At 62.3% G+C, this 57,671-nt stretch carries 38 protein-coding genes and 3 pseudogenes (1 of these 41 running past the window's edge); 16 read left to right on the plus strand and 25 right to left on the minus strand.

Going from position 1 to position 57,671, the window contains the following annotated elements; genetic code table 11:
- On the plus strand, nucleotides 1–355 hold a 355-nt coding region (locus HU770_RS16000), incomplete at its 5' end, for a sigma-70 family RNA polymerase sigma factor (protein WP_186664181.1).
- A 46-nt stretch (nucleotides 356–401) separates the two neighbouring features.
- Here HU770_RS16000 and HU770_RS16005 read toward each other — a convergent pair.
- Together HU770_RS16005 and HU770_RS16010 are read right to left on the minus strand one after the other, a co-directional pair.
- On the minus strand, nucleotides 402–1,127 hold the full coding sequence (locus tag HU770_RS16005; protein ID WP_186664183.1) for a hypothetical protein: 726 nt from the start codon (nucleotides 1,125–1,127) through the stop codon (nucleotides 402–404).
- On the minus strand, nucleotides 1,127–1,957 hold the full coding sequence (locus HU770_RS16010) for a hypothetical protein (RefSeq protein WP_186664185.1): 831 nt from the start codon (nucleotides 1,955–1,957) through the stop codon (nucleotides 1,127–1,129). Before HU770_RS16010 ends, HU770_RS16005 begins: the two co-directional genes overlap by 1 nt.
- 361 nt (nucleotides 1,958–2,318) lie before the next feature.
- On the opposite strand from HU770_RS16010, the pseudogene HU770_RS16015 reads away from it, so the two are divergent.
- A pseudogene (locus tag HU770_RS16015) lies at nucleotides 2,319–2,595 on the plus strand (transposase); the annotation flags it as partial.
- Between the two features lie 32 nt (nucleotides 2,596–2,627).
- Here the strand turns inward: HU770_RS16015 and HU770_RS16020 are convergent.
- Together HU770_RS16020 and HU770_RS16025 are read right to left on the minus strand one after the other, a co-directional pair.
- Nucleotides 2,628–3,059 carry a DUF6691 family protein gene (locus HU770_RS16020; protein WP_186664187.1) on the minus strand — a complete coding sequence of 144 codons (432 nt, stop codon included), beginning with the start codon at nucleotides 3,057–3,059 and terminating at the stop codon, nucleotides 2,628–2,630.
- Between the two features lie 2 nt (nucleotides 3,060–3,061).
- Nucleotides 3,062–3,496 (minus strand): YeeE/YedE family protein, encoded by a 435-nt coding sequence (locus HU770_RS16025; RefSeq protein WP_186664189.1) that lies wholly within the window; start codon nucleotides 3,494–3,496, stop codon nucleotides 3,062–3,064.
- 230 nt (nucleotides 3,497–3,726) lie between these two features.
- Here HU770_RS16025 and HU770_RS16030 point away from each other — a divergent pair, with 230 nt between their 5' ends.
- Nucleotides 3,727–5,181: a TrkH family potassium uptake protein gene (locus HU770_RS16030; RefSeq protein WP_186655880.1), complete on the plus strand. Its 1,455-nt coding sequence runs from the start codon at nucleotides 3,727–3,729 to the stop codon at nucleotides 5,179–5,181.
- Nucleotides 5,182–5,380: 199 nt separating this feature from the next.
- Here HU770_RS16030 and HU770_RS16035 read toward each other — a convergent pair.
- The 14 genes and pseudogenes from HU770_RS16035 to HU770_RS16100 all read right to left on the minus strand — a co-directional run.
- Nucleotides 5,381–5,665: pseudogene (locus tag HU770_RS16035) on the minus strand (IS5/IS1182 family transposase); the annotation flags it as partial.
- Between the two features lie 242 nt (nucleotides 5,666–5,907).
- Entirely contained in the window at nucleotides 5,908–6,576 is a 669-nt protein-coding gene (locus HU770_RS16040; RefSeq protein WP_186655882.1) for a DUF3313 domain-containing protein, read from the minus strand.
- 47 nt (nucleotides 6,577–6,623) lie between these two features.
- Nucleotides 6,624–8,489 carry a diguanylate cyclase gene (locus HU770_RS16045; protein WP_186664198.1) on the minus strand — a complete coding sequence of 622 codons (1,866 nt, stop codon included), beginning with the start codon at nucleotides 8,487–8,489 and terminating at the stop codon, nucleotides 6,624–6,626.
- Between the two features lie 55 nt (nucleotides 8,490–8,544).
- The gene (aspT, locus tag HU770_RS16050) at nucleotides 8,545–10,233 is read right to left on the minus strand and encodes an aspartate-alanine antiporter (RefSeq protein WP_186664200.1); all 1,689 of its coding nucleotides are present in this window, start codon (nucleotides 10,231–10,233) and stop codon (nucleotides 8,545–8,547) included.
- 119 nt (nucleotides 10,234–10,352) lie between these two features.
- Nucleotides 10,353–12,809 (minus strand): fused MFS/spermidine synthase, encoded by a 2,457-nt coding sequence (locus HU770_RS16055; protein WP_238338595.1) that lies wholly within the window; start codon nucleotides 12,807–12,809, stop codon nucleotides 10,353–10,355.
- Between the two features lie 157 nt (nucleotides 12,810–12,966).
- Complete coding sequence (locus HU770_RS16060; RefSeq protein WP_186664202.1) at nucleotides 12,967–14,532, minus strand: arylsulfatase; 1,566 nt, start codon at nucleotides 14,530–14,532, stop codon at nucleotides 12,967–12,969.
- A 100-nt stretch (nucleotides 14,533–14,632) separates the two neighbouring features.
- On the minus strand, nucleotides 14,633–15,634 hold the full coding sequence (locus HU770_RS16065; RefSeq protein ID WP_186664203.1) for an HAD family hydrolase: 1,002 nt from the start codon (nucleotides 15,632–15,634) through the stop codon (nucleotides 14,633–14,635).
- Between the two features lie 42 nt (nucleotides 15,635–15,676).
- Nucleotides 15,677–16,984 carry a BatD family protein gene (locus HU770_RS16070; protein WP_186664206.1) on the minus strand — a complete coding sequence of 436 codons (1,308 nt, stop codon included), beginning with the start codon at nucleotides 16,982–16,984 and terminating at the stop codon, nucleotides 15,677–15,679.
- Nucleotides 16,984–18,579 (minus strand): VWA domain-containing protein, encoded by a 1,596-nt coding sequence (locus HU770_RS16075; protein ID WP_186664208.1) that lies wholly within the window; start codon nucleotides 18,577–18,579, stop codon nucleotides 16,984–16,986. Before HU770_RS16075 ends, HU770_RS16070 begins: the two co-directional genes overlap by 1 nt.
- A 1-nt stretch (nucleotide 18,580) precedes the next feature.
- Nucleotides 18,581–19,573 carry a VWA domain-containing protein gene (locus HU770_RS16080; protein ID WP_186655924.1) on the minus strand — a complete coding sequence of 331 codons (993 nt, stop codon included), beginning with the start codon at nucleotides 19,571–19,573 and terminating at the stop codon, nucleotides 18,581–18,583.
- Nucleotides 19,560–20,069, minus strand: coding sequence for a DUF4381 domain-containing protein (locus HU770_RS16085; RefSeq protein WP_186655927.1), 510 nt, complete (start codon nucleotides 20,067–20,069; stop codon nucleotides 19,560–19,562). Before HU770_RS16085 ends, HU770_RS16080 begins: the two co-directional genes overlap by 14 nt.
- Complete coding sequence (locus tag HU770_RS16090) at nucleotides 20,066–21,007, minus strand: DUF58 domain-containing protein (RefSeq protein ID WP_186655930.1); 942 nt, start codon at nucleotides 21,005–21,007, stop codon at nucleotides 20,066–20,068. Before HU770_RS16090 ends, HU770_RS16085 begins: the two co-directional genes overlap by 4 nt.
- A 13-nt stretch (nucleotides 21,008–21,020) precedes the next feature.
- The gene (locus tag HU770_RS16095; RefSeq protein WP_186664209.1) at nucleotides 21,021–21,995 is read right to left on the minus strand and encodes a MoxR family ATPase; all 975 of its coding nucleotides are present in this window, start codon (nucleotides 21,993–21,995) and stop codon (nucleotides 21,021–21,023) included.
- A 105-nt stretch (nucleotides 21,996–22,100) separates the two neighbouring features.
- Nucleotides 22,101–24,455 carry a tetratricopeptide repeat protein gene (locus HU770_RS16100; RefSeq protein ID WP_186664211.1) on the minus strand — a complete coding sequence of 785 codons (2,355 nt, stop codon included), beginning with the start codon at nucleotides 24,453–24,455 and terminating at the stop codon, nucleotides 22,101–22,103.
- A gap of 116 nt (nucleotides 24,456–24,571) precedes the next feature.
- On the opposite strand from HU770_RS16100, the pseudogene HU770_RS16105 reads away from it, so the two are divergent.
- The 11 genes and pseudogenes from HU770_RS16105 to HU770_RS16155 all read left to right on the plus strand — a co-directional run.
- Nucleotides 24,572–24,834, plus strand: a pseudogene (locus HU770_RS16105) (transporter); the annotation flags it as partial.
- A gap of 112 nt (nucleotides 24,835–24,946) precedes the next feature.
- Nucleotides 24,947–25,708: an efflux RND transporter periplasmic adaptor subunit gene (locus tag HU770_RS16110; RefSeq protein WP_186664213.1), complete on the plus strand. Its 762-nt coding sequence runs from the start codon at nucleotides 24,947–24,949 to the stop codon at nucleotides 25,706–25,708.
- Entirely contained in the window at nucleotides 25,695–27,041 is a 1,347-nt protein-coding gene (locus HU770_RS16115; RefSeq protein WP_186664215.1) for an HlyD family efflux transporter periplasmic adaptor subunit, read from the plus strand. Before HU770_RS16110 ends, HU770_RS16115 begins: the two co-directional genes overlap by 14 nt.
- The gene (locus HU770_RS16120) at nucleotides 27,041–29,134 is read left to right on the plus strand and encodes an HlyD family efflux transporter periplasmic adaptor subunit (RefSeq protein WP_186664217.1); all 2,094 of its coding nucleotides are present in this window, start codon (nucleotides 27,041–27,043) and stop codon (nucleotides 29,132–29,134) included. The genes HU770_RS16115 and HU770_RS16120 overlap by 1 nt, the downstream gene beginning before the upstream one ends.
- Nucleotides 29,135–29,232: 98 nt before the next feature.
- A complete protein-coding gene (locus HU770_RS16125; protein ID WP_186664219.1) occupies nucleotides 29,233–42,282 on the plus strand; it encodes a VCBS domain-containing protein in 13,050 nt (4,349 codons plus the stop codon).
- A 35-nt stretch (nucleotides 42,283–42,317) separates the two neighbouring features.
- Entirely contained in the window at nucleotides 42,318–43,826 is a 1,509-nt protein-coding gene (locus HU770_RS16130; RefSeq protein ID WP_186664221.1) for a TolC family protein, read from the plus strand.
- A 309-nt stretch (nucleotides 43,827–44,135) separates the two neighbouring features.
- Nucleotides 44,136–44,375: a hypothetical protein gene (locus tag HU770_RS16135; protein ID WP_186664223.1), complete on the plus strand. Its 240-nt coding sequence runs from the start codon at nucleotides 44,136–44,138 to the stop codon at nucleotides 44,373–44,375.
- 26 nt (nucleotides 44,376–44,401) lie between these two features.
- Complete coding sequence (locus HU770_RS27095; protein WP_238347554.1) at nucleotides 44,402–44,830, plus strand: SNF2-related protein; 429 nt, start codon at nucleotides 44,402–44,404, stop codon at nucleotides 44,828–44,830.
- A gap of 318 nt (nucleotides 44,831–45,148) precedes the next feature.
- Nucleotides 45,149–45,844, plus strand: coding sequence for a 3-oxoacid CoA-transferase subunit A (locus HU770_RS16145; protein ID WP_186655939.1), 696 nt, complete (start codon nucleotides 45,149–45,151; stop codon nucleotides 45,842–45,844).
- An 8-nt stretch (nucleotides 45,845–45,852) separates the two neighbouring features.
- Complete coding sequence (locus tag HU770_RS16150) at nucleotides 45,853–46,494, plus strand: 3-oxoacid CoA-transferase subunit B (protein WP_033698417.1); 642 nt, start codon at nucleotides 45,853–45,855, stop codon at nucleotides 46,492–46,494.
- Between the two features lie 221 nt (nucleotides 46,495–46,715).
- The gene (locus tag HU770_RS16155) at nucleotides 46,716–47,045 is read left to right on the plus strand and encodes a hypothetical protein (protein WP_033698419.1); all 330 of its coding nucleotides are present in this window, start codon (nucleotides 46,716–46,718) and stop codon (nucleotides 47,043–47,045) included.
- Between the two features lie 139 nt (nucleotides 47,046–47,184).
- Here the strand turns inward: HU770_RS16155 and HU770_RS16160 are convergent, their stop codons facing one another.
- The 4 genes from HU770_RS16160 to HU770_RS16175 form a co-directional block, all read right to left on the minus strand.
- Nucleotides 47,185–48,954, minus strand: coding sequence for an alkaline phosphatase family protein (locus tag HU770_RS16160; RefSeq protein WP_186664225.1), 1,770 nt, complete (start codon nucleotides 48,952–48,954; stop codon nucleotides 47,185–47,187).
- A gap of 5 nt (nucleotides 48,955–48,959) precedes the next feature.
- Entirely contained in the window at nucleotides 48,960–50,084 is a 1,125-nt protein-coding gene (locus HU770_RS16165; protein WP_186664227.1) for a DUF4062 domain-containing protein, read from the minus strand.
- A 147-nt stretch (nucleotides 50,085–50,231) separates the two neighbouring features.
- On the minus strand, nucleotides 50,232–51,017 hold the full coding sequence (locus HU770_RS16170) for a fumarylacetoacetate hydrolase family protein (RefSeq protein ID WP_186655956.1): 786 nt from the start codon (nucleotides 51,015–51,017) through the stop codon (nucleotides 50,232–50,234).
- Nucleotides 51,018–51,042: 25 nt separating this feature from the next.
- Nucleotides 51,043–51,897: an NAD(P)-dependent oxidoreductase gene (locus tag HU770_RS16175; protein ID WP_238338593.1), complete on the minus strand. Its 855-nt coding sequence runs from the start codon at nucleotides 51,895–51,897 to the stop codon at nucleotides 51,043–51,045.
- Here HU770_RS16175 and HU770_RS16180 point away from each other — a divergent pair.
- Both HU770_RS16180 and HU770_RS16185 read left to right on the plus strand, forming a co-directional pair.
- A complete protein-coding gene (locus HU770_RS16180) occupies nucleotides 51,896–52,048 on the plus strand; it encodes a hypothetical protein (protein WP_162181142.1) in 153 nt (50 codons plus the stop codon). The two genes, HU770_RS16175 and HU770_RS16180, sit on opposite strands and share 2 nt — an antisense overlap.
- Nucleotides 52,045–52,935, plus strand: a complete 891-nt coding sequence (locus tag HU770_RS16185) for a LysR family transcriptional regulator (RefSeq protein ID WP_186655959.1) — start codon at nucleotides 52,045–52,047, stop codon at nucleotides 52,933–52,935. The genes HU770_RS16180 and HU770_RS16185 overlap by 4 nt, the downstream gene beginning before the upstream one ends.
- Before the next feature lie 66 nt (nucleotides 52,936–53,001).
- On the opposite strand, the gene bcsC is transcribed toward HU770_RS16185, so the two are convergent.
- The 3 genes in view from bcsC to bcsB are tightly spaced (each overlapping or abutting the next) and all read right to left on the minus strand, a layout consistent with a single transcriptional unit that may run on beyond the window.
- Nucleotides 53,002–56,520 carry a cellulose synthase complex outer membrane protein BcsC gene (bcsC, locus tag HU770_RS16190; protein ID WP_186664229.1) on the minus strand — a complete coding sequence of 1,173 codons (3,519 nt, stop codon included), beginning with the start codon at nucleotides 56,518–56,520 and terminating at the stop codon, nucleotides 53,002–53,004.
- A complete protein-coding gene (gene bcsZ / locus HU770_RS16195; protein ID WP_186664231.1) occupies nucleotides 56,508–57,623 on the minus strand; it encodes a cellulose synthase complex periplasmic endoglucanase BcsZ in 1,116 nt (371 codons plus the stop codon). Before bcsZ ends, bcsC begins: the two co-directional genes overlap by 13 nt.
- A protein-coding gene (gene bcsB / locus HU770_RS16200) for a cellulose biosynthesis cyclic di-GMP-binding regulatory protein BcsB (protein WP_186664233.1) crosses the window boundary here: on the minus strand, nucleotides 57,623–57,671 show its 3' portion. The gene runs 2,234 nt beyond the window's last position; the window shows 49 of its 2,283 coding nt (coding positions 2,235–2,283); its start codon lies off the right edge, out of view — the gene reads right to left on this strand; it ends in the stop codon at nucleotides 57,623–57,625. Before bcsB ends, bcsZ begins: the two co-directional genes overlap by 1 nt.

The following is a 57,671-nucleotide window of genomic DNA, read 5'->3' on the forward strand; positions in this document are numbered from 1 at the left end:
GCAGCGGTTCGGCGCCACCGACAGCGATTTCGAGCTGGTGGTCAACAACGCCGTCGACCTTGCTTTCGGCTACTTCCTTGAACTGGGGGTGATCGATGAAGAACCGCCAGATAACAACCCTCTCAGCGCGTATGTCCAGCAAGACAAGGATGAAAGCCTCGGCCTGCTGGTAGAGCGCCTGCCGGAGCGAGAACGGCAGATCATCGTTGGGCATTACTACCAGCAGATGAGCTTCGTGGAACTGGCGGGACTGCTCGGGGTGGGCAAGGCACGGGTGTCGCAGTTGCATGGGCAGGCGTTGCGGCGGATCAGGGGGATGTACGAGGAGACAAATGCAATGGAATGGGAGTGGTGAGGATTCTGGCAAGGGGGTGACGCAAAGAGCGCCCCCTGTTGCTGCCCTATGCCCTGAAGTCGAAGCCTGCCGGGGATTGCGTCGTCACGTAGTGCGCCAGGTAGTTATCCAGCACGTTCTCTGCATCTTCGAGCAGTCGGTAATCGGCAAAGTCATTGTTCTTGACGTGATAGACCTTGCCGTCGCACTTGTCCTCGTCAAGAAACAGGGCATCACCCGCGTCCGTCAACAACCAGCAATACAGGGAGTGCACGGAGTTTGCCTGGGTACTGTTGACGAAGTCTTTGATCAACGCTTTTTTAACGCCGCGCAGCACGCGATAGCGCTCGATCGTCAGACGCCCGCTGTAAGAGAACGGCGAGTTGGTCCAATCGGGGGACAGATATGAACGCTCGGTCAGCATGAAAGACCAGAAGTAGCGATACAGTTCCTTCCAGCGACGCGGTAGCATTGCGCAGTTTCTATCAAATGCTGGCCCCTCCGTTTCAAGGAAAACGGGCACGAGGTCGAAGAACAAGTTCAGTTCCCGCCCTTCAGCCGCCAGCGATCCCATCCATGTATCCTCAAGTTGCCTGAACAGCACTATCGGCATCGCATACTCGCGCTCGATAGCCGCCACGCTACGCGGGAAGGCTTCGCTGAAGCCTGGAAACATTTTACTAACGGAGGCACCTAAACCATCAATTACAGTGCTATGCAAGCGCATCCGCTGGGCATCACCAAGATCTACTGGGCTCGTGCAAACCAGATCATATCTATTCTTATCAAGCATCATTGCCCTCCGGCATTGAGTTTTTGGAAAGCCTGTATCTGCCTGTTAATGCGCTCCCGCAACAGGATCTGCTTCTCAGCCAGGTTTGAGATGTAGGTGTCGTTCAACCTCTGCTTACCGATCATCTCCCATTTTATGCTGGCACCTTTCGACGCATTGAGCGACTGCGGCAGCCCCTGCAAATTTCCAAGCCCGACACGGTCCTGAATGATGTCGGTCATCTGCGAACGGGTGAGCCTATTGAATCCCGGCAGCTCAATGATCTTACTGACAGGGAAAATATGATCAACCGCCAGAACCTGGCCAGCTGGTGGAGCAATGATAAGATCGCTCAGCGGATCTCGGTAGCCATTGCCCTGGAATCTATTGCTCATCGCCTTGGTGACCGTGGTGATCCGCTTGCCAAGGCTTGGGATAAAGATCCCGCCGCCGAGGGTGCCGTATGACAGTGCCGGTGGCACGTACACCGAATTGCGGTAGTAGAATGCCCCCGCCCGCACCGCCGAGCCCGCGGCATCGGTGGTCGCACGCAACGCCACCCCACCAGCAAGCGTACTGGTGAGCAGGCGCAGGCCATCTTCGGCGATCTGCGCCCCCTCTGTTTGCGTCAGGTAGCGATCCGCCGCGCTGACCGTTCTGTCGAAGACGCCCTGTGGGTCATTCCTTACCTCGCTGCTCAGTCGGGACAAGCCTTCCAGCGCCTGGTCGCGAAGTTGTGCATCGGTCACCAGCCCGGCCATGATCGCCGTACTGTCGAGCATGTCCAGCGCCGCATTGGAAACCCCGCGTACGGCACGCCAAGACAGCGCTTCTGCCTGGCTGTCCGGCATCGAAGTCGAACAGAGGTTCCTGCTGGTCCGGTGTGACCCGGCTCGCCGGCAGATCCACCACCAGCCCGTCCGCCAGTGACGCAGCCATTGTGCCGTATCGAGCGGCCTGGGTCCGGAAGCTGTCAGCGGCACCGAAGGCGAAGTTGGCCAGGACGTTGCCAAAGGCATCCGCCGCAACCCTGGAGTAATCCGGTTTGTCGCCACCAAACCACTTGTCGTTCATGAACGCATTGGCGTGAGCGGCGACCTGGCCTCTGACGACCATGCCCCCAACACCCGGCTGCACGATCTGCCCACTGACATTGGCCGCCAGCGCCGAGGCCGCCATGCCCCCCCAGCTGAAGGCACTGTCCAGGCCGACGATGCGGTTGGCGACGAGGAAGTCGTTGCGCCGACCAAACGCCGTGGCAAGCGCAAGCCGCTGCCGGCTGATTTGCCGCGTATCGAAGTTGTCCACGAACTGCCCGAGCATGAACTGACCTGCGCTTGTGGCTGCCGTTGAAGAGCCGGGTCGTGAGCCCAGCAGCCAAACCTGGATGTGGGTACAAACCGGCGGCCCACCTGATCGCCCGGTGATCCTTTTCGACTACGCAACCAGCCGAGCGCAGGAGGTGCCCGTGCACCTGCTGGATGGCTATCCCAGTTATGACTATGAGCGCGTTGTCTCTTGCTAACCTTCTGATCGCGAAGCATGTCGGCTTTCCAGAAAGGAAAAAGCGTACATGCCGGCCACTACCGCTAAAAAGAATATGACGACTTGCCAGTGCCAGGTGAGTAGAAGAGCAACCGCTGGCCCAGGGCAGATTCCCGCAATTCCCCATCCCACACCAAACACTAGACTGCCCCCCATCAAACGGACGTCTAAACTGCTTTTGACTGGTAACTGCATACGGGCATTCAGCAAAGATCGACTATGCATCCGTGCCCAGTTTAACGGGATAGCCGCTACCGAGATGGCGCCGAGCATCACAAGAGCAAGTGACGGATCCCAGGCTTTGCTAACATCAAGAAAAGCCAGCACCTTGCCAGGGTTTGCCATGCCTGCTAGAAGTAAACCCAAGCCAAACATGAGTCCTGCAATAAATGCGGTCAACTTGAGCATCTTCAGGCTCCTAATATATGACGAGTGACGTACACCGTTGCAAAACCGGAGGTCATAAAACACGCCGTTGCCAAGAGGGAGCGAGGAGAGCGTCGGGAGATCCCACACACGCCATGACCACTCGTACAGCCCGACCCGTAACGGGTTCCAACTCCGACGAGTAAGCCCGCTAGAATCAAGGCGGGCCATTCTGTATCGATTTCAATTTCTGGTAAGACGGTGAAAGCCCCCCAAAGCAGTGGCGAAATCACCAAACCGAGCAGAAACAGAGCCTTCTCGCTCCAACCCTCACTGCCAAATTGCAGCACACCTCCAAGCAAGCCACTGATGCCTGCAATTCTACCATTTGCGAGAACGAACAAGCTGACCGCCAGCCCTATCAAGGCACCTCCACATAATGATGACCATGGTGTGAAATTGGTCCAATCAATGCTCATCTTGCATCTCCTGAGAAAAAAGTCTGGCAAAGGATGACTGTCAGCAAAGCATCATCACCTACATAGCAACCATCTGAGCGCAAGTGGCCCCTGCAGGCTTCAGAGCTTTGCGGTTTACTGCATCTCATTTCAGCACTCACGGCACAGACTTCTCCTTTACGACTTTTTTACTCGACATCTTCTTGGTGAAATTGATACTGCCCGGTACCGCCACATGATGAGTTTGCTCGATGCCTCTCCCTGCATTGCACTTCATTGCATTCATCCTCGGGGTCTTCCTGATTACCCTGGCCGTCAGCATGGTTATTCCGATGGCGACACTGCTATTGTATGACCGTAGCGATGACCTCGAGTCCTTCGTATGGTCGAGCCTCATTGCCCTCTGTGCGGGCACTGCGCTGATCGCTCGCGGGATGCCCGAGGCGCCGCAACTGAGGGCCCGAGATATGTATTTCCTGACCACGGTCAGTTGGGTCATCGTCTGCGCCTTTGCGGCTTTGCCTATGGTGTTCATCAGACATATCAGCTACACGGATGCTTTCTTCGAAACGATGTCGGGAATCACCACTACTGGTTCGACCGTGCTGACCGGACTCGACAGCGCGTCGCCGGGGCTGCTGATCTGGCGATCCTTGTTGCATTGGCTTGGTGGTATAGGCTTCATCGGCATGGCCGTTGCTATTTTACCGCTGCTGCGTGTCGGCGGGATGCGCCTGTTTCAGACGGAGTCTTCGGACTGGTCTGATAAGGTGACGCCTCGTTCCCATGTCGCGGCCAAGATGATCTTGGTGATTTATCTAGGGCTGACAGCTTTGGCCACAGTGGCACTGTGGGCTGCTGGTATGACACCCTTCGAAGCCATCAATCACTCGATGTCACTCATCTCAACCGGTGGCTTTTCAACGTCCGATGCCTCACTCGGCCACTGGCGGCAGCCCGCTGTGCACTGGGTGGCAGTGGTGGTTATGATCTTGGGCAGCCTGCCCTTTACCTTGTACGTGGCGACACTGCGTGGTCACCGGCGAGCACTGCTGAAAGACCACCAGGTACGCGGCTTCCTTGGATTTCTTGTAGTGGTGTGGGTAGCCGTGGGCACTTGGCTATACTTGCATAGCGACCTGTCATGGACAGATGCATTTAGGATCGTCGCAGTCAATGTGACGTCGGTGGTAACCACCACAGGCATTGCTGTAGGGGACTACACTCTTTGGGGCAGCTTCGCAGTACTGCTCTTCTTCTACCTTACGTTTATAGGAGGGTGTTCAGGGTCTACAGCCGGCGGGTTGAAAATATTTCGCTTTCAGGTGGCCGCGTCGCTTCTGGTTAGCAGTTTGAAGCAGTTGATCCATCCACGGGCGATGATCTCGAAAAAGTACAATGGTCACCCCATTGATGAAGAGATCGTGCGCTCATTGCTGACTTTTTCGTTCTTCTTCTCTTTCACCATTGCCATGATCGCACTGGGGTTATCCTTGATAGGGCTTGACTGGACCACAGCGCTCAGTGGTGCAGCAACGGCTGTATGTAACGTTGGGCCAGGGCTAGGTACAGTGATTGGGCCTGCCGGGAACTTCGCCTCTATACCCGACGCTGCGAAATGGCTGCTGACCATCGGAATGCTCCTTGGCCGACTTGAAATTCTTACCGTGTTAGTCCTCGTTTCTCCTGCTTTTTGGAGGTTCTGAATTGCGCCTAGATCACATCGACTTTTACTTGCTTGGCCGTTGTTTCTTAGGCGGGATCAAGTGTGAAGGTCTACTGTACGGTGACAGGACTATCGCAGCGTTGCATTGGACAAGCGCACCCTCCTAGGGAGGGTCTGAAGTAGACCGCTATTTTCAGCTATTGAGCCATCGGCGCTTTCAAAAACGGTTGCCGTTCAAAAGCTTTGGCGCCGAAGGAATACTGGTTTCCCTTCTTCGTTTGGTGCATTTCTGGGCCGCGTTTACCGTCCTTGTTTTAGGTCGAACTGGGTGTATGAATCATGCGTGGCATCGACGATGGTGCCTTGTCGCAGTGACAAGCCACGGTCGCCCAGATAGCCATTGATCACACTGAAAATACCAGCGGCCAACGCGTGTTTTTCCAGCAGGCGACGGAAGTTGAGAATGGTGGTTTCTCAAGGATTCGCTCCAGGCTCAGGCCGAAAAACTGGCGCAAAATCGTTGTGCTTTTGCTCGTCGGTGTATTTGTCTTTGTCTCCACGTGGCATGGCCGTCACTCCTGAAGGGCTCTAGGTAAACAGTTGAGCGCCTGTCCCTCGGCGGAGTGCCGACTGATGGACGAATGGAATATCGTTCCCTGACCTCTGCCCGCCACTGGCATCGCACATGCTGTGGCCGGTCGCATCGTCGATGCCGTCTGTGTTCATGAAAACCGCCCCACGCTGTGTCTCAGTGGGGCGGTCTGGGTCACTTCCTGAGTGCCTGGAAAGAACTCACCATGTCCTTGGCCCAACCATCGAGCACTGCTTTTGCGTCCTTGGCCTGCATGACCTGAGACGCGTTATCCAGTTCCGTCCCCGCTCCCTTGCGCACGACCTCAGCGACCACTTGGTTGGTATCGCCATCCAGAAACGCAGCTTCAGTAGCAATGCTGGTGTCCTGGTCACGGATGCCGGTGGCGGTGCTGATGCCGGCGGCTACCAGGGCAATCGGGATGACCTCATAAGGCCGCAGGCTCTTGGTCTTTGCACTGACAGCGGTGATCGCCGGGCGAACCACCAGCACCCCTGGGCCCGGGCTTGTCGCCAACGGCAAAACCTGGGAGAAGTGGTTTTTCAGCGTCTGGTCATAATACTGGGTGATGCCCTGCAGCGTGGATTGCGGGATCTTTTCCGTCGGTTGCGGCTTGGGATAGAGCTGGCTGGGTTCCAGGTACACGCTGGTATACCGCTTTGCATCGGTGCCCGGCTTTATCCAGCGCATCACCGGAGCCCCTGATGGGGATTTGTCTTCCTTCAAGACACTGTAATCCTTGAGAAAGCCCGAGTACTGATCGGACTCCACATACTTGCTCGCACAGCCCTGCAACAGCAATGTGCTGAGGCACATCGTTGCAGCCAACGTTTTGATCTTCATGCAGGCTCTCCTTCCATACGATTATGATGTTGCCGCTAGCATTGCCCTCAACCAGCCAAACAGACTCGCCCACGTTGCTGCTTGGCGTGGTACATCGCCTGGTCTGCCGCCTTGACCAGCATGTCCGCACAGGTGGCATGCGCAGGCGCGAACGCAAGGCCGATGCTCGGTGTGACGAAATCGATCAGCACGTCGCCGATACTCACCGGTGCACTCAACACCGCCAATAGCCGCTCGGCCAGTGCTCTGGCCGCCGCCTCGTCGATGCCAGGCAGGATCGCCGTGAACTCATCGCCACCCAATCGATAGACCGAGTCCTGCTCGCGCATGGCATTGCGCAGGCGTTCGGCCATGCAGGACAGCAAGGCGTCGCCGACATCGTGGCCAAAGCGATCGTTGACTTGCTTGAAACGGTCCAGGTCGAGAAAAACCAGTGCCAGCGGCCAGCGCTGCGTATCGAGTTGCCGCTCCAACTGCTGGTGAAAAGCCTTGCGATTGCCCAAGCCGGTCAGTGCGTCATGGTAGGCCATGTCCAGCAGCGCCTGCTGGTACTGAACATGCTCGCTCACGTCATGCAGGATGCCGCGGTAGCCGATCACGCTGCCAGTTGGGCCACTGATCCTGGTAAATCGCGTTTGGTAATGGCCCACGCTTCCATCCGCACGCTGCAGCCGGGCCGACAGCGGCGCACCTGCTTCGGTGTCGAACACCACAGCTGGGGTGGTCGAGTTGGCCTGCGTACTGCCTTGCAGTGAAGCGAACCTGTGGCCGATGACATCCGCCGCAGCGTAGCCAAGTATTTTGCAGAACGCAGGGTTTACCGACTGGATCCTGCCCTGTTGGTCGAGTTCGAAGTAGCCATCCTCCATGCCGTCCAGGATTACCCGCCCGCGGCTCTCACTCTGCTCCAGACGGTCCAGGGTGCGGTTGGCTTCCTGCGCCAGCAGGCCCAACTCGTCATGCCCTGCATCCGACAAACGCCCGCCCGTTGAATCTGCGCCTATGGCATGAAACTCTCGATGCAGGGTAGAAATCCGCCTGAGCACTGTGAAGTCCAAGGCCAGATAGATCAGCGCCCAGGCCAGGCAGATGATCGCGGCCATAGCCCCCAGCAACAGCTTCAGTTGTTCGCTGCCCTCGATATACAGGTGCCGCTCACGCTGCAACTGCAACTTCACCTGCGGCTCGCCCAGGCTGTCATGGAAGATCAGCTCGATACTGTGCTGGCGCGCGTCACTGATCTGGCGATTGCCGATACTGATGAACTCGCCATCCGCTCGCGAGCCATTGCGTTCAGCGCCGGCAGCATTCCACTGCAGCACTGCGCCCAGTTGCCGTTGCAGGGCGGCGATCCGCGCGGCATCGAGAAACGTGCCTGCAAACAAGACGTCTTTTGCGCCGGCCGGGCCGCCATCAACAGCCACAAGAATGAACGGCTGGCCGTTCACCAGCATCAGCTGAGGCGCTGGCGCTGGCGCTGACGCCATGGCCCTGGTCAAGCGCTCAAGCTGCGTCGACACTTCGCGCTGGAGTGCTGCCAATGACAAAGGCGTACTGTTGCCTGTGGCCCTGAACGTCGCAGGGTCCAGGGGTTTCCAGGCCGCAAGTTGCCCTGTATCCGTGGCCAGTACGAAAAAGTCGAAACCGGTCCGGCTGAAGATTTGCGCGGGCAAAGGGAACGCCAGGCCGAGGGGGCGAGGCAGTGACTCGGCCAACTGCTGCAAGCGATCGGCATCGCGTTCGAAGATGCTGCCCAACAGCGCGCGCATGCGGCCTGCCTCGATGACCAGGAGTCGCTCGTCCTGCTTGTCCAGCCGTTCGAGCAGCAAGGCATGAGCGGCAACGTAGCTGAGGAGCAGCACCAGCAACAGCGGCGGCGCGAACAGCCAGAGCAGTTTAGTGCGTAACGACATACCTACTCCCATGGGGCACCATCCAAACCCTGAACCTCACCTGAGCAGTGCACCCTCAGGTAGTGGTCAACGCAATGATCACAGGCCCACAGACCGCCAGCAGAACATTGGAGATGGCATAGCACACGGTAAAGCCGATGACCGGCGTATTGCTGCCGGACTGCTCAAGGATCTTGTTCATCGACGCCGCTTCGGTTTGCGCTCCGGCCAGGGCACCGAACAGGATCATCGGGTGCAGGCGCAACACGTAGTAGCCAAAGTACAAGGTCACCACGGGAGGGATCAGCGTGACTGCGGCCCCGGAGATCAATAACGCCAGGCCTTGCGTTTCGATCGCGGCCAGCGCGGCAGGGCCTGCGAGCAGCCCGACGACTGCACCGAATGCGGTGAGGCCAAACTCTGAAAATGCCCATTGCGCGGCCGGCGGCAGCGCGCCGAAATCAGGATGACGCGAGTTGTACCAGCCAATCAGCAGGCCCACCAGCAGCACCCCGCCACCCACCCCCAACTCGACCGGAATGATGCCGATGTGGGTAGACAACATGCCGAGCAACGACCCGACCACCAACCCCAACGCATGGATCGCGATATCGCTCTTGTGATGGTCCTCGCGCACCCGCCCCAACTGCTCGGCCAGCGCTTCGACGCTGCGGGTGCGACCGGTCAGGGTAATCACATCGCCACGGCGCAATACCGTGTCGGGCAGCAGCGGTAAATCCAGCCCCTGGCGCGTAATACCGACGATGTAACAGCCCATGCGCATGGCGCCGACCAGCTCATGCTTGATCTGCTTCAGGGTTTTGCCCGACAGCTTGCGCGAGGTGAGCACGATGTGCGCCGTGCGGGTGGCAAACGACATCGAGAGCGGGTCATCCACCTCGGGGCCGATCCACGGGTTGAGCTGGGCAACGGCTTCGCGTAACGCGTAAACGCCTAGCACATCGCCACGCTGCAGGCGCAATTGCGCGTCCCGCTCAAGCACCCGGCCGTCACGCACAACCCGCTCGACACTGAGGTTGCGGTGCACTGCCTCGATATCGGCAATGCGCATGCCCTCGGCCGCCGATGCAGTCAATTGATGGGCACGCACCACGATACGCGTATAGGGGATGCTCAACGCAGCGTCCTCCTGCTCGATCCCCAGCGAACGCTCCAATTCCCGCGCAGAACTGGCCAGGTCCACGCGTAGCAGCCGCGGTGCGATGCTGCCAACGAAGACCACCAGGCCGATGGTACCGAACACGTAGGTGATGGCGTAGGCCACTGCCATATGGCTGTTGAGTTGCGCCTTGGTCGCCTCGTCGATAGACAGCTGGGCAATGGCACTGCTGGCCGTGCCCATGATGGCCGTGTCCGTCAAAGCCCCGGCTCCGAGCCCGGCCGTGAAACCCGCATCGAAACCGTACACGCTGTACATCGCCAGTATCGTGGCCAGCGCAGTACCGCACAGGACCACCGAGAGCAGCACCAGTTTCAAGGTGCCTCGATTGAGGCTACCGAAGAACTCCGGCCCACTCTTGAAGCCGACGGCGTAGATGAACAAGGCGAAAAATACCGACTTCAGTTCATGTGGCACTTCGAGCCCGATCTGGCCTATGACCAAGCCCATCAGCAGCGCCCCGGCAACCGAGCCAAGGTGAAAGCTGCCCACGCGTATCCGGCCGATCAGAACGCCCGATGCGATGGCCAGGAACACTGCAATTTCTGGGTTTGCACGCAAGGCATGGAGCACAAACTCGATCATTGCCGTTCATCCCTGGGCGCGTCCACGCAACGCTGTGCGCTGGAGGATAGCTGTCGCCTGAACGGCTCGCCAGCGGCCCTGATCAGCCAAGCTGCAGCTTCGGCGAGTGCGCCACCCCTTCAGCGCTCGCCACCCGTAAACCAGCGCATGTAAGGATTCTGTGCGCTGATCGGCGCCAAGGCCCGCGCCTCGCGCATCCAGCCCTGGCGATCGCCGTTGTAAGCCAGTAGCGACAAGCCATAGAAACGTCGCAACAGTTGCCACTCATCGTTCACCGCCGCCCGCACTGAAGGGCTGGCGTTTTCCAACGGCGGCGCTACCCGCAATGCCAGCAGCGCTGGCAGTACGCGGGTGATTTCACGCGGCCGGACCCACGGGGCGTATTCGATGCGTGGTCGATCATCGGTAACCGGCTGAGCATCGCCGGCATAGCGCTCCAGGCCCTGCCTATCGGTGACCCAAGTGGCCAGCAAGGCGCCGAGCGAACTCACACCGACCTGTGACAGCGCAGCTGACACCTCAGGCTGCTCGAAGCGTTGGCGGATACGCGGCACATCCAGCACCATGGGCGTGGCCGAGCCGATCAGCAGCATTTCGTGAAACTCGGTGGTCCACAACGAGGCATGCGGGAACACGTCAAGGAAGCTGCGCACCAACGAGCGGCTGTCTTCGTCGTTCTGGGTTGGTAGCGGCAGCCATTGGGCGACCAGCCCATGTTCTTGTAGACGCGACGCCGCCAACTGGTAGAAGTCGCGCGAGTACAGGTTCACCACCCCTGCCGCAGACGGCGGTGGTGGTTCCAGGGTGATCACGTCGTAGCGTTGCTCACTGCGCAGAAGCTCACGGCGCCCATCACGCAGGCGGATGTCCAGGCGTGGGTCGTTCACAGCGTCGTAGTTACCGGAAAACAGCGGCGCCGCTGCCAGAACTTGCGGCAGCAGTTCGGCGACCACCGGGTGATCCAGGCCTGGGTAGCGCAGCATCGCGCCGGCGGTGATGCCGGTGCCGAAGCCGATCACCAGCGCTGAGCGCGGCTCACCGCGATGGATCAGCAACGGCAGCAACGCCTGCAGGCGCATATAGCGCAGTGACGGCATGGCATCGCCGGTGTTGGACACCCCTTGAATGTACAGGCGGTTGAACGCTTGGCCCTGACGCTGCTGGTTGACCACCGCCACCGTGCCGCCGCGGCCCTCCTGGTAGAACACCAGCTCGCCGCTGCGCGCCCCGGGCAACAGTTGCGCCAGGCGCTGTGGCGGAGTCAGCGCGCCGCTGACCAGGGTCGCGACGGCAACCAGCAGGACCGCTACGCGCATCCCCTTGTGCACGGCGTGGCCACGCCACGCCGCCACTGCGCCGATGGCTGCCGCCACACAGGCGAGCACGACCAAGGTGCGTACCAGCCCGACCTCTGGCACCAGAACAAACCCGGTAAGCATGACACCGACAATCCCGCCCAGGGTGTTTAGCGCGACCACCACACCCACGTCCCGTCCCACCTGGCCACTGTCCACGGCCAGGCGCAACGCCAGCGGGAATGCCGCACCCAGCAACGTGGTGGGTACGAACACCACGCACAACGCGGCAGCGGCGAAGCGCGCGCACATACCTGCCAGCTGACTACCGGTCAATTGCAATACATGGCCTTCCAACGTGGTCTGCAGGATCACCAGCCAACGCCCGAGCCCGGCGATCTGCAGCAAGGCCAGTAGCCCAGCGGCCGCGATCAGCAGGCCGAACAACCCCCACGGGTCGCGGATGCGGTCGGCACGCCGGGCGTACACGGCACTGCCCAGTACCAACCCGGTCAGATAGGTGGCCAGCACCACGGAGAAAGCAAAGGCGCGGGTGCTCATGAACTGCACGATCGATTGCGTCCACACCACCTCGTAACCAAGCGCCACGCCCCCCGCCAGGCAATACAAGGTGAGGGCCAAGCGCGCCTGCGGGGAACGTGTTGGCGCAGTATCCGTAGCAGTGGGCAGTGCCCGCTCATCCTTGGCGCGCCCTACCCATGCACCCAGCGCCGCCAGCAGATTCAACAAGGCGGCCACACCGGCGGCCCCGGTTACGCCGAGCTGGGGCAACAGGACGAACGCCGCCAACAAGGTGCCGAGGATTGCCCCGGCGGTATTGGCGGCGTACAGCCGACCACCCGCCTCGCCCATCTGCCCTTCGCTTGGGGTCAGCGCCCGAACCAGCACCGGCAAGGTGCCGCCCATCAGGAACGCCGGCAGCCCGACCAGGCTGAATGGCAGCAGCCAAGCCAACAGGCCGACACTCGCCTCCAGGCGGGCAAACAGCGCCGCACTCTGCGCCAGGGCCAAGGTCGCCGCCACCGCAACGATTGCCACCGCCAGCTCTAGGCCGGCATAGAGCTTGACCGGACGCCGCAGGCGGTCGGCCCAGCGGCCGAACACCAGCCCGCCCAGCGCCAGGCCGGCAAAAAATGCACTGATGCCTGCGGTGATGGCGTACACCTCCACCCCAACCACCAAGGACAGCTGCTTGACCCAGAGCACTTGGTAGATCAGCGCTGCACCGCCAGAAACGAACAGCAGCGCCGCTGGCAGCATCAGTTGCAGCGGTGTCCGGTTTTCGGTGGATTCAGGGGTATGAACGCGGGCGCAATTCACAGCTGCTGGCATCGATAAGCCTTAGCGGACCTGTTGCCAAGTCCGCAATGGATGTAGAAAAAATGCGCCCGCCAACGGCGGGCGCGGGGCCGTACGCTCAGTTCTTCATCTTCTCTTCGATTTTCTTGTCCACGTCAGCACGGATCTGATCGATGCTGAAGCTCGCTGGACGCTGGCTCGGCGGATACTCGACGAAGGTCTGCAAGAATGCCGCTGCTTTGCGAGTACCTTGGAAGATCAAGTAATCGTTTTTGGTCAACCAATCGTAGTATTGGTCCGAGACGATATCAGCTCGCTCGTAGGGGTCCATGCGAAGGTTGAACATCTTCGGCACGCGCAAACAGGTGAATGGCTCGCTCCAGACTTGCAGCCCGCCAGGGGCGCGCTGTTCGCAGAACACCAGTTTCCAATCCTGGAAACGCATGGAGACCAGCACACCGTCATCGTTGAAGTAATAGAACTCGTTACGCGCGCTCTTGTCGGCTTTGCCCGTCAGGTAATCGAGTTGGTTGAAACCGTCGAGGTGGACCTTGAAGTTCTTGCCTGCCACATCAGTGCCCTTGAGCAAGCGGTCCTTGATGTCGGTATCCCCTGCTGCGGCCAGCAGAGTCGGGAACCAGTCCAATCCAGAGAACATCTGGGTAGACACCGTTCCCGGCTTGACCTTGCCTGGCCAGCGGACCATCGCCGGCACCCGATAAGCACCCTCCCAGTTGGAGTTTTTCTCATTGCGGAACGGCGTAGTGGCGGCGTCCGGCCACGACCACTGGTTCGGCCCATTGTCTGTGGTGTAGACCACGATGGTGTTATCGGTGATTTTCAGATCATCCAGTGTCTTCAACAGTTTGCCTACATCGCCATCATGCTCCAGCATGCCATCGGCGTATTCATTGCCGACCATTCCGCTCTGGCCCCGCATGGATTCACGCACATGGGTAAACGCATGCATCCGCGTGGTGTTCATCCAGACAAAGAACGGTTTGTCTGCCTTGACCTGCTTGTCGATGAAGTTGATCGCCGCCTGCGTGGTCTCGTCGTCGATGGTTTCCATGCGTTTCTTGGTCAAGGCGCCAGTGTCCTCGATCTTGCCGTCGGCGCTGGATTTGATCACCCCACGTGGTGAGGCGGCCTTGACGAATTCCGCGTCATCCTTGGGCCAGAACTCGCGCTCAGGCTCCTCCTCTGCATTGAGGTGGTAAAGGTTGCCAAAGAACTCATCAAAACCGTGGTTGGTGGGCAGGTACTCGTCGCGGTCGCCGAGGTGGTTCTTGCCGAACTGGCCCGTGGCATAACCTTGCGCCTTCAATGCCTGGGCGATGGTCACGTCACGGGCTTGCAGGCCGACCGGCACACCGGGCATGCCAACCTTCGACAAACCAGTGCGCAGCGGCGTCTGGCCAGTGATGAAACTCGAACGGCCGGCGGTGCAACTGTTTTCGGCGTAATAGTCGGTAAACATCATCCCTTCTTTACCGATGCGGTCGATGTTCGGTGTCTGGTAGCCGACCACCCCCTGGCCATAGGCACTGATGTTGGTCTGGCCTATGTCATCACCGAAAATCACCAGGATATTGGGCTTTTCTGCGGCATTCGCCGCGCACACGCCCATCGCCGCAGTGGCGGCGAGCGCGAGGGTGGATATCCATCTTCTACTGGACTTCATAAGGCGATCTCTCCGTATCACGTTTACTGGCAATTGCCACGACTACGCGCACGATCGACCTACTACTCGGCTGGTTCCCTGTGCCCCTGCGGTGTCTCTTTCATTGAGCCTGCTGCTTTTCATATGGGTAGATGCGCTGCCATTCACGGGCCATGTCCACCACGGTCCAGTTCGCGCGCCTGGCGGCGTCCAGAGCCTTGTCCAGGCGCCCGACCTTGCTGTTGCGGTCGTAAGCCCATTCGCGTGTTGCATCGGTGTGGTGGACCAGGCCGGCAAAACGCTTGCCGTCGCCGGCCATGGTCCACTGCAGCATTTGCAGGTCGCCATCGGAGTTGCCGAAAGCGAGGATCGGTCGACGGCCAATGCGCGCGTCGATGCTGACCGGCTTGCCGGGCCCGTCATCGTTGTGCAGCAACTTGGGCAGCCGCTCGATCGACAGTTTGCCGTTGTCATCGATAAAACGCGCGTCCAGGGTGGTGCCGATCACTTGCTCCGGCGGCACCCCGTAGACCTCTTCAGCGAAGGCACGCATGAAGGCCACCTCGCCGCCCGACACGATGTACGTTCTGAAACCGTTGGCCCGCAGGTACTGCAAGAGTTCGAGCATGGGCTGGAAGACCATTTCGGTGTACGGCTTGTGGCTGCGGGGGTGCACGGCCGTTGCCAGCCAACGCTTGGTGTTGGCGATGAAAGCCTCGGTACTGAACCCGGCATGGGTCGCGGCAACGATCTTCAGCAGGCCTTCCATGCCGCTATCGCTCAGCGTCTTCTGATCACCCTGCAGAACTGCCTTGAACGGCTGTTGGCTTGCCCACTCAGGGTGCTGAGGCGCGAGTCGTTTCACCTCATCCAGGGCAAACAGCACTTCGAAATACAACGGCTGTTCGCTCCACAAGGTGCCGTCATTGTCGAAGACAGCAACCCGCTCGACCGCTGGCACAAAGTCCTTGCCGCCCTCGGTGGTCACAGCCGTGACAAAGGCTTCGATGGCCTGGCGTGACGGCCCATCACGCCACGACGGTAATGGGTCCGCGGCTTGCACCAGCCAGGGCAGCATGAGCAACAGCGCCCACCACCAGCGTACGCGTTGTAGGTCAAGCATGCAGAATCCCTCCTCTGTACTACCTACCCTGTTCGACTCGTATCATGGATTGAGTGGTTTCAAACCGTTGCGCTGACTGCTGCGGACGTGTTCGGGTGCCAGCACCCGCCTGGCCTGCGAAAGCGTCGGGCCCAGCGGCGGCGTCACTTGAGCGGTGCCACTTGGCTTGCCGTAGCGGATCTGGAGCCAGTCTAGTAGACGAATTCCTGATGAGGGGGGCAAACGCTGGGAAAAATCAGACAACGTGTAGTACCCGGTACGGCGTCGAACCCACAGGTACAGCCCGCCAAGCTCAGGGGGGTCTTGTGCAAGTTGCTTGCGGGCCAACTGCCAGGCGTAGTCCGCAGACTGCAAGCGTGCCGTGCGGCGCGCCGCCTGCCAACCTTCGAACCGACGCCTGGCCGCGTACAGCCAAGGCCTGCAGAGATAAATCAGTCCCCCACCTAACAGCAACAGGCCGATCAACCACAGCCACTGCGCTGACAGGCGCAACTGTGCCTGGCGACCGAGCGCCCGCAAGTCTTCGTCGATGGAAAAGGGGGCTTTATAAGTGCTTTCGGTGACGTTCAAATCGATGGGCGGCAGCGTTGCCTGCCTGGCTTGGCCGCTGGCGGCGTCCCACCACTGCAGTTCGATGGCAGGCAGTTGGTAATGCCCGGCGGCGGACACCACGTAGGTCACGCTGTCTTCACGCTGGCCACCGCTCGTGCCACCCCGACCATCACTGAGAGGTGTCACTCTGGGCGTTTGCACATAACGTTTGAGGCCGGCAACTTCGCCCAAGGGCGGCGGCGGTAGCAACATTGCCTGGGCGCCCTCGGCGCGGGTCAGTACACGCCGGGTAATGCTGTCGCCTGCTCTCAGTGGCGAATGCGATAGCTGCGTCTGTTGCTCGAGGCTGACCTTGCGCGCCACCAGGCGATGCCCACCCGTGTCACCCGCCAGTGCCTTGGCCACCCACGACAGCGGTTCGCTGGTGAGCGTCAACGGGCCATCCGACTGCCCTGGGAACACCTGAAAGGATTGCGCCGGGAGGGTGAAGGTCTGGGCTGCCTGCGGGGTGATCTGGTAGGTGTAGCGCAGGCCGAAGAAAGTCTTGCCATCGTGCTCTTGGTTCAGGTGCTGGGCCTCGCCGCTCGGCGCACTCACGGTGGCGCCCGGTAAGTCGATCACAGGCAGCACTGGCGGTTGGGTGAACCAGGTATCGACCAGCAGATCGACCTGCAATTCGACGGTGGCGCCTACCACCGTGTCGCCGCCAGGCACCAGACGCGCCTGCACCCGAGCCTCGGGCGCCGCCATCGCAAGCAACGGCAGGTACAGCCCTAGCAGTAACAGCAAGTGTCTCATCAGCTGCCCTCCGCAGTTTGTCGCGAGGCGTCCTGCAGCAGGAACTTGCGCCTGAGAAACTGGGCCGGCGAGGTGGTCAGGTTGTTCAACCAGACCTGATCGGAAGCTGCCTGCGGCGTCTGCTGTTGCTTTTGCTTGGCGCCTTTGGAGGGCGTCTGGTCCTCTACCACCTTGTCAGCCTTCTCATCCGGGGTGCCGGCTTTTTGCTGATCTTCATAGTCCTTGAGCAACGCCTCGGCCAGCGCCAGGTTGGCGGTGGCCTCAGGAAATACGGGCTGCTGCTTCAAAGCCTGCTGATAGGCCTGGACCGCCTGGGGAAACTTGAACTGGCGCACGTAGATGTTGCCCCGGTAGAAGTAGGCCTGCGCGCTGTCAAGCTTGCCGAGGCTGGCCAAGGCGACGTCGTAGTCGGCAGCGTTGTAGGCAGCCAGGCCTTTCCAGTAGGGGTCGGTGAAATGCGCAGCGGCCTGAGGGTAGTGGCCATGTTCGAAGGCCCAGCGCCCCTGTTGGTTGGCGGTGAAGAACGCATCGGCCACAGGCCCGGCCTGGGCGTTTTGTGGCTGGGCGCCTAGTAGCACTGCCACCAGTACGCTAGCCATCCACTGCACCTTCCAACCACGGCGCAGGCACAACAGTGCAATGAGCGCCAATGGCCAGCACAGCCAATAGCCGGCGTCTTTCCAGTGCACCTGCTGCGGGTCGCCCTGGGCCGCCTGAAAATGCTGCTGCGCATGCAACGCGACCCAATCGAGGTCATCGTCATTCAAGGTCAGGCTGCCCAACGGGCCATTGCTGGCCTTGGCCAGCTTTCGCAAAGCGTCTTCGTCGAAAGCCGCCTGTAGCGGCCGCCCATCGGCGCCGATCCGTGTACGGCCCTGAGCATCCCGCAGCACGCCGGCATCGCGACTGCCGACCGCCAACACCATCACTTGCAGATCACTGCCCTCGAGCGCTTTTGGGATTGCTGCGAACTGCCCGGCATCGGCGCCATCGGTAAGCAGGACCAGAGTGCCAGGTACTTGCTCGGCGGCCAGCAAGCGCTTGGCCACCTCGATCACCCCCAGCACGTCCTTGCCTGGCTGGCTGATCAGATCGGTGGACAACGCCTGCAGGAAGGTGTCGAGCAGTTGCGGGTCTTGCGTCGCCGGCAAGACCAGATGCGCGCTACCGGCATAGACGACCAGCGCGGTTCGCGCCCCTGCCCTGCGCATGACCAGGTCGTGCAGCTTGTGCTTGGCGGCCTGCAGGCGCGAGGGCGGCACATCGTCGGCATCCATCGAGGGCGAAAGGTCCAGCGCCAGGATCAACGGTGCTCGATTGTCGACGAACGCCGGAACATCGCGCTGCCAGGTCGGCCCGGCAGCGGCCAGCGCCCCGATGCCGAGCAGTGCAGCGAGCAGATGGACCGGCCGTACGCGCTGCTGTTCTTCTGGGGTGATGATCAAATGCGCGACCAGGTGCGGGGCGATGATGCCCTGCAATTGCCGCTTCAGATCATTGCGCCGCTGCCAGGCCCAAGGCAGCAACACGGCCGGAACCCACAGCAACAGCCAGTAAGGGCGAAGCAGATGCAGCGCATTGAGGTCGATGTCCATATCAAGGCCTCGCCGGCGCGGGCTTTGCCCGCAACGGGCCGGCTATCGCTGCCAGGCCGTGACTCAGGGCCAGCAACAGCAAAGCCGCGCCTAACGGCCACCAGAACAGGTCCCGCTTGGGTTGGTGGCTGAACGTCTTGACCGTGTGCGGCGTGATTTGGTCGAGCGTGGCGTACACCTGGGCCAAGGCACTGCGGTCGTCGGCGCGGAAGAACCGACCGGCGGTGGTGCGCGCGATATTTTCCAGCGCCTGCAGGTCGACCTTGTCCTCACCGCTGGCCTGAGGATCGCCAATGCCGATGGTATGAACCGTGATGCCGCGTGCATGTGCCAGGGCTGCGGCGTGCTCCGGCGTGATCGCACTGCCGGTGTCATTGCCGTCACTGAGCAAAATCAGCACCTTCTCCTGTTCCTTGGCCTGGTCCAGCAGTTTGATGGCAAGGCCAATGGCATCACCGATCGCGGTGTTCGGCCCGGCCATGCCCACCCCTACCTCATCGAGCAGCAGCAACAGACTGGCATGGTCGAGGGTCAAGGGTGCCTGGGGGTAGGCACCGGTCCCGAAGACGATCAAGCCAATGCGGTCTTGCTTGCGCTGGTCGATGAAGTCACGCACCACTGTTTTGACCGCGCTCAAGCGGTCCACTTGCTGGCCATTGCCATCTGTGAAGTCCTTGGCCTGCATGGACTGGGAGATATCGATGGCCAGCAGCATGTCGCGGATCGGCTGGTCGTGCTCGATGGCCTTCTCCACCAGCACCGGCCGCGCACAGGCCGCCAGCAGCAGCCCCCACACCAGCAGGTTGATAACCACTTGCCAGCGACCGCCCGAACCTTGTGAGGTGCTCGGCAATTGATTGACCGCCCGGCTCATGGCAAAGAAAAACGGCACCCGCAACGCACTGTGCGCCTCGTGATACGGACGCAGAAACCGGTACGCGAGCCAGGGTAACGGCAGCAGCAAAAACACCCAGAGGTAGTCAAACTGCCACATGGTGGGCCTCGATCCAGCGTCGGCAGGTGTGCACCAGGGTGCTGAGTTCTTCGGCGCCGAGCGATTGCACCCGCGCATCAGGCGCATAGGCCAGGGTCTGCAGGCGCTCGGCAAACTGTTCGGGCAGCGCAAAGCGTGCCCGTTGCTGAAGAAAAGCCTGCCAGTGCGAGCCTGACAAACTGTGCACGGGCGGTGCATCGGGCATCGACAGCGCGACGCGCTTGAGTAATTCGGGTAGTTCCCGCAAGGCCTGTAGGCGTTGCTCGGGGATAGCCAGAGCCACATCGAGTTGGTTCAGCCGTTGCAACGCCTCACGCCGGTAACGTTCACGCTGCCAGCGCCGCCAGGCAAGCACGGCATAGGCAAGCGCCGCCGCCAAGGCAATCGCCAGCAATACCCACCAGCCCCAAGTTTGCGGGGCATAGCTGAACGGGGATACCGGTAGCGGTAGCTCCTTGAGCTGGTCGATCGTTGCCGCAGGCGCAGGCGCGTTCATCGGGCACCTCCCGCAAGCCGGCCAAGCTCGCGCCGCAGTTGGTCCAGCACCTCTTCACCGGTACTGATCAGCATCAACGGAATCTGGCTACGCCGCAGCAGTTCGGCCACCGCTTGCAAGCGCCCGGAGAGATAATCGCTCAACGGCCGCTGCACGTGGCGACGGCCAACTTCAAGGTCGACCTGCAATTCACCTTGGGTCACGGTAAGCCGCCCCTTGTCTGGCACTTCCAGGGCGATGGGATCGTACACCTGCATGGCGATCACATCGTTGTGCGCACTGAGCTGGCGCAGCAGTTTCAGGGTCTGTTCGGTAACCCCGGCAAAGTCACTGATGATGCACACGAGGGCATCATGCCCGGCGATACCGATGGCGTCGCGCAGCATGTTATCGAGTTGCACCTGTTGTTCACTGTCCGGGCCTGCTGCGCTTAGGCTGTTGTTGCTGCGCACCACGGCCGCGCAAAACTGCTGTACCCGTGCGCGACTGCGCAGCGGCTTGATATGCACCACCTGCTTATCATCGAAGACCAAACCGCCTACCCGGTCGCCGGCATGCAGGGCAATCCATGCCGACAACGCCGCAAGCTCGGCGGCGGTAACCGACTTGAAACTGCGCTGTGAGCCGAAGTACATGTTCATGCGTTGATCCACCAGCAGCAGCGTCGGCCGGTCCCGCTCCTCGGTGAAGGTGCGCACGAACGGTTTGCCGAAACGCAACGAGGCACGCCAGTCGAGGTGGCGCAGATCATCGCCAGGGATGTAGCGACGCAGCTCGTCGAAACTCAGGCCGCGACCCCGCAGGCGTGAGGCATGATTGCCCGCCAGGATGCTGGCCAACGGCTGCCGGGCCAAGAAACTCAACCCGCGCACGCGATGTTCGAACGCCATGAGCTGGCTTAGCGAGGCATAGACGAAACCATCCTGGGTCGGTTGCATGGGCTCACTCCGCTCAGGCCGGGATCGCCACTTTGTCCAGCAGCCGATCGATCACGTGGTCGGCACCGATGCCATCGGCGACGGCGTCATAGGACAGCTGCAGGCGATGGCGCAACACGGGGTGGACCACCGCCCGCACATCGTCCGGCGTGACGAAATCCTGCCCGGCCAGCCAGGCATGGGCGCGCGCCACCCGGTCCAGGCTGATGCCGCCACGCGGGCTGGCGCCGATCTTGATCCAGCGCCCAAGGTCGGGATCATGCTCGGCCGGGTGGCGAGTGGCATTGATCAGATCGATCAGGTAGCGATCGACCGCTGGCGAAACTTCAATACCGGCAATGGCGCTGCGCGCTGCGAACACCACCTCCTGGGGCAAGCGCTGAGGCGCCTGGTGCGCATGTCCGGCTTGCTGTTCCTCGCTGCGCACCAGGCGTAGTACCTGGGTCTCATCCTCGACTTTGGGGTAGTCCAGTTGCAGCTTCATCAGAAAGCGGTCCATCTGCGCCTCGGGCAACGGATAGGTGCCCTCTTGTTCGATGGGGTTCTGGGTTGCCAGCACCATGAACAACCCAGACATCGGGTAGCTCTGGCCGGCCACGGTAATCTGGCGCTCTTCCATGGCTTCGAGCAGGGCCGCCTGAACCTTGGCCGGGGCACGGTTGATTTCGTCGGCAAGAATCACGTTGCCAAACAGCGGCCCGGGTTGAAACTTGATCTCGTTGCCCTGTGCGGTCTGCTGGAGGATTTCGCCACCGGTGATGTCCGATGGCAGCAGGTCCGGGGTGAACTGAATGCGCCGCATGCTGGCTTCCAGATGCGTTGCCAGGGCCTTGACCGTGCGCGTTTTGGCCAGCCCTGGCAGGCTCTCCAGCAAGACATGCCCATTGGCCAGCAAGCCAAGGATCACATGGCGTATGGTATCCGCCTGGCCCAGCACGCTCTGCGCCACACTGGCTTCAAGCTCGGCTATTTGCTCGCGTATATCCACTGATCCCTTCCTTGTCAGCCGGGGCACCGACAGGGTGCCCCCTGGATGTTCGCAACTGCTGAAGGCGACGAGGTAAATCTAGACGCTTACCTCGATCGCGCCAGCTCATTGGGTGCTTTCGTACTTTTGCCAATAGGGCTCGATGCTCTGCAATCGAGGATCGTCCGGGGCAACTTTGCGCATGCGCTGGACGTACGCATAGGCTTCACTGCGTTCACCGGCCAAGGCATGCAGGTAGATCAGCGAGTACAGCAGGTCGGCGTTCTCCGGTGCCTGCTGCAGCCCACGCTCAAGGGCCACCAAGGCTTCATCGCGGCGCTTCATGCGCGACAGCAAGAGGCCTTGGTTGTAGCGGATGCGCGAATTACCCGGCAGCGCAACGGCCGCATTTTCCATCCAGTTCAGCGCTTCCTCAGGCTGACGTCGCTCTACCAGCAGCAGTGCCAGCATATAGGCGAGGTTGCCGTGGTCGGTGGCCGGCATCTTCTCCAATGCCAAGCCTGCACGCAGCACCTTTTCCGCCTCATCCAGCTGCTGCTCGGCCGTTGCTAGGTTAGCCAGGTTGACCCGCGCAGGGACAAAGTACGGGTCCAGGCGCAATGCCTGACGGTACTGGTCCATGGCTTCTTCTTGGCGCCCCTGGCGGCTCAACAGCACCGCCAGGTTCAAGCGCCCACCGGGCAGGTCGGCATTGCCGCGCAGACGCGCCTCATAGTCCGCCAACGCAGCGCTGAACGTGTCCAGCGATTGCACCGGCACCTGCGCCTTGGGCACATCGGCGAGCGCCCGGACCGCCTCGTCGCGTACTGCCAGGGCGGGATCTTCAAGCAAGGGCAGCAACGGCTTGAGGCGCTGCTCCGGCGGCACGCTTGAAAAGCCCGACGCGGCGTACGCGCGCACCAGCGGGCTCGGATCCTTGAGTGCCCAGCCCAGGCTGATCAACGCCTGCGGGCCAAGGTCGGCCATCTGTTCGGCGGCACTGGCGCGAACGATGGTCGGCTTGCTCTTGTCTGCCAGGACCGTATTCAACAAGCTCAACGGTATCCCTTCGCCGTTGCGCACCGCTTGGAACGATTCACCAAACAGTGCGGGCCGCTGCTGCTTGCCGAACCACTGCTCGATTGCCTTGGCCGCCCAGGCCGGTTGCTGGTCCTTGTGACAGGCGGTGCAGGCATCGGGGCTGTCGACCTTGCTGGCGAGGTCTGGCCGCGGGATCCGCAAACTGTGGTCACGACGGGGGTCGACCACCATGTAGGTCTTGGTCGGCATGTGGCAGCTGACACATTGGGCGCCGGGGCTGCCCGCAACATGATGATGATGGGCGGGGGTATCGTAATCCTTGGCCTGCAACGTGGCGAAGCGGGCAACCGGGGGGTTGCCGTTGTGGCATTGCAGGCACAGGCCGTTGCCTTCGACTTTCACCTTGCTGGTGTGCGGGTTGTGGCAATCGGTACAACCAACACCTGCGTTATACATCTTGCTTTGCGTGAACGAGCCAAACTCGTACACCTCACCGTCGATCTGGCCGTCGGCATGATACAGGCCGCTACGCAGCGTCGCCGGCAGGCTCTGGTCAAGCTGCGGGTGACCGGGCAGTTGGCCCACGCCCAGCGTTTGCCGGCGGCTGTGGCAGAACGCGCACTGTTCGACCTGGCCCTGACTGCCCAGTGCCTTGTAGTCGACCGCCAGGCCGATGTCCTTGGCCGACGCGTGGGTGTGATCGCCAGGCGCAGCTTTGTTCGCCCAGTCGACATGCGCCTGGCCGGGGCCATGGCAACTCTGGCAACCGACATTTTGCTCTTTCCAGGTGGAAGCGAAGCTGTCCTGACGATCGTCGTAGTTCTTCATCAAACGGGTTGAATGGCAATCCGCGCACATGCCGTTCCAGTTCTGGTAGCGGCCAGTCCAGTGCAAGGGGTCATCGGGGGCAAAGCGTTGGCCTGGGTAGAGCGAGAACCAGCGTTGCCCGCCTTCCCCCTTGGTTCTGCTGTCCCAGGCGATGGTCAAGGCCTGCAAGCGCCCCCTGGGCAGGGCTACCAGATACTGTTGCAGCGGGTAGTGGCCGAAGGTGTAGAGCACTTGAAAATCTGCAGGTTTACCGTCTTCACCTTCGGTATTGACGAAAAAACCACCCTGCTTGCGGAAGAAGCGTGCCGTTACCCCGGCCTCGTCGAACGATGCCCCCTTGAAATTGCCCAGTACGTTGGCCTCGGTGGCATCGCGCATGGCCCAGCCGTGATCTGAATCTTTCCATTCCTTGGCCTGCGCAACGTGGCAGCCAAGGCATGTCGTGGTAGCCACGTAACCTTCGGGCTCAGTCGCAGGCCTGGGTGCCTGGCCGGCTTCCTGAGCAGCTAACGCAAAGCCCGACGGGCCGAGCACCAGGGTGATCAACACCGCCACACACCACCAAGCCTTCAATTGCCCACCCAGGTCCTTCTTGTCGGTACGACGCCCCATCCCTTAGCTCCACGGTCAACGCGAACAATCGGCCTTTTTTGGCTCTTCCGGCGCGCTATGTGCCTACGCCTGCGTGATCAGGCTAGCGCATGACGCAGACAATGGCAGACCAGGAGCAGCGCTTTTTCTTCTCACCGAAGCAATCCACCGCAAGTGGCTGGATACTCGGCGCAGGGCTGGCGCTGCTGATTCCGGCTGGCAGCAATGACATATTGAGCAGTGAACCGTGGGGGTTTGGGCCAACCGCCGTTACCTTGAAACAGGCCAACGGTTGGACTCATGGCATTCTGGCCAACCATATCTGGGGGCTGGAAGGCAGCCCTGCGGATGGCAAGACAAGGTCAACCAGACGTTCCTGCTGCCTTTTTTCTCCTTTACCCTCTTTCCTCGCTGATTGCACGATATTGGGCAAACGGTGGTTTCCTTCCTAGTATGAAAACGTCGTGCAGTTAGCGCTGCGCTTTACGATGCATCCAAGCAAGGAGTCGAGAATGCATTTGCCCGACGTCAAACACCGATACCTGCCGTTGCTGCTAGCCTTCGCCAGCGTCGCTGCGCATGCCGAACAAGACACCGCAGAGGACAACCCGCAGCTGATCCGCGTACTGCTTGCGGCCGAGTTGGAAACCACACTGTCCAGCCAGATGAACGGCACCTTGAGCGAGCTCAAGACCCGCTTCGGTGAACATGTGGCTAAGGGCTCTAGCCTGGCACGCTTCAACTGTAACGAAGCTCAGGCACGGGGCAAGGTCGCGGTGGCTGAACTGGCAATGGCCCGGCAGAACCTGGAGGCGAAGAAACAGCTGCGCAAGCTGGATGCCGTAGGCGATATCGAAGTGGCCGCCGCCAACACCGACGTGCAGAAAGCCGACGGTGCCCGCGCCATGGGCGAGGCGCAAATGAGCTACTGCCAGGTACTGGCACCTTTTTCAGGCCATGTGGCCAAGGTTTACGTCAAGCCTTACCAGACCGTCAGCGCCGGTACGCCGCTTTTCGACCTGGTGAGTGATGGGGCGTTGAAAGTGCGCCTCAACGTGCCTTCCAGCCAGTTGAAAACCCTCAGCCCCGGTCAACCCCTGGAAGTGAGCGTTCACGAGACGGGCAAGACCTACCCGGCCAAAGTCAGCGTGATCAACGCCAGGGTCGATGCAGTGGCGCAGACGGTGGAGCTCGAAGCGCGCTTCGATCAGCGCTTCCCCGAATTGATGGCCGGCATGAGCGGCACCGCGCGGTTCGACCATGACCGTGAATAGGCCACTGCCCCATCCACAGCTGTTGCTGCAACTGGACGCCCTGCGGGACAAGGCCATGGCCGCCGAAACGCTTGGCGCATTGGCGTTCAGCATGGCCAACGACCTTTACCCGCTGCTGCCCTTCCATCAGGCGCTAGTGTTCAGCCAAGGCAAGGCCGGCCTTGAACTGCTGAGCGTGTCGGGCCTGGCGCGGACCAGCGAGGACTCGCCCTACCTGGTCTGGCTCAGGCGCACGAGCCGCTGGCTGGCCGAACGCCTGGCCGATGCGCAGCCCGCCTGGCTGACCGCAGACAACGCCGCGCCCCCCGCCGACATCGCCGAAGGCTGGGCCGAATGGTGGCCGTCGGGGCTGTGGTGCATACCACTGCACGCCCCTTCCGGCGAACGCCTCGGCGTGTTGATACTGCTGCTTGAAGAAGAGCCCCCAGTGGTTGTGCGCCAGCAACTGGAGGGGCTGATCCGCACGTGGGCCTACTGCTGGAACACGCTGACCCGGCGCCGGCGCCTGGGGGGCTGGCGGCCCAGCCGTCGCCAGGTACTGCTGGCCTCGTTAGTGGCCGCCGCGCTGTTGCTGGTGCCGGTGCGCCAGACGGCACTGGCACCGGCGCAGATCGTTTCGCGCCAGGCCCAGATCGTCAGCTCACCGATCGACGGCGTTATCGCCCAGGTCCTGGTACGCCCCAACCAGCCGGTGGAGGCCGGCACGCCATTGTTCACCCTTGATGAAACAACCCTGCGCAGCCGCGCCGAGGTGCTCGGCAAAGAGGTCGCCGTGGCCGATGCCGAGCTGCAGGCCGCCAGCCAACGGGCATTTGACAACCCGCAAAGCAAAAGCGAACTGACCCTGCTGCAGGGCCGTGCCCAGCAGCGGCGCGCCGAGCTGGCCGCCGTGCAGGCGCAGTTGCGGCGCACCCAGGTGCAGGCGCCGCGTGCAGGGGTCGCCGTGTTCAGCGACCCCAACGACTGGCTGGGCAAACCGGTATCGACCGGCGAACGCATCATGCACGTGGCCGACCCTGCGCAACCGGCCATGCAGATCCAGCTTGCCGTGGCCGACGCCATCGCCCTGGAGCCAGGTGCCGAGGTAACCTTGTTCCTCACTGCCTACCCGCTGCGCCCACTCAAGGGAAAAATCCTCGAAACCAGCTACCAGGCCAAGCCCAGCGATGACGGTGTGGTCGCCTACCGCCTGCTCGCCAGCATCGACGAACACGCCGAACATGCCCGCCTGGGCCTGCACGGCACCGCCAAGCTGTACGGTGGCAGAGTGATGCTCAGCTACTACCTGCTGCGCCGCCCGCTGGCCACCCTGCGCGCCTGGAGCGGCTGGTAATGCTCGACCTTACCGACCTGCCGCTGCCACCGCTGCGCGAGGACCTGCGCCTGTGCGAAGCCGCCGACAGCCGTGAAGGGGAACCCGCGTGGATGATCCACGACACGGTGCTTAACCGCTTCTACCGGATCGGCTGGCTGGAGTTCGAATGCCTTCTGCGCTGGGGCCAGACACCCCGTCAGATCAGCGAGGAGGTGTCGCGCGACAGCGCGCTCAACCCCGATGTCGAGCAAGTGCTGGCACTGCGTGCGTTTCTCGAACAGCACCAACTGCTGCGCCCGGGCCCTGAGCAACTGGCCAAGCTGCAAACCGCCAGCGAGGCGCGCACCTGGTCGAGCTGGCGCTGGTGGTTGCACCACTACCTGTTTTTTCGCATCCCGCTGTTACGCCCGCAAGCCGCGCTGCAGCGCTTGGCCGCCGCCCTGGGTTGGTTGTTCCATCCACTGACCGGGCTGCTGGTGATCGGGCTGACCCTGCTCGGCGTCATCCTGGTGATGCAGCAATGGGACAGTTTCACCCATGCGGTGGTGGAGTCGTTCTCCACCGAAGGCCTGTTCAGCTTTGCCCTGGCGCTGGTGGTAGCGAAAACCCTGCACGAGCTCGGCCATGCCCTGGTTGCCACACGCCTGGGGCTACGCGTCGGCCACATGGGCGTGGCGTTTCTGGTGCTGTGGCCGATGTTGTACACCGACACCGGCGAAAGCTGGAAGCTCAAACGTTCCCGCCAACGCCTGGCGATCGCTTCGGCGGGCATCGTCACCGAGCTGTCCCTGGCGGGTCTTGCAACCCTCGGCTGGGCCCTGTGTGACGATGGCGCCTTGCGCAACGCACTGCTATACCTGGCGACCACGAGCTGGGTGCTTTCCCTGGCTCTTAATGCCAGCCCCTTCATGCGCTTCGACGGCTACTTCATCCTCAGCGACCTGCTCGACTTCCCAAACCTGCACGAACGCGCGTCGGCACTGGCTCGGGTGGCCCTGCGGCGCACCCTGCTGGGGCTCGATGAGGCGTGGTCGGAGCCTTTTCCCGCTGGCCAACGGCGCCTGCTAGTGACGTTCGCCTTCGCCACCTGGCTGTATCGCCTGGTGCTGTTTCTCGGCATCGCCGTGGCGGTCTACCTGTTCTTCTTCAAACTGCTGGGGATCGTGCTGTTCATGGTCGAGTTGGCGTGGTTCATCGCGCTGCCGGTCAAACGGGAGCTGAGCCACTGGTGGCAACAGCGAGCACGCATCCCGGGGCGACGCAAGCAACTGTTCTACCTGTGCCTTGGGTTGCTTGTGCTGGCCCTGGCCGCGCCTTGGCACAGCCAGGTCGATGCCGTTGGCGTGGCCCGTGCCGAACATCAGTTGCGCGTGTACACCCCCTACCCAGCGCGGCTGAAAAGCCTGCATCAGGAAGGGCAAGTCGAGGCCGGTGAGGTGCTGGCAGTGCTGGACGAGCCTGATCTGGATTCACGCATGCGCAGCAGCGAGGCCAGCGCCCGCAGCTATCAGGCACGCTTGTCAGGCTTGCTCGCCGACCCTGCTGGGCTGGCTGAGGACGCCGCCACCCAGCAACGCCTGATGGTGCAGAACGAAGAGGCCCGTGCCGCGCGCAGCGAGATCGCCCGGCTCAACCTGCAGGCACCGTTCACAGGCAGATGGCTGGACCTGGACCCGGACTGGCAGCCCGGGCAGTGGCTCAATCGCCAGCAACCGCTCGGCATCCTGATAGACCCCAACCATTGGCAGATCGATGCCTATGTCGCTCAGGACCAGGTGCACCACTTGGCCGTGGGCAATGCCGTGAAGTTCTACCCAGAAGGTCAGGCCATCGCGCTTCGCGGGAAGGTGCTGGCACTAGGCAGCACCCGCGCCGGGCAATTGGCCCACCGCATGCTGTCCTCCCATTTTGGCGGCCCGGTGCCCACCAGCAGCGGTGAACCGATGGTCCCCAGCAGTGCACTGTTCCAAGTGCTGATTGCTCTGGATGAGCCGCTGGCAAGTGTGCGCGAGACCCGAGGCAGGCTAAAGATCGAAGGGCAAAAACGTAGTGTGCTGGGCGAGCTGGGAAAATGGCTAATTGGGGTTGGGCTGCGCGAAAGCGGGTTCTGAAAACTGCCTTCCGGCGCGTACTTCTCCCCACTGAAAAAAACCGTCTACGATTGCTTAGGCCTCGAACTTGTTGCAGAACATTTGAGCAGGGTATGGAAATGGACATCAAGAGCAGAGCCGGCTTCGCCACTGCCTCGCGCCCGCGGTCACAGACTGTTGCTCTTGAGCAACGCATCCTCTTCGACGGTGCCGCCGCTACTGCTGTCGACCAACAGCACCTCAGCGATGCCAGCGCTGCCGAAAGCAAAGACACCACTCACCCCGCTCCTACCGCTAGCGAAGCACAGACCGCCGCACCGGCGCCTGCCCCGCATAGCCTGGTAGTGATCGACGCCCGCGTAGAAAATCGCGACCAGTTGGTCGCCGACTTGCCCTTGGGCACCTCCGCGCTGGTGGTAGACCCTGGCCAGGATGCCATCGCAGCCATAAGCAATGCCTTGACGCGACTTGGCAAGGTCGATTCTATACAAGTGTTCTCGCATGGCGCCTCTGGCCAGTTCACCTTGGGCAACCAAGTGTTCACCAGCCATTCAGTCGAACAGCTGGGCGACCGCCTGAGCGCCTGGCGTGGTGAGCTGAATACCGGTGCCGACATCCAGCTGTATGGTTGCGATGTCGGCGCCGGCAGCGCCGGCCAGGCGCTGGTCAATGAGCTGGCGCGCTGGACGGGCGCCGACGTCGGCGCTTCCAGCAATGCCACCGGTAGCCCACTGGCCGGTGGCGACTGGCGCCTGGAGGTCAGCCATGGCGAAGTGGACAAGAACATTGCGCTCGCAGCCACCACCCTCGGTAGTTTCCAGGGCCTGCTGGCCGATGCCAGCCCTACCGCCAGCCTGGGCAGCAGTGGCGCCGAGGTTCAATTGGGCGAGCAGTTCACCTTCAGCGTGAGCTTCAGCAACCCCTCTACCCAGGAAGGCTATGCCCCGTTCATCGACGTGTTCATGCCGGCCACCGGGCGCGACGGTAACGACGGCGCCACGTTCGTCTCTGCCACCTACCTGGGCCAGGCGGTGAACAGTTTCGTGATCACCTTCGATGCTAGCGGCAATGCCACCCACCCGCTGGCCAAGGACGCCAGCGGCAACCCCGTGGTGATCAATGCCGCCAGCGTGGGCATGCAACCAGGCGACCAGATGGTGGTGCTGCAGTTGCCTTACGCCAGCGTCACCAACGGCCAGCCCAACATCGACATCCTGATCACCGCGCAACTGAGCGACCTGGCCGATACCAGTTATTCCGACGGTGCCCCCAACCTCACCATCAATACCCGCGCCGGCTTCGAATACGGCAACGATTCGCTGAACAATCCGGTGCAGGACCCGAGCCGGGTGGAAAGCGTGCTGCACAGTTTCATCGTCACGCCGACCCTGCTGAAAGTCACGCAAACGGTGAACATGCCCGAAGGCGAAACGGTCACTGGACCAAATTTCACCCGCACCCAGACCGTCACCGTAACTCCCGCTCCGGGGCAGACCCTGAGCAACGTCACCGTCACCCAGACCGTGCCCGACCAGGTGCATGTCAGCGCCATCACCCCGGGCCCGGGCGGTACCCTGGCATCGATCACCCTGCACGACGGTACCGTACTCACCAACCCGGCCCTCATTGCCTTGGCACTGGCCAACCCCAATGCCTTCGTGGCCAGCTATGACATCCACTACGATACCCTCAGCGCCGCCAGCGACACCCAAGTCAGCTTCTATGTGCCGGAAATCGACGCCAACGGCCGGCCGGTAATCGACCCGACCTCCGGCAACCCAGTGACGATCAACTTCGGCACCGCCAGCGTGACCGGTGCCTGGAGCCCGCTGGACCCACGCGATCGCCCCACCGACCCCGACGGTTACCCGGTCGATGAAACCGGCAACGGCCAGGGCGTGACTTTCGTCGCCAAGTCGATCACCCTGCTCAAGCAGGTCAACCTGCAGAATGATATCGGCACGCCAGGCCTCACGCCTGGCGATACCTTGCGCTACACCATGGACGTGGCCATCTCCGACTTCTTTGCCTTCGGCGAGAACATCCTCGAGCAAGGCCAGTTCACCCTGAACGACCTGCTCAGCGATGGCCAGACCTTCGACCCTAGCAACCCGCCAACCCTGGTCATCCAGCAGCACGGTAGCGCACAAAGCATTGCGTTGCTCTACACCCAGACGGTCAATGCCGACGGCAGCACTACACTGGTTTTCGACATTGCCGAATCCATTCGCAGGGCCATCGCAGGCCCCGGTGTCGCGGCGCTGTTTGGCGACCTCTATGACGACGACCTACAGGAAGGCGCGACGCGCCTGAGCATCGTCTACGACGCCCTGATCGACGCCACCTACACCACCGACCACCCACCCCACGATCAGCTCAACGAAGGCGACAGTGTCGGTAACAACGCCACGGTAGATGCCACCGTGCTGCGTGACGCGGTCAACCTCGGCGGCACCCAGACCGACGGCTCCAGCACCCTCAGCACCATTCAGACATCCACGGTCGATATCGAGCTCACCCAGGTCAATGGCAGCAACCCGCCGAGCAACGGCGAACTGCGCCCAGGCGACGTGGTGACCTTCACCATCAATTATGACCTGCAGGTTGCCGACTACGAAAACTTCAAGCTTACGGCCTACCTGCCTCTGCCCCTGCTCAACGCCAGTGGCATCAACTGGAGCTTCGGTACCGGTGTTGGCCAATGGACGTTCGGCAGCGGCAACAACATTCTGGATGTGCCTGACAGCGTCACCACCGGCCCTGGCAACTCGATCATCTTCGACTTCGGTAATTACGTGTCCGGTGGGCTTGACGGCGGCACCGTGCAAGTACGCTTCACCATGGTCGTGGGCGACCAGCCTTTTGCCGACCAGCGTGAACTGGACGTGCTGGCACAATCGAGCCAGACCACCACGGTCGACAAGGCCGTGCTCACGTCCTCGGATGTGGCGGTGATCGAGTCGGTCGCCGAACCGGTGCTGGATATCAGGCACGGTGTGGTGGCCAGCAGCAATGGTACGGTCACCGGAACGACCGGCAGTTGGGCCGCCCCCGGCACCAGCGGCGTGCCGTTCAGTGGCAGCGTCACCGGCCTGGCGGCGGTGGATGGCAATGTCACGGGCATCGACGGTGCCGACACCCTGCGCCTGGCTACCGCCCTGAAGAACAGCGGCGGCGGCGGTGCCTACGATGTCAGCACCCGCATCACGCTGCCTGCCGGCCTGTCGTTTGCCGGTGGCAACCTGGAGGCGGCCAACCTGCAGGTCTACCGGGGTGACGGCACCCTGCTGGTGCTGGGCAGCGACTACAGTATCAACGGCAATGCCATCACCTTCCTCGACGCCAACGGCCAGGCCACCTTGCTGGCTGGCCGCGCCGGTACCGCCAGCGATCTTGCCGGCAGCAACGTGGTGGTCATTACCTATGACGTCACCGTCGACAACGCCATCCTGGCCTCCAGTACCTTGCAAAGCACCGCAGCACTGACCTACTACGCCAGTGTCGATGGCGGCCAGGACTTCACCCCGGCCGACCTCACGGAAGTCGCCAACCAGCAGGTTGCCGCGCCGACCATCAGCAAGACATACAAGGACGGCACCCTCACCGAGGATGATTCGAGCGCCACGCACACCACAGGCAGCAACCTGGTCATCGGCGAAAGCATCACCTACGACATCGTCGTCAGCCTGCCGGAGGGTTCCACGGGCAGCCTGCGCGTCAACGACCTGCTCCCCCCCGGGCTGCGCCTGGACCCTCGTTTCAATGGCAACCTGGGCTATGAAATCATCACCACCACTGCAGGTAGCGCAGCCTTGGCCGCCAACTTCAACGGCGTGCTCGACGTCAACCCGATAACCCTGGACGGCAGCGACGGCGCCGACCTGCTGCTGGTGTTTGGCAGCGCCGGGGCCACTGCCGACAACATCACAGGCAATAACAGTTTCGTCATTCGCCTGGTGCTGGTGGCCAGCAACGTGACCGGCAACCAGCAGGGCACAACGCTCAACAACGGCGCACAACTGTTCTACAGCGACCCCGACGGCGATACCCCCAACGGCACGACCGCCGTCGATCGCAGCCTCGACAGTGCCCAACAACCCGGCGTGACCCTTGTCGAGCCCACCCTCAGCGTCACCCAGCAGGTGACATCTACCCCCACGTTCGGCGGGTTCGACGAGGGCGACCCCATTACCTTCACCATCACGGTGGCCAACAACTCGGGTACCGACGCGTTCGACATCAGCCTGCTGGACCTGCTGCCGACCGAGATCGACAACCTGCAGATCAGTGGCACGATTCAGTACAGCGGCGGCGCCAGCAACAACGGCGGCGTCGATTTCGTCATCTCCAATGGCCAACTGGTGACCGTCAATGGCGCCAATATCGACATTGCCAATGGCGGCAGCATCGTCATTACTCTGGCGGGTGTGGTCAATGCCACCGCCGCGGGCCAGGCCGCTATCCCCAACAATGTCGAGGTGCGCTGGAGCAGCCTGAACGGCACTGACTCCGGCACTGACACAGTCAATGGTGAGCGCAGCGGCGACGACGGCCGCCTCGACTCTGGCGTGCTCAACGACTATCGCGTGTTGAGTGCCTTGCTGATCCCGGTCACCAACGGTATTCAGGTGTCCCGCGTGGGCGGCGTGGCCGACACGCCCCCGCCCAGCAACAGCAACGGCACCACCGACACCAGTGGCCTGTTGGAAACCGTATTGGTCGGCGAAATCGTCCGTTACCGCGTGGCGGTTCTGGTACCGACCGGCGACAACCCTGGGTACCAGATTCGCATCGAACTGGCGGCGGGCCTGGAGTTCATCCCCGCCGACCTCAACAACATCCTGATCGCCATGGTGTCGAGCCAACTGGGCGGCCTTACCACCGATGCGACCGATCTGCTCAGCGGCGGCACGCTGTATATGACCGGCAACCAGGACAGCGACGTGGCCTTGCCTATCCGCACCGACCTGAGCGGCACGACACCGTCCGGCACCTTCGACGGCAACAATGGCCGACTGGTGATCACCCCCAACGACGACGGCAGCCAGACCATCACCTTCAACCTCGGCAACCTGACCAACACCGAAGCCAACGACAGCGACATCGAAGGCGTGATCCTCGAGTTCAACGTGCGGGTCAGCAACGTGGCGGGCAACCTGGCCAACAGCCAGCTGGGCATGACCGTGTTCGAACACGTAGGCGAAAACGGTGGCGTGGACCGAGGCAAAAGCGACACGGTGTTCGAGCGCGTGGTGGAACCCAGCTTCACCAACCCGGACAAATCGGTCGTCGATGTGACCCCAGGCAGCGGCACGACCAATGCCACGGTGTCGGTGAGCTTTACCCAGGACGGCGGCGCGCCCGCCTACAACACGCACCTCGCCGACCAGTTCCCCAGTGGCAGCAACTATCAGGTACAAAGCATCCTGCTCAACGGCGTGGCGCTGGACCTCGGCAACCTGCCCAGTGGCGTCAGTTTCAGCGATGGCACGGCAATCGCCGTGGACTTCGACCGCCTTGCACCAAATGACTCGGTCCAGGTGATCTATACCGTCACCTTGCCAAACGTCACCATCGCCGACAACGCCGCCAGCGCCGCCGTACTGACCTGGACCAGCCTGCCCAGCGATTTCGAGACCAACGGATGGGGCGGCTCGCTGCCCGCCACTGCCGGTGGCAGCACCGGCGAGCGCACCGGCCAGGACGGTCCCGGCGGGCTGAACAACTACATCCTCAGCGACGGTGCCGGCATGGGCGTGGTCCAGGGCACATTGTGGGACGACACCCGCAGCGCCACGGACAACATCACCCCCGACGGCCCAGGCCTGGACGGCATTACCGTGACCCTGACGTGGGCCGGCGACGATGGCGTGTTCGGCAGCGCTGACGACCGCACCTTCAACACCCTCACCGCCAACGGCGGCCTCTACCAGTTTGCGCTGCTGCCTTCGGGCAGCTACCTGATCGCTGTGGCGCAGGACCATCAAGCCAGCGCCGGCAACAATTACCGGGTGCGCATCGATACCGACAGTGGCGCTGCAGCTGTCGGCCTGGGCAGCATCGACCTTACCCTCGGTGAAGGCACTACCGGCACGGCCGATGCCGGCTACGTGCATGTCAACGAGGCGCCGGTCAACACCGTTTCCGACCAACACGGCCAGGAAGACACGGTGCTACACATTGGTGGCCTCGCCATCAGTGACCTGGATGTAAACGCAGGTACCGCCGACGGCATCATGACCATCACCCTCACGGTGGTGCACGGGGTCATCTGGCAGACCGCAACACCGCCTGCGACCACTGCTACACCACCGACCGGCGCGGGCCGAAGCCTGGTGCTCAGCGGGACCCTGAACGAACTGAACGTGCTGCTGAGCCAGCTCTATTACAAGGGCGACCAGGACTTCAATACCTTCCGCGACCAGGAAACCCTGACCATGGTCTCCAATGACCAGGGCAACTTCGGCGACGCCCCGCTCAACGGTGACGGTATCCCCGGGCAGAACCCGGCCGATGCACTGACCGACACCGATGTGATGAGTATCGTCATTGACCCGGTCAACGATGCCCCGATCGCCAACGCCGACCTGGCAATCGCCGTGGAAGCCGGTGGTTTGAACAACGCCGACCCTGGCGTGAACCCGACCGGCAACGTGCTGGACAACGACACCGACGTCGATATCCAGACCAACAACGACGTGCTCGCCGTGACCCGTGTTGCCAACAGCACCACCCCTGCTGGCGTGGCAGTGGCCGCCAATGGGGTCACCACCTTGCAGGGCCTGTACGGCATGTTGTCGATTACCGCGAACGGCGGTTTCCAGTACATCGTCGACAACGCCAACCCCGCCGTGCAGGCGCTGCGCACAGCGGGTGATTTCATTACCGAAGTATTCGCCTATGACATCATCGACAGCGGCGGCCTGACCAGCAGCGTAGCGCTGCAGATCAATATCCATGGTGCCAACGACACCCCTGTCGCACACGGCGATACTGCCACCGCCATCGAAGCCGGAGGTACCAACAACGGTACGCCTGGGCAGGATGCCAGCGGCAATGTGCTGGACAACGACACCGATGTGGACGCCGTGGCCTTGGGCGAGACCAAGCAGATCAGCGCGGTACGCTTCGACGGCCTGGGCGGCGGCCAAATCATCCCCGTTTCCAGCGACCAACCCTCCAACATACTGGCGAACTTTGGGACCTTGACGATTAACGCCGATGGCAGTTACCGCTACGTCATCGATAACAGCAACGCCGCTGTACAAGCGCTTTCACCCGGCCAGACACTGATCGAGCAGTTCACCTACCAGATGGCCGACGCCGATGGTTTGAGCTCCGTAAGTGTCTTGGTCATCACCATTGAGGGCGCCAACGATGCCCCGGTCGCTGTGGACGACCAGGGTACTGCCAGTGCAGGAGCCACGGACGGCAGCCCGGCGCCGGCCAATGCCACTGGCAACGTGATCACCGGCAATGCCGGCGTCGGCACTGACACCGACGTCGACAACCTCGACCAACCAACGGCCACCCAGCTCAAGGTCGGCGGTGTGCGCAGCGGGCTGGAAACTGCCGGCGGTACATTCAACCCGGTGGCCAATGGTGCCCCTGCCACTCTCACCGGCACGGTGGCCCGCCTGGCCGACAGCAGCCTGATCAGTGGCAATTTCGGCCAACTGCTTCTGAATGAAGACGGTAGCTACAGCTTTGAGGTCAACAGCACCGACCCGGCGATCCTTGCCCTGTCAGCCGGGCAAAGCCTGGAAGTGATCTTCACCTACCAGATCCACGACAGCGGCGGGCTGACCGACCAGGCACAGTTGGTGATCACCGTGACAGGGGTCAACGACCCGCCCGTGGTCAACCCGGTCAGCGTCGACGCCATCGAGGCTGGCGGGCTGAACAATGCAACCGCTGGCCTGGACCCGAGCGGCAGCATCCGCGCCGCGTACAGCGATCCGGACGGCGATACCCTGACCGTCAGCGCCGTGGTCAGCCCGACCGGCGTCAACGGCACACCGGGCCAAGCCCTGGCCGGCAACTATGGCAGCCTGGTGCTGGATGCCCAGGGCAACTACCGCTACGTGGTGGACAACAGCAACAGCGCCGTGCAGGCCCTACGCACCGACACCGACCGGCTCACCGAGGTGTTCCAGTACAGCGTCAGCGATGGCAACGGCAAGGTGGTCACCGCCAGCTTCACCGTGGTCATCCACGGCCGCAACGACACGCCCGTTGCGGCCGACGACAGCGCCATTGCCATTGAGGCCGGAGGCATCAACAACGGCTCGCCTGGGCAGGATGCCAGCGGTAATGTGCTGGACAACGACACCGATGTGGACGCCGTGGCGTTGGGCGAAACCAAGCAAGTCAGCGCGGTACGTTTCGACGGCCAAGGCGGTGGGCAGATCGTTCCCGTTACTACTAACCAGCCGACCAATGTGCTGGCGAGCTTCGGGACCTTGACGATCAATACCGATGGCAGCTACCGCTACGTCATCGACAACAGCAACGCTGCTGTGCAAGCGCTTTCGCCCGGCCAGACACTGGTCGAGCAATTTACCTACCAGGTGGTCGACGCCGATGGCTTGAGTTCCATGACCCTTCTGGTGATCACCCTCCAAGGCGCCAACGATGCTCCGGTCGCTGTGGACGACCAGGGTACTGCCAGCGCGGGAGCCACGGACGGCAGCCCGGCGCCGGTCAATGCCTCTGGCAACGTGATCACCGGCAATGCCGGCGTCGGCACTGACACCGACGTCGACAACCTCGACCAACCAACGGCCACCCAGCTCAAGGTCGACGGTGTGCGCAGCGGGCTGGAAACTGCCGGCGGCGCCCTCACCTCAGTGGCCAACGGCGCCCCTGCCACCCTCACCGGAACAGTTGCCCGCCTGGCCGACAGCAGCCTGATCAGTGGCAATTTCGGCCAACTGCTTCTGAATGAAAACGGTAGCTACAGCTTTGAGGTCAACAGCACCGACCCGGCGATCCTTGCCCTGTCAGCCGGGCAAAGCCTGGAAGTGATCTTCACCTACCAGATCCACGACAGCGGCGGACTGACCGACCAGGCACAGTTGGTGATCACCGTGACAGGGGTCAACGACCCGCCCGTGGTCAACCCGGTCAGCGTCGACGCCATCGAGGCTGGCGGGCTGAACAATGCAACCGCTGGCCTGGACCCGAGCGGCAGCATCCGCGCCGCGTACAGCGATCCGGACGGCGATACCCTGACCGTCAGCGCCGTGGTCAGCCCGACCGGCGTCAACGGCACACCGGGCCAAGCCCTGGCCGGCAACTATGGCAGCCTGGTGCTGGATGCCCAGGGCAACTACCGCTACGTGGTGGACAACAGCAACAGCGCCGTGCAGGCCCTACGCACCGACACCGACCGGCTCACCGAGGTGTTCCAGTACAGCGTCAGCGATGGCAACGGCAAGGTGGTCACCGCCAGCTTCACCGTGGTCATCCATGGCCGCAACGACACACCTATCGCCACGGCGGACAGCGCCATTGCCATCGAGGCCGGTGGCATCAACAACGGTTCGCCTGGGCAGGATGCCAGCGGTAATGTGCTGGACAACGACACCGACGTGGACGCCGTTGCCTTGGGCGAGACCAAGCAGGTCAGCGCGGTACGCTTCGACGGCCAGGGCAGCGGCGGGACCGTCCCCGTTACCAGTGCTCAACCAACCAATGTGCTGGCGAACTTCGGTACCTTGACGATCAACGCCGATGGCAGCTACCGCTATGTCATCGATAACAGCAACGCCGCTGTGCAAGCGCTTTCGCCTGGCCAGACGCTGGTCGAGCAGTTCACCTACCAGATGGTCGATGCCAATGGCCTGAGTTCCACGACCCTTCTGATGATCACCCTTCAAGGCGCCAACGACACGCCCGTGGCCGTGGACGACCAGGGCACCGCCAGTGCCGGTGCCACGGATGGCAACCCGGCGCCGGTCAATGCCTCTGGCAACGTGATCACCGGCAATGCCGGCGTCGGCACTGACACCGACGTCGACAACCTCGACCAACCAACGGCCACCCAGCTCAAGGTCGACGGTGTGCGCAGCGGGCTGGAAACTGCCGGCGGTACATTCAACCTGGTGGCCAATGGTGCCCCTGCCACTCTCACCGGAACAGTTGCCCGCCTGGCCGACAGCAGCCTGATCAGTGGCAATTTCGGCCAACTGCTTCTGAATGAAGACGGTAGCTACAGCTTTGAGGTCAACAGCACCGACCCGGCGATCCTTGCCCTGTCAGCCGGGCAAAGCCTGGAAGTGATCTTCACCTACCAGATCCACGACAGCGGCGGGCTGACCGACCAGGCACAGTTGGTGATCACCGTGACAGGGGTCAACGACCCGCCCGTGGTCAACCCGGTCAGCGTCGACGCCATCGAGGCTGGCGGGCTGAACAATGCAACCGCTGGCCTGGACCCGAGCGGCAGCATCCGCGCCGCGTACAGCGATCCGGACGGCGATACCCTGACCGTCAGCGCCGTGGTCAGCCCGACCGGCGTCAACGGCACACCGGGCCAAGCCCTGGCCGGCAACTATGGCAGCCTGGTGCTGGATGCCCAGGGCAACTACCGCTACGTGGTGGACAACAGCAACAGCGCCGTGCAGGCCCTACGCACCGACACCGACCGGCTCACCGAGGTGTTCCAGTACAGCGTCAGCGATGGCAACGGCAAGGTGGTCACCGCCAGCTTCACCGTGGTCATCCACGGCCGCAACGACACGCCCATTGCGGCCGACGACAGCGCCATTGCCATCGAGGCCGGAGGCAGCGACAACGGCACCCCGGGGCAGCCCGGCAGTGGTAACGCGCTGAGCAACGACAGTGATGTGGATGCCGCCGACAGCAAGGCGGTCGATGGCATTTACCTGGGCACCCTCGCTGCCGGTGGAACGTTCATCCAGGTCAATGCAGGCTCGACCGTGGTGGCGGGTGCCTACGGCACGTTGAGCATCGACGCCAACGGCAACTACGTCTACACCGTCAACGACAGCCTGGCTGCCGTGCAAGCACTCAAGGCCGGCGAGCAACTGCGCGAAACCTTCAGTTACCGCATGCACGATACCGACGGTGCCAGCGCCCATGCACACATCAACATCACCGTCGAAGGCCGCTACGACGCCCCCGTGGCCCAGGACGACTTCGCCTACGCGGTAGCGGTGGACGACGATGGCAGCGGTGGGCGTAACCCCACTGGCAATGTGCTGAACAACGACACCGACGTCGATGCCAATGACACCAAAGTGGTCACCGCCGTGGGTGTGGGCGCCGAAAGCAGCAACCTGACCCTCGACCCGCTGACCGACAGCGCAACCGTCACCACCAATTACGGCACCCTGACCCTCAACGCCGATGGCAGCTACCGCTTCGTGGTCAACTCCAACGACCCCGACATCATTGCCCTCGGCTCACTGGGCTTCGTCATCCAGAACTACACCTACCAGGTCACCGACGGCGGCGGGCTGAGCGACACTGCCACCCTGACCATCTTCATCCGCGGCGAAAACCAGCCACCGATCGCCGGCCCCGACCAGGGCCTGACCGTCGAGGCCAGTGGCGTCGATAACAACATCCCGGGCAGCAACCCCAGCGGCAACGTGATGGACAACGACAGCGACCCGGACACCATCAACATCCTGTTCCCGGAAACCCTCGAAGTGCTCGCATTCTGGGCGGGTGACAGCCCGCTGTCAGGCAACGCCAGTCTGGTCGGGCAAACACTGCGTGGCCAGTATGGCGACCTCACACTTAATGGCGACGGCACCTGGAGCTATGTACTGGACAACAGCTTGCAGGCGGTGCAGGCATTGCGCGTCAGCGGCCAGGCTTTGGTCGACAACTTCACTTACCTGCTGGCCGACTTCTGGGGCGGCACCGCCAATGGCCTGCTGAGCATTACCATTGACGGGCGCAACGACTACCCCGTCGCCAATGAAGACACCGCCACTGCGGTGGAAGCCGGCGGGGTGAACAATGGCACTGCCGGCGTGGACCCGCGCGGCAACGTGCTGGGCAACGACACCGATGTCGACGGTGTGCAGTACGGCGAAACGAAGACGGTGCTGCAATACACCGGCGAAAACGGCCGCACGGCTACCGCCGGCCAAGTGCTGCAAGGCCTTTACGGCACACTGCTGATCAATGCAAACGGCAGCTATCTGTATGTCGTCGATAATGACAACCCGACCGTACAGGCCATGCGCGGCGCTGGCGAATCGCTGCGGGAAGTATTCACTTACCGCATGTTCGACACCGCCGGTGTCACTTCGGACGCACGCCTGACCGTGACTGTGCAGGGCGCCAATGACAATCCGGTGGCCCGCGACGATATCAATACTGCCAGCGACCAGGTACCGGCACCGCACACCAGCGGCAACGTGCTACCCAATGACAGCGATGTGGACGACGGCGACGGACTCACTGTGACAGGCATCCGTGCTGGTCAGGAAGCCGGTGCAGGTACGGCCGGCATGGTCGGCCAGCCCACCGTTGGCCAGTACGGCACCTTGGTGCTCAATGCCGACGGCAGCTACACCTACAGCATCGACCTGAGCAATCCAGACGTGTTGGCAGCCGCCGGCCTTGGGCAAGTACTCAAGGACTACTTCACTTACACCATCAGCGACCTGGCGGGTGCCACCGACCAGGCCCAGCTGGTCATCACGCTGGATATTTCCACCCCGTACATTCCCCCTGGCCCATATTTCGAACGCGACAGCCACAGCGGCCTGACGGATGCACCGCTGCCGGATGTCAACCCGGCGATCTTCGTCGCACCGGTGGTCGAGCGAGTCAACGAAGGCCTGACACTTTCCGCCTGGGGCGCCGATGGCAGTGATGTACGCCTGTTCGCCACACCCGAAATCGAAAGCCAGTCACTCGGCAACCAGCTTGGCCTGGTAAACGGGCAGTTCGTTGCCAGTGCAGTGGCACAAAGCCGACGCGCCAGTGCCGAAGACCAGAACTGGGCCCAGGGCCGCCACGGTGTCATCAGCCTGACCGCCGACGGCCTGTTGCCCGACCCATCGCTTTGGGCGCCGGCACAGGCCGACATGGTGTCGCAAGCGGAGAAAACCGCGCAGCCTGCACAGGGTTTTCGTGCGCAATTGCGTGAAGCCGCCCAGCGCCGCGGCAGCAACGCCCCATGAAGCCGATGCATTCACGGATGGACCAAGGACTGTTTATGCCAGTATCGACCTTTAAAGCCCTGAGTACCTTCACGGCCGTCAGCGTTTTGCTCAGCGCCTGTTCAGCCTTCGAACCCAAGCCTTTTACCGAGGACGAGATGCGCCAGCGGGTGATCGAAGACCAGGCGCGCATGTACAAGGAGCAGGAGCCAGTCAACGGGCCAATCACCTTCTACGAAGCCTCAGCGCGGGCCCTGAAGTACAACCTCGACTACCGGTTGAAGTTGCTTGAAAGTGCCCTGGCGTCAGACCTGCGCGATGTTTCCAGCCACGAGATGCTGCCACGCCTGGTCGCCTCTGCTGGCTATGCCGGACGCAACAACGACTCCGGCGGTACCTCAATCGGCATTGAGGACCGTCAGGTCAGCTTGCGTCCGTCCACTTCCGAGGAGCGCTACCGCACCCTGTACAGCCTCGGTCTGTCATGGAGCCTACTGGACTTCGGGGTCGCCTACTTCCGCACGCAGCAAAAAAACGACCAGATGCTGATGGCCGAGGAGCGTCGTGAAAAGGTCGCGCAGAACGTGCTGCAGGACGTGCGCAATGCCTACTGGCGTGCCCTCGGCGCACAGCGTCTGCTGCCAGAGGTAGACGGCCTGCTGATGCGTACCCACCGCGCCTTGACCGCGGCCCGTGAAGCCGAGGGCAAAGGCCTTCTGCCGCGCCAGGACATCCTCGCCTACCAGCGCGCCCTGCTCGACTCGGTGTACATGCTCACCGTGCGCCGCCAGGACCTTGAGTTCGCCCGTGCGGAGCTGGCGGCGCTGATGTCGCTGCCGCCCAACACTCGAATGGTGCTGGCCGACGTCACCGAACAACCGCTGCCGCTGCTGACCAGCAACGTCGAAAAACTGGAGCGCCTGTCCCTGGAGCGCCGCCCGGAAATCATGGAGGAGTGGTATCGCAAACGCGTCAGCATGAACGACCTTAAGATCGCCAAGGCGCAGCTGTGGCCGAATGTGAGCTTCAACTACGGCTATGAATACGACTCCAACAAATACCTGTACAACAGCGACTGGAACCAGACCGGCATCAATGTCTCAATGAACCTACTGCGTCTGCTGCAGTACCCGGACATCGTGGCTGCGGAAAAAAGCCAGGAAAAAACCGATGACATGAGACGCACCGCGTTGTCCATGGCGATCCTTACCCAGGTCCGAGTAGGCCTGCTGCGCTACCAGTTGGCGCGCCAGGAAGTGGAGTTTGCCGACGAAAGCCTGCGTGTCGACCAGAGCCTGCTCAACTACGCGCAGTCATCGCGCAACGCGGCACTGGGCAGCGAACTGGAACTGATTCGTGCCGAAGGCCGCCTGCTGCTGTCACGCTATCAACGTGAAGCCGCCTACTCCGATGCCCAGGCTGCCTGGGGGCGGTTGTACAACTCGATCGGTTTTCAGGTCATGCCCAAACAGATTGATCAGCATGACGTGAAAACACTGGCGCGGGAAATTCAGAACACACTGGACCGGCAAACCCGCGACAACCTGCTTGCTGCGGGTAGTTAGCCAGATGGCAAGTTCAATCCCCAACCACGCATCTGGCTGAGCGCCCATGGTTACCCGTCATCCAAGCATCTCCTGTGCAAGCCGGGCCTTACGTAGACTCTGCGACCAACTACCCAGCTCCGCGTCAGAAATTGCCAGTCGTGATTGATTGCGCTCCCGCTGCGACTGAGGGGCAAAATCGGGGAGATATCCTCAATATTTAGCGCTAAAACTATTGATGTAGGGCCTAGTCATACTGTTTTTGGCGACCCGGACAGCCTCTGAATCGGCATAACGAACAAACGCTCGACCGCTCCAATGAGGCCCACGATGTCCCTTCAGCCGCTCTGCCCCGACTCTCTGCCCGATAGCTGCAGGGGCCTGCTCTATACCCTGGCGACGGCGTTCCCTGGCAAGGGGCGAACTTCGCTGCTCAAACAGCTAAGAACCATGGGCATCTGTGACTCGGGTGGCAAGCTGCTTGATGCCCCTACGTTGGCCAGCCTGCTGCAATTGCTGCAGGACCAAGGCTGGGTCAAAAAGCTCGGGCACTCCAAGAGGTCTGGCTGAACCTGTTGTTGCATGATCATCTTCGTTTGAACAACAGCCTGCTGGGGCCCGTCTACGGCAGCTATGCATTAGCCCAGCACGAGATGGCGCTCTGCCCCTCCCTGGGGCTGGGCCTGCAATTGATGCAGCAAGCCCTGTGGCGAGGCGACTGGAATGCGCTGCAGCACTACGGCATGCAGGACTGTCCGCTGACATGCCAAGCCTGCAGTTGGAACAGTGTCGGGCTGGACGAAGCCCAGGCAATCAAGAATGCGCAGACCAAGCGCGCTCAAGCGGTCATGGATTTGCAATCGAATTTCCGTGTAGTCGCCACTGGCACCCCACTGGAAAACCACCTGGGCGAACTGTGGAGCCTGTTCCGCTTCATCACCCCAGGCCTGCTCGGTAGCCAGGAAAGCTTCGCTACGTCAATCGAACAAGGCGATGTAGCCGCCCGACGGGCTTTGAAGGCATGAAGCTATCTATACCTCTCCCTCCGGTCTTGAGCTGGCGTGTACACCGATGCGGAAACAGTTGGCCAGTGAATAGCTACTGTACGCATGCAGGCGACAAGCAGATTGAGGGCTCACCACAGCCCGGGCAATCACGACTCACACATCGCACAACAGTTCGATAATCGCACAAAATCCGCTTAGCTCCCTCTACTTGTGCACGATCTTGCGGCACGCTAGTACGCAGTCACCCAACAATTCCTAGGTGCTGATTGGCCCACCGCTTCGCCACGCGAAGACAAGGTCGATAACCCACACTCCAGGAAAAACCAGGAGCTCGCTTTGATCAATAAAACGTTTGAGTCCATCGCCAGCGCGGTGGAAGGCATCACCGACGGTTCGACCATCATGGTCGGTGGTTTTGGCACTGCCGGCATGCCGTCTGAACTGATTGATGCCCTGATCGCCACCGGTACCCGCGACCTCACCATCATCAGCAACAATGCCGGCAACGGTGAGGTCGGGCTTGCCGCGCTGCTCAAGGCGGGCAGCGTACGCAAGGTGGTCTGCTCGTTCCCGCGCCAGTCCGACTCCTACGTGTTCGATGAACTGTACCGGGCCGGCAAGATCGAGCTGGAAGTGGTACCGCAAGGCAACCTGGCCGAGCGTATCCGTGCTGCGGGCTCGGGCATCGGTGCGTTCTTCTCGCCGACCGGCTACGGCACCCTGCTGGCCGAAGGCAAGGAAACCCGTGAAATCGACGGCCGCCAGTACGTTCTGGAGATGCCGCTGCACGCCGACTTCGCGCTGATCAAGGCGCACAAGGGCGACCGTTGGGGCAACCTGATCTACCGCAAGGCCGCCCGCAACTTCGGCCCGATCATGGCCATGGCCGCCAAGACCGCCATCGCCCAAGTTGACCAGATCGTCGAACTCGGTGAACTGGACCCGGAACACATCATCACCCCGGGTATCTTCGTCCAGCGCGTGGTCGCCGTCTCCGGCGCTGCCGCTTCTTCGATCGCCAACGCTGTCTGAGGCCTGCCATGACCATCACCCGAAAACTCTCCCGTACCGAGATGGCCCAGCGCGTGGCCGCAGACATTCAGGAAGGCGCCTATGTAAACCTGGGCATCGGCGCACCGACCCTGGTGGCCAATTACCTGGGCGACAAGGAAGTATTCCTGCACAGCGAAAACGGCCTGCTGGGCATGGGCCCAAGCCCTGCGCCGGGAGAAGAAGACGATGACCTGATCAACGCCGGCAAGCAGCACGTGACCCTGCTGACCGGCGGTGCCTTCTTCCACCACGCCGACTCCTTCTCGATGATGCGTGGCGGCCACCTGGACATCGCCGTACTGGGCGCCTTCCAAGTGTCGGTCAAGGGCGACCTGGCCAACTGGCACACCGGCGCCGAAGGTTCGATCCCAGCTGTAGGCGGTGCGATGGACCTCGCCACGGGCGCCCGCCAAGTGTTCGTCATGATGGACCACCTGACCAAGTCCGGCGAAAGCAAGCTCGTGCCCGAGTGCACCTACCCGCTGACCGGTATCGGTTGCGTAAGCCGCATCTACACCGACCTGGCCGTGCTGGAGGTGACGTCAGATGGGCTGCAGGTGATAGAGATCTGCGCCGACATCGACTTCGACGAGTTGCAGAAGCTCAGCGGCGTGCCGCTGTTCAGGTAATCCACCCTGCCCGTATGACGCCTGGAATCCCCGGGCGCCTCTACTTGGCCAAGCTGGGCCACGTGCGCGTTGGTGAGAGGCGTTGATGACATTTCGTGATACCTCGGCGTCACTCAGGTAAGCTCTGCCCCCTGTAAGGCAGCGCATGGCGGGTCTTGATTGAATCAACGGCCGCCATGGGTTGACCCGCCGACATCACCACCAACCGATAAGGAAATCTCATGCGTAAACTCAAATTCGTGCTCATGGCGTTGCCGTTCTGCGTACTGGCCGGCTGCGGCGGCGACGCGCTGGAAGGCACTTACGAACAAACCACCACCGTGATGGGCTTCCAGGGTCCCAAGCAGACGGTAGAGTTCTCGAGCGACTACATCATCGCCAACGGCAACAAGGTCAAGGTTGACGAGTGGGAGCGCAAAGATGATGTGGTCACTGCTCGCAACAAGGACGGGGTAGCCCTGATCAACGTTCGCGTACTGGATGGCGGCAAGCGCCTGGAAGCCGTTGGTGGCAGTGACATGGCCAAGAACGTGTTCGTGCGGGTAGATTGATCTGGCGGGGCGGGCATTCGCCTGCCCCCCAAACACCGACCTTGGTCTGATCAGGGTAAAGCCGAGTGAGCCAATCTGATGCTCGCAATGGCGCAGGATGCCTATCGGCTGCACTGAGGCCAGGATTTGTTGGCACGCTCTACTTCTGAGCCGGATGCACCGCCTGCAAGTGGTTGGAAAACCCTGCCTCCGTTTCACAGCGCCAGGTCGCCCACAGCTTGCTACCGGCCTCACCGCCCATGTCCAACTCGAACGCCAACCAGTTCCGGGATGGCATCACATAGCGATTGAACCCCGGGAACAGCATCATCTCGACACAGTGCTGCACATCGATGGACTGGACCTTGCTCGCGGTATGGTTCAGCAACTGCAGAAACAGCCGTTCGGCCACGCCGATCAACGAAGGATGCACCACACCCGACGAGGTGAATTGCTGAATCTGCGCCCAGTTCGAGGTCGGCGGGATGTCTCGGCGATAACAGCTGCCCCACGCCGCGACGTGCACGTCCCCAGAAGCGATGGATACCCGCAGCAGCCTCTGCTCGGCAATCCGGGTCAGCGACTCCAGCAGGCGCTTGCGCTCGCCCTCGTGATCGCCGTGCGACCAATGGTCCTTGAGGTCGTCAGCATTGCTGTCGAGCACATGGTCCTGGCCGAAGGTATCGAGTAACCCTTCAGCCAGCGACAGTTTGGGGTGCGCGACTGGCACCGAGGACATGAAGATCAGGTGCTGGCATTTGCTCCCCGGATGGGCAGGCTCACCGTCACGCAGTGTGCCGAGCCAAGCCTGCATGACAGCCCAGGTCGCGGCCCCCATCACCTGGGTGCGTGAACGCTCGGTGCGCAAATCAGCCACGAACAGTGATACCGGCCCTATGTGAAAGCCGAAACTGAAGCCCGGTTGGCCATCCAGAAGTGGCAAGGCCAAACGGTCCCCTTTCAGCCGTGTGCCCCATGCTATCGGCTCGTACTGAGGGTCCTGCTGGGAAACATTTGCACGCTTCAGCCCTTGCAGCGGCGGCAAGTCATCCAGGGCATGCTGCAACTGAAACACCCAGAACGCCTTGCGCGCGTGGCGCATCATCACCTGGAACAACTCACAGTGTTGCATGGCGGGGCTGTAAGACCCCCAGCCGTCGAAGATGTCGTGGTCGTCCCACATCATCACCGTGGGGATTCTCGCCATCGCATCAGCGGCATCCAGGTTCGGCTTGGCCTGGCCCCAGTCACGCCGAGTATCCGGCAGCCAACGCTTGGCATAGAGCCCGAAATAGTAAGATTCGATCTCCCTCTCCAGCGTCACGCCTACCTTGAATGCCAACTGCTCCTTGCGCGACAGCCCGACCCATTTCTTGAGCGCTGTTATATCTTCCCAGATCGAATCGAAGTAAATCTGGTCGCCCCCCATCAACAGCAATTGAAAGCGCTTCAAGCCCTTGTCATGGATACGGGCTTCGTGCCAAAGCTGCTCCTTGTCCAGCACGTAACCTGCATCGCGCAGCGTACTGTCATGGTTACTGATCAGGTCAGCCCAGACGGCGTTTTCAGGGCGCACCAACTTGCGCATGCCACTTGGGTCGGAGAAGCCATTGCAAGAGACGTAGGCCATTCTCGGCGCATAGTCTCGGCCGGGCACGGAGAACTGCCATTGCGGCCCGCCCTGCGCTGCACCAAATTGCACCGTTCGCTCCTGGGCCTGTTGCTCGCAGCTCAGGTCATAGCGAAGGATGGTTTCCTTGCCATGCTCCAGCAACACCTTCGGCGCAGCGCATGCCCGCCCTTCAATAACCAGCGCGGGGAATGCAGAACCCTGTGCAACCCCGACCAACGCAGTCACTTGCCACTGCCCGGTTTCACTGACGCCGCGAAAAGACAACACCGGCCCTACGGTAAAGCGTGCTTTGGACATCCCTGTTATCTCCCCTCAAGCTCGGCAGCAATAACGCTGACAATTCTGGCGCGCGAAACGGCTCTCTTGGCCAGCCTCTGCGCTTCACCGGTCTGGTCCAGCCATTCTCTGAAGCGCTGCAGCGCATGGCGCGTTTGCGACGCATCGCGGCAGTTGGCCAGGAAGGCAAACTGTACCTTCTGTACATCATCGGCGACAAACACACCGAAGGGTCCGCTGACCACGGTTGCATCAGCAAAGCCCAGCAACGCCGTGGCCTGATGCTCTGTAGCCCCCCGATGGCAGGCAATCAGGTGCAACGGCCCATGCGCGCCTTGCAATAAATGAGCATGCTCATGGTCACGTAGAAAGGGTTTACCCACCAACTCACGCGCAGCGGCAACGGTGAACGCAGCCGGGATTGCATGGACAAACACAGCGATATTCACGTCGGCCATTGGAACAATGGCATACGCATCGCCCACAGGGGCTTCGCCACCCGTAAGCGCCTGCAGCAACACCGTTTCCATCGCGCGTTTGCGCTGACGAAAGTCCATCCGTGTCCAATCGAGCGCCTGGCCCATGTCGAAGCGGCTCGAAGCCGCAGCGGTTACCCCACGCTGGGTCAGAACCACCACCGCGTCGAGCAGCGCTTCCTGAACGCGGTCGCGCAACTGCTCGACGGTAGAGACCATTCCCCCCCTGAACGGGGTCTGTTGCGCGATAAACGCCTGGAAGCGCTGATTACGTGCTGCCTCAGCTTCCCGGCTATCACCGATCGGAATATTCGGCATGGCGATGAAGCGCACCTTCCCGCGCGTGGTGGCAAGCCCTTCCATGTACTCCGCATGGCAGATGCCGATGTCACCGTCACCACTGGCCCAGCCGGCATTGCCATTGGACAGCACCAACAGCACATCGCAATCGCGCACGGCTTGTAAACAAGCGTCCCAACTGTCCTGCATGCCATCGGCTGGGGGGGCATCTTCGTTGATCCAGACTTCGAACAGTTGTTTGCCGAACAGCGTCGTGCCTTCTATCTCACGCTTGAGCTGCGCGCGGATACTGCTGAGGGTTTGATCGCTGCCAGCGGGAAAACGGTCGTTGCAGCGACTGGACAGCATGACGCTGATTTTCTTTGACTGGGCCATCCTTGCTCCTGCCCCACGTGCGAGGCCTCAACAGTCTTTGATCGATAACAGGTTTTCGCCCCAAGCATAGATCAGGCGAAGGCCGTGTCTAAAAGCATCGAAGGGTATTCCTATCGGCAATCAGTGAAGCCTCATGCAGTTTGGCCGCTAAACACTGAACAGCAGTTCCTTGTCAAAGTACTTCACCGCGACATGATGGCCAGTGCCAACCAGGTCGAACGGTTCGCACATGGCGCCTGTCGAGACGATATCGCCCGCACGCAGAACCTGCCCGCGCTCAGCCGCATGGGCATACAACGCTGCCAGCGAATGCATCGGGTCTGTCGCGGCATCGCCGAACAAACCACGCGCCCGTGGCACGCCATCCAGATGCACGACCGCGGTCGCGGCAAGTTCAGTCAGCAATCTATCGTCGATGCCACTGCAAATGTGCTCGCCGATGACCAGCGCTTCAAAACCGACGTTGTCGGCCACAAAGCTCGGCCAGCCGACACTTTTGCGATCAACAAAGCGTGAGCGGACGACCTCGAAGGTTACGCAGGTGGCACGGATATCGTCAGCTGTCGGTGCGCGCCCCGGTTCAGGATGTACATCGCGGTCAAGCACGAACGCAACTTCACATTCGACAGTGACCGGCGTCAGCGCCGGCAACGGTACCCTGACCCCGCTTGGGTGGCAGCGCGCAGCATCGAGTTGCCCAACCAGCGGCCGTGTCAGCTTGCCGGCGTGCATGGCCGCTGGGCTGCCGACCCCAAGTTTCCAACCGACACGTTGGCCACCCGCCGTACTGAACAGCCGATCCTGAGCGTCGTACCCCTGGTCGAGGGTCTCGGGTTTCAGGTGCGCGGGCAAACACTGCAGAAGGTCGCCGCTGCGCCATGCGCGCAACAGTGCATCGGCGGTTGGCTGGGGCGTGAACGTCGAAGGAGTCATCAAGGCCTCTGGCTGAGTGGGCGGGTCAATGGGTTGCAGGTGGGGTACGGAATTGCACATCGAGCAGCGCCTCGAATACTTTGATCATGGCGCCTTTGTCCTGGCTGCCATGGCCTTGCAGCAGTGCCGTCTGGTAGGTCGCGGTGGCAGCCGCCAACACCGGTAGTGGCAGGCCCATCTCGGCGCTCAGCTGTGCACCGTGACGCATGTCCTTGTAGGCATCCTGCAGCGGGTAGCTGCTGGTGAAGCTGCCGGCCAGAATATGCGGCAGAAAGTATTCCGAAGCGTGGCTGCGCCCGGTTCCAGTGTTGACCACGCGGCTGACCTGCTGGGCATCCAGGCCCAGCTTGCAGGCCATGGGCAGGATTTCGGCAAGTGCTGCGATGTTGATGTTGTAGAGCAACTGGTTGATCAGCTTGGCCAATTGGCCGCTGCCCACCGGGCCCATATGAAGGATGGTCGATGCCATGGTCTGCAGGTAAGGACGCATCTGTTCAACGACCTCGGCCTGGCCACCACACATGGCGGTAAGCGTGCCGTCGCCAGCGCGCTGGGCCATACCCGAGACAGGGGCGTCCATGAAACGCACGCCCAGCGAGGCGAGGCGGCGCGCGATGTCGAGGGTCTGGGCATACCCGAGGGTACTGGTATCGACCACCGTACTGCCAGGGCGCATCCATTGCGCCAGGCCCTGGGCAGAAAACAGCACCTGCTCGACAACCTGGTCATCGGGCAAACAGAGAAACACCGTGTCGCAAGCGGCCAAGGCCTTACGCTCATCGGTCGGCTGCGCGCCCAGACGCTCCAGCGCCGCATACGCCTGACCGCTGGCAGAACTCACCAACAAGCCCGGGTAAGCGCTGAGCAGGTGGGTTGCCATGGGCAGCCCCATTGTTCCCAAACCGATAAAAGCGATGGTCATCATGCGGCCCCTGGTGGTTGAGCAGCACATCCTAGACAGGCTTGTTCATAATGAAAAATATATTGTTATGATACTCGCGATCACATTTTGTTATGGAGCAGTGGCATGAACCTGAAAGCGCTACGCTGCTGCGTCGAGGTCAATCGCCAGGGCAGTTTTACCAAGGCTGCGAAAAGCCTGCACATCGCTCAACCGGCATTGAGCATGGCGATTACCCGCCTGGAGGAAGAGCTGGGCATGATGCTGTTCAACCGCGCTGGCCGCCGTGTAGTGCCGACCGCAGAAGGCGAACGCTTCCTCGCCCGCATCGATTCGGTGCTGCGAGAACTCGACACGGCTCGCCAAGAACTGCGCGACATGGGGGACCTGCAAAGCGGCGAGGTGCGCCTGGGTATCCCGCCGATGTTCGGCCTCTATTATCTGCCTAGGCTGCTGAGTAGTTTTCGCAAGGCTTACCCAGGCGTTGTCATGACCGTGCTGGAAGGCAGCGCCGACGACATCAGCCAGCGCCTGGAGCGGCGTGAAATCGATGTGGCGCTGCTCGAGTCGCGGCGCGTCATCCCGTCCTGGGAGTCAGTACTGCTGGGCAAGGATGAAATGGTGCTGTGCATGCACGCGGACCATCCCCTGGCCACCCTGCCCCATCTTGAACCTGGCGATCTGCAGGACGTCGAGATGGCCGTATTCGACAGCACATTCCTGCAACGGCACATGCTCGACGCATTCGTCGCCACGCAGGGCGTGCGCTACCGGACTGCACTGCAGAGCAACTTCGTTTCGCTGGTGATCCAGGCAGCACAAGACAACGTCGGTATTGCCACCCTGCTGCGTTCGGTGCAGCAATGCACACCAGGGCTAGTCGGCATTCCCTTCGAACCCGCGCAGCACATGGACTTTCGATTGTGCTGGCGACGCGGTGAATACTTGGCCCTGGCAAGCCAGCGCTTCATTGCATTCGTCCGCGAAGACCGCACACTGGAACGCACGGCTGAGTAGCGCATCCCTGGTGTACGGTCGCCCTAGTGTGGTGTTTCCGAAACACCACACTAGGGGCAGCGTGCCTCAACGCCACTCGCTGTACGGCTCAAGCGGCGCCACCGGCAGCGCCAGGTTGCCCCGCCACGGCTCGAACAGGTAGCGCAGGTACAGCATGCCATGGCTCGGAGCATAGTCATCGCTGTGCTGCCAATCGAACCCGCCCCCCAGCACCCAGTGGTCGCTCAGGCGGCGTTCGAACAGGCCGCGCAGGCGGTAGCCCAGGCCGCTGCTGTCGCTGGCGTCGTTCATGGCATCGATGTTCGAGCGCACGTCATACTGCGCCAGTACCTTGTGGTTGATGTGCGCGTCCGGGTACAGGCGGCTGCGGCCGCTGTGGGCCTGGGACCAACCGACCGAACCTTCCAGCAGCAACGACCAGTCGTAGTTGCGCCAGGCGTAACTGACCGGCACGCCCACCGACGTGTAGCGTTGCGGGCTGTAATAGCCGCCCTGCCCCAGGCTGTAGCCGCCCAGGTCCTTGTCGTGACGCCAGTGCATCAGCGTCAGGCCAACGCGTACGCGCTCGTCGGCTTTCTCCACCAGGCGGTGGTAGTAGCCGGCCATGGCGCGAGTGCGCTGGTTGTCGGTGACGTTTTCGCCATACAGCCAGTGGTGCCCCAGGCTGGCCCAGACGCCGTTATCGCCCCCTTGGTCCCAGCTCAGGCCAAGCGTGCCGCCATTGGCCGTGACCCCGCCCCAGCGCACGCCGGTTGCCGGGTCACGTGCCCCGGCGAACGACAGCAGCGAGTTGCTCATTGGCCGCCGCAAAGCGGTCAGTGACCAGCCGACCTGGCCCAGGTCGCCGTTGACCGTTGCCCCACCCAGCCAGTTGTTGACTGCGTAGCCCTGGGTGGTGCCCAGGTCGAAGGCCCAGCGGCTGCCCTGCCAACCCAGCGCCAGCACACTGCCGTTGGCTGTCTGCGAGCCGCCCGTACACGCGGGCAGCGATTTTCCGTCAGCCGTCTGGCCAACAAACTGGCAGCTGCCGAAGTCGGGGGTGTAACGCCCCTGATCGTTCTGCTCGAACGAGCCCGCATCCATGCCGATACGTTCTACCCGCGCAAAGGCGGTGCCGTCCTGCCAGGGGGTATCGACATGCAACAAGGTTGACTGGGTGCTCAGCTCGGACGTGCCCGGCGTACCGTCATCCTCGCGCCAGCCGTAGTCATGCATCAGGGTCACGTGGGTATTGCGCTGGCGATACAGGGCATCGACGTCGCTGCGCAAGCTGCGCGCCAGCCAGTCATCGGCGCCCTGCTCGCGGCTGGCCAGTGTCAGCGCGCGGTCGTCGCGTGGCGACACGGCGGCGCGGTCGAGCAACTGCGCATCGGCCATGGCCGCCGCATAGAGGTCCAGCGCCCGTTGCGGGTCATCCTGCGCCACCAAGCGGGCGGCGTCGCGCCGCAGCAATGGATCGGGGCGCGCCTGCTGCGCGGCAATCCGGTCGAGCAGCCTCGCCGCTTGCTCGTGTTCGCCCAAGGCGACCCAGACCGCCGCCAAACGCCGTTGGGCGTTGCTGTCATCAGCGGCAAATTGTGGCACCTGCACGCCCAGCATGTGCCGGGCCTGCGCCAGGTTGCCTTCGGCCACGGCACTTTCCATCACCCCAAGCCGCGCATCAGCACGCCCAGGCTGCACGGCAAGTACACGCTGGTAATAACCACGCGCTTTGCCAGGTTCACCGCGCGCTGCTGCCCAGTCGCCCAACAGCATCACGTCATCCGGGCTACCTTCACCACGCGCCAGACTGGCTTCCAGCAAAGCTGTTGCCTCGGCACCACGGCCTTGTGCCTGCAGCTGTTGCGCTGAGGCCAGGGTCATGCGCCGTTGAATACGCTGCTGCAGCGCGTGCATGTCCGGGGTCCAGGTCGCCTGCGGTACCGCGCCCAGGCTGTCCAGAGCCAAGGCATCACGGTCGCTGGACTCCAGGAACAGACCGTGGGCATAGCGGGTTGCCGGGTCGAGTGGCTGGTGCTGCACCAGCCTGGCGAATGCTGCGTCGGCCTCGGCGGTGCGCCCCTGGTGACGCAAGCTGTTGGCCAGCTGATAAACCAGCCAAGGCTCATCGGGGGCCAAGGCAGTTGCCTGGCCCAGCGCCTGGCTGGCCGCCTGCCAGTCTTCGCGCTGCAGGGCTTCATCAGCCTGTTGACGCAGGCGCGCCAGTTCCAGGCTGCGGCGCAGGCTGGCGAACTGCGCTTGCTGGCGTGGCGGCAGGCTGTCCAGGTATGCCTGCGCCTTGTCTGGCGACTGCGCCTGGTACACACGCATCAGGCCACGCACAGCGCTTTCGTTATCCGGCGCCATGCGCCGCACCTGCAGGAATTGGCGCTCGGCAACTGCAGCGTCGCCTTCGGCCAGCGCGACATCCGCCAAGCCCAGCAGGGCGTATTCATCCTTGGGACGCTGCTGGCGAGCCTGCAGGTAAAGGGCGCGCGCGCCTCGCAGGTCGTTTGCCTGCAATGCCCGCTCAGCTTTGTTGAGCAGCGCCCAGTACTGGCTGGACGACTCCAGGTCTTTCCATTGGCTGATCCAGTAGGTGTCCTGCTCCTTGACGCTGGCCGCCCGGAACGCAGCGTTGGCGTCTTGGTAGCGGCTCTGGCGCATCAGCGCATAACCCAGGGCACCGTACAGGCTGGCATCGTCAGGGTATTGGCGCAGCGCCCGGCGCAGTTGTGCTTCAGCTTCGGCGTTACGGCCCTTGTCGAGCAGCGCCTTGCCCCGCTGGCCAGCCTGCCAGGACGGGTCGGCCAGCAGTTTGCGCTGCTGTTGCAGGTTATCGCTGGCCTGGGCCAGCAGCGGCGAGGCTGGGTAGCGTTGCAGGAAGGCTTGCCAGGCCGCCGCACTGGCGGTGCTCACCGCCTGCCCGGACAGGTAGTCGAACTCGCGCTGGGCAGCGGCATCGCGTGCGCCAGGGTCGCGTGACAGTTGATCGAGCAGCGCCAGCGCTTCGCGGTCGCGGTTTTCAGCGAACAACCAACCGGCCAGGGTCTGGCGCAGCCCGGCACTGCCGGAGTACTGCCGGTCCAGTTGCTGCAACTGGCGGATGGCTTCAGGGCGTTGACCTGGCAGGTTGCCGCGCACGCGCCAGTAGTCAAGGGCCAGCTCAAGGCTGGGCGGTTCACCCGCAAACAAGCGCTCATACGCCGCCAGCGCTTCTTCATTGCGCCCGGTAACGGCCAACAGGCGTGCCTGCTGCAAGCGCCGCACGGCCTCTGGCTGCTGCAGCGCAAGCAGGCGCGTGGCCTGGCGTGCCTGCAGGCTGCCAGGCGCCAGGGCAGTGATCCGGGCCTGCAACTGCTGGGCCTCGGTGGTGTTCTTGTCACGCAACGCCAGGCTCAGGGCTGCCAGCAGCACGTCCGGGTTGCGCGGCTCCAGCAATTGCAGGCGGCCCAGTGCATCGCGCACCAGATCGTCACGGTGCAATGCCTCGCCCCGACGCACCTGGTCCAACAGCCATTGGCGCTGTTCAGCGGCATCCTTGGGTTGCGCTACCGCCTGGCACGCCAGCGTCGCCAGCATCACCACGCCAATCATTCGCTGCATGGCGCGCTCCAGGCCGGCAACAAGCGGCCGTGCGAGTCAAAACGGTAACGGGCTTCATCCCAACCCTGGCCAAACAGCGCCAGCACCTGGCCGTAATAGGCCTTGGCCTCGACTGGCTGCTCGTGCAGGCGCTGACGCTGGGCGGCAAGGCTGGCAACGTGCGCTGGCGACGCGGCCAGCAATGGCAGCAATGCTGCAGAGAACCCCGCCGGGCCATGGCCGCTGGTGTTACCGCTGTGCGCATCCACGCGCTCTGGCGGTAGCCCCTGGTGTGCGGTCACTGCCGCCATCGGGGCATAATGAGCCAGCAGTTCGGCACGTTGCGCCGCGCCCTCGGCCAGCATGCCGACCCACAGGTACACGCGAATGGCGTCGTAGTCGCCGGCGTTGCCATGCTGCGGGTCCGCAGCCAGCTCACCGGCCGGCGTCCACAGCAGCCAGTCCGGGGCGAAACCCTTTGGCGACGAAGCCAGCCACAGACGCCGCGTGTTGGCGGCCAGTTCGCCCCACAGCGGGTCCACCAGGCTGAAGCGGTCCAATACTTGCAGCGGCAGGTAGCTTGGGTTCAAGCGGGTGCCGTTGGCATCCTCGAAGCCGTAGTCACCAGGCAGCAGCATCACCCCCAGGCCGGGCAGCTTGCGCACGGTCTGGGCGGCGATGCGCCATAGCATGTGCTGCCCCAGTTGCGTATAGGCAGGCATCTCCCAAAGCCGCCCCGCCTCCAGCAGGCTGTAGGCAATCCACAGGTCGGCGTCGCTGGCGTTGTTAGCATCCAGCACCTGCCACTGGTTCTGGCCCTTGCGGCCCCACAACCAGGCTGGCAGGTGCCGCGCCAGGTCGCCCTCGGCGAGGTTGTTGCCGGTCCAGCCCAGCACCTGCGCGAACGCCTTCCGGTCATTGCCCACCAGGGCGAAGAACAGCGCATAACTCTGCCCTTCCGAGGTGGTGATCAGGCGCTCATCGCTCGGGTCGATGACCCGCCCGTCCACGCTCACCAGCTCGGCCTTGAAGCGCTCCCAGGCCGGCCACGGGCAGGCGGGTGCGGCATTGGCGAAAACGGGCAACCCCAAGGCGACCAGCCCTACCAGCAACGGACGCACCATCACCCGCGCTCGCCCAAGCGACGACGGCCTGCCCAGCGCAAAGCCCGC

Origin of the sequence: Pseudomonas sp. SWRI68 (genome assembly GCF_014269165.1) — a bacterium.
GTDB lineage: Bacteria > Pseudomonadota > Gammaproteobacteria > Pseudomonadales > Pseudomonadaceae > Aquipseudomonas > Aquipseudomonas capeferrum.

Coding starts and splice junctions, on each gene's coding strand:
- HU770_RS16120 (WP_186664217.1), top strand. CDS start 27,041: ATGCTCGACCTTACCGACCTGCCGCTGCCACCGCTGCGCGAGGACCTG.
- HU770_RS16020 (WP_186664187.1), bottom strand. CDS start 3,059: ATGCTCAAGTTGACCGCATTTATTGCAGGACTCATGTTTGGCTTGGGT.
- HU770_RS16055 (WP_238338595.1), bottom strand. CDS start 12,809: ATGCTGCCAGCGGCGCTGCTGTTCGTTTCTGGCGGTGCAGCGCTGATC.
- HU770_RS16185 (WP_186655959.1), top strand. CDS start 52,045: ATGAACCTGAAAGCGCTACGCTGCTGCGTCGAGGTCAATCGCCAGGGC.
- HU770_RS16040 (WP_186655882.1), bottom strand. CDS start 6,576: ATGAAGATCAAAACGTTGGCTGCAACGATGTGCCTCAGCACATTGCTG.
- HU770_RS16005 (WP_186664183.1), bottom strand. CDS start 1,127: ATGCTTGATAAGAATAGATATGATCTGGTTTGCACGAGCCCAGTAGAT.
- bcsC (WP_186664229.1), bottom strand. CDS start 56,520: ATGCAGCGAATGATTGGCGTGGTGATGCTGGCGACGCTGGCGTGCCAG.
- HU770_RS16135 (WP_186664223.1), top strand. CDS start 44,136: ATGTCCCTTCAGCCGCTCTGCCCCGACTCTCTGCCCGATAGCTGCAGG.
- HU770_RS16150 (WP_033698417.1), top strand. CDS start 45,853: ATGACCATCACCCGAAAACTCTCCCGTACCGAGATGGCCCAGCGCGTG.
- HU770_RS16060 (WP_186664202.1), bottom strand. CDS start 14,532: ATGAAGTCCAGTAGAAGATGGATATCCACCCTCGCGCTCGCCGCCACT.
- HU770_RS16010 (WP_186664185.1), bottom strand. CDS start 1,957: ATGCCGGACAGCCAGGCAGAAGCGCTGTCTTGGCGTGCCGTACGCGGG.
- HU770_RS16080 (WP_186655924.1), bottom strand. CDS start 19,573: ATGTGGCAGTTTGACTACCTCTGGGTGTTTTTGCTGCTGCCGTTACCC.
- HU770_RS16155 (WP_033698419.1), top strand. CDS start 46,716: ATGCGTAAACTCAAATTCGTGCTCATGGCGTTGCCGTTCTGCGTACTG.
- HU770_RS16100 (WP_186664211.1), bottom strand. CDS start 24,455: ATGGGGCGTCGTACCGACAAGAAGGACCTGGGTGGGCAATTGAAGGCT.
- HU770_RS16085 (WP_186655927.1), bottom strand. CDS start 20,069: ATGAACGCGCCTGCGCCTGCGGCAACGATCGACCAGCTCAAGGAGCTA.
- HU770_RS16115 (WP_186664215.1), top strand. CDS start 25,695: ATGACCGTGAATAGGCCACTGCCCCATCCACAGCTGTTGCTGCAACTG.
- HU770_RS16160 (WP_186664225.1), bottom strand. CDS start 48,954: ATGTCCAAAGCACGCTTTACCGTAGGGCCGGTGTTGTCTTTTCGCGGC.
- HU770_RS16175 (WP_238338593.1), bottom strand. CDS start 51,897: ATGGCAACCCACCTGCTCAGCGCTTACCCGGGCTTGTTGGTGAGTTCT.
- HU770_RS16130 (WP_186664221.1), top strand. CDS start 42,318: ATGCCAGTATCGACCTTTAAAGCCCTGAGTACCTTCACGGCCGTCAGC.
- HU770_RS16110 (WP_186664213.1), top strand. CDS start 24,947: ATGCATTTGCCCGACGTCAAACACCGATACCTGCCGTTGCTGCTAGCC.
- aspT (WP_186664200.1), bottom strand. CDS start 10,233: ATGATCGAGTTTGTGCTCCATGCCTTGCGTGCAAACCCAGAAATTGCA.
- HU770_RS16090 (WP_186655930.1), bottom strand. CDS start 21,007: ATGCAACCGACCCAGGATGGTTTCGTCTATGCCTCGCTAAGCCAGCTC.
- HU770_RS16070 (WP_186664206.1), bottom strand. CDS start 16,984: ATGAGACACTTGCTGTTACTGCTAGGGCTGTACCTGCCGTTGCTTGCG.
- HU770_RS16025 (WP_186664189.1), bottom strand. CDS start 3,496: ATGAGCATTGATTGGACCAATTTCACACCATGGTCATCATTATGTGGA.
- HU770_RS16065 (WP_186664203.1), bottom strand. CDS start 15,634: ATGCTTGACCTACAACGCGTACGCTGGTGGTGGGCGCTGTTGCTCATG.
- HU770_RS16125 (WP_186664219.1), top strand. CDS start 29,233: ATGGACATCAAGAGCAGAGCCGGCTTCGCCACTGCCTCGCGCCCGCGG.
- HU770_RS16075 (WP_186664208.1), bottom strand. CDS start 18,579: ATGGACATCGACCTCAATGCGCTGCATCTGCTTCGCCCTTACTGGCTG.
- bcsZ (WP_186664231.1), bottom strand. CDS start 57,623: ATGGTGCGTCCGTTGCTGGTAGGGCTGGTCGCCTTGGGGTTGCCCGTT.
- HU770_RS16165 (WP_186664227.1), bottom strand. CDS start 50,084: ATGGCCCAGTCAAAGAAAATCAGCGTCATGCTGTCCAGTCGCTGCAAC.
- HU770_RS16045 (WP_186664198.1), bottom strand. CDS start 8,489: ATGTCGTTACGCACTAAACTGCTCTGGCTGTTCGCGCCGCCGCTGTTG.
- HU770_RS16180 (WP_162181142.1), top strand. CDS start 51,896: ATGGGCAGCCCCATTGTTCCCAAACCGATAAAAGCGATGGTCATCATG.
- HU770_RS16170 (WP_186655956.1), bottom strand. CDS start 51,017: ATGACTCCTTCGACGTTCACGCCCCAGCCAACCGCCGATGCACTGTTG.
- HU770_RS16030 (WP_186655880.1), top strand. CDS start 3,727: ATGCCTCTCCCTGCATTGCACTTCATTGCATTCATCCTCGGGGTCTTC.